A 55,613-nucleotide genomic window follows, 5' to 3' on the forward strand; every position below is an offset into this window, starting at 1 on the left:
TGGAGCGGGCAAACATCGTCGACCGGCTGTTCGAGACCCTGTCGATCGCGACGCGCCGCATGCCGGGGTCCATGGCTGTCGCGGCGCTCATCACCTGCGCGCTGTTTGCGACCGCGACCGGCATCGTCGGCGCCGTCGTGACGCTGATGGGGCTGCTGGCGCTGCCCGCCATGCTGAAGGCCCGCTACGACGAACGCTTCGCCTCGGGCGTCATCTGCGCCGGCGGCACGCTCGGCATCCTCATCCCGCCGTCGATCATGCTGATCGTCTATGCCGCCGCGTCCGGCGTCTCGATCGTGCGGCTCTACGCAGGCGCCCTGCTTCCCGGGTTCCTGCTCGCGGGGATGTATCTCGTCTACATCATCGGCCGCGCCATGCTGCAGCCGTCGCTCGCACCCCGGCCGGAGGAGCCGGAAGAGCCGATCCCGACCGCAAAACTCGCCTGGATGCTGCTGACGTCGTTCTTTCCGCTGGCGATCCTGATCCTGTCGGTGCTCGGCGCGATCCTCTTCGGGCTCGCCACGCCTTCGGAGGCGGCTTCCATCGGCGCGCTCGGCGGGCTCGTGCTGGCGATCGCCTACCGCGCCCTCACGTGGAAGCGGCTGCAGGAATCCGTCTATCTCACCGTGCGGACGACCGCGATGGTGTGCTGGCTGTTCGTCGGTTCCTGGACCTTCTCGTCGGTCTTCTCCTATCTCGGCGGCGAGCACATCGTGCGCGACTTCGTGATGGGGCTCGACATGACGCCGCTGCAGTTCCTCATCCTCGCGCAGATCATCATCTTCCTACTCGGATGGCCGCTGGAATGGTCGGAGATCATCATCATCTTCGTGCCGATCTTCCTGCCGCTGCTGCCGCTGTTCGACATCGACCCGCTGTTCTTCGGCATCCTGATCGCGCTCAACCTGCAGACCTCTTTCCTGACCCCGCCGATGGCGATGTCGGCCTACTATCTGAAAGGCATAGCGCCACCGCAGATCAGGCTCACGCAGATCTTCGCCGGCTCGCTGCCCTATGTCTTCATGGTCTTCATCACGATGATAATGCTCTATGTGTTTCCGCAGATCGCCTACTACCTGCCGCAGCTCTTCTATGGACGCTAGGAGGATCGCAAGATGATGGTCGATCGAGCACTGGCGCTTCTCGCGTTCCTGCTGTTTGCGGTCTTTCTCGGCATCATCGCATTCTCGGTGAAGCGGGTGGACCTGTTTGCCGCCTGTTTCATCGGGCTGGTGCTGGTGGCCTACGACATCTGGGGGCAGCTGTTTCGCCGGCGAACCTGAGGCGGACGCCATGCCGGGCAGGGCCGCGACCTTGCCCGGCTTGCCTTTCCTGCTATTAGTGCGCGCGAAATCCATCGGCGCCGCGCCGCGGTGCCTTCATTCGTGAGCACATCATGACCAAGTGGAAAGACGTCAAGAAGGTCGTGCTCGCCTATTCGGGCGGGCTGGACACCTCCATCATCCTCAAATGGCTCCAGACCGAACTGGGTGCCGAGGTCGTGACCTTCACCGCCGACCTCGGGCAGGGTGTCGACGACCTTGAGCCGGCGCGCCGCAAGGCGGAGATGATGGGCGCGAAGGAGATCTTCATCGAGGACGTGCGCGAGGAATTCGTCTCCGATTTCGTCTTCCCGATGTTCCGCGCCAACGCAGTCTATGAAGGCACCTATCTGCTGGGAACCTCGATCGCCCGGCCGCTGATCTCCAAGCACCTTGTCGACATCGCGCGCGAGACAGGCGCCGACGCGGTCGCGCACGGCGCCACCGGAAAGGGCAACGACCAGGTCCGCTTCGAGCTGTCGGCCTATGCGCTGAACCCCGACATCAAGGTGATCGCGCCGTGGCGCGACTGGTCGTTCAAGTCGCGCACCGATCTTCTCGACTTCGCCGAAAAGCACCAGATCCCGATCGCCAAGGACAAGCGCAACGAGGCGCCGTTCTCAGTCGACGCCAACCTTCTGCACTCCTCGTCGGAAGGAAAGGTGCTGGAGGAGACCTGGGACGAACCGCCGGAATATGTCTACCAGCGCACCGTCTCGCCAATGGACGCGCCGGACAAGGTCACCGAGATCACCATCGGTTTCGAGAAGGGCGATGCGGTGTCGATCGACGGCAAACGCCTGTCGCCGGCGACGCTGCTTTCCGCCCTCAACGACCTCGGCCGCGACAACGGCATCGGCCGGCTCGACCTTGTCGAAAACCGCTTCGTCGGCATGAAGTCCCGCGGCGTCTACGAGACGCCGGGCGGCACCATCCTGCTTGCCGCGCACCGCGCCATCGAGTCCCTGACGCTCGACCGGGGCGCCGCGCATCTCAAGGACGACATCATGCCCCGCTATGCGGAGCTGATCTACAACGGCTTCTGGTACTCGCCCGAGCGCGAGATGCTGCAGGCGCTGATCGACAAGAGCCAGGAGGACGTCGAGGGCGACGTGCGGCTGAAGCTCTACAAGGGCAACGTCATCGTGACCGGCCGCCGCTCGCCCAAGTCGCTCTACCGCAACGACCTCGTCACCTTCGAGGACGATCGCGGCGCTTACGACCAGAAAGACGCCGAAGGCTTCATCCGCCTGAATGGCCTGCGCCTGCGGACGCTCGCCGCGCGCGACAGGAGGGGGTAACCGGCATCGATGGCGGTTGGACCAAGCGTTCGGCCGCCGTTCTCGATTGACACTTCCCTAAATCGATTTAACTCCTTTTCCGTTCCGGATCAGCCGAGTTCATGATGACAGACGATGCGACGAGAGCGCTCCGCGGCCGCCGGGCGGTGGCGGCGATGTTTCTGGTGAACGGCTTCCTGATCGGAAGCTGGGCGCCGCAGATCCCGGTCACGCTGGCGCGGCTGGAGATCACCGAATTCACGCTCGGCCTCCTGATCCTGACCTTTGGTATCGGCGCGCTGGTGGCGATGCCGACCTGCGGCTACCTGATCGGGCGGTTCGGGTCGCGCTGGACGGTGCGCATCTTCGGCGTTATCAGCTGTTTCGGCTTGCTGGCGGTCGCGCTCTCGCCCGGGATCGTCACCGCGGGCATCACGCTGTTCCTGTTCGGCGGGTTCATCGGCGGCATGGACGTCGCCATGAATGCCAACGCCGTGGAGGTGGAGAAGCAGCTCCGCCGGGCGATCATGTCGTCGTCGCACGGCTTCTGGAGCGTCGGCGGCTTCATCGGCGGCGGCGCGGGCGGCGCGCTGATCGAGGCGCAGGGCTACCTGTTTCACGCCGGCGTGGTGACCGCCGCGGCGCTGCTCGTCACGCTCGCCGGTCTCCGCTTTCTGGTGACCGAACCGCGGCCGGAGGCGCACGAGGTACGGCGCTTCGCCCTGCCTCGTAATCCGGCTGTCTATCTTGTCGGGCTGATCGCGCTCTTCTCGATGATCCCTGAAGGCGCGGTGCTCGACTGGGCCGCGCTCTACCTGCGCCAGGAACGGGGCGCGGATCTCGCTACCGCCGGCTTCGGCTTCGCGGCGTTCTCGGGTGCGATGGCATTGATGCGGTTTGTCGGTGACCGGGTCCGCAACCGTTTCGGCGCGGTGACGACGTTGCGGGTCTCGAGCCTGATCGCGGCTGCGGGAATGTTCGTCGCGGGTTTCGCGCCCGAACCGTGGCTTGCAATTGCCGCCTTCGCCTTTGCCGGCCTCGGAATCGCCAACATGGTCCCTATCGCCTTTTCGGCGGCGGGCAATCAGCCCGGCACCTCGTCCGGCGCATCGCTCAGCACGGTCACGCTGATGGGCTATTCCGGCATCCTCGTCGCGCCGTCGGCCATCGGCTATGTCGGCGAGCATGTCGGCTTCGCGCCGGTCTATGTGGCCGTCTCCGTGCTCCTCATCGTCGTCTGTCTCATGGCCGGTCTGGCGAGAAGCGCGGAGTTCACTCATCACCGCGCGCCGGCTCAGCCTTCGGCATAAGTCTTCAGTTGCTCGTAGAGAAAGTCCGCCACCCGGCGGATGCGGGCGCTGGTGCGCACGTCGCGATGCATGGCCAGCCACATCGGCAGCGTAGGCAGGGGCATGCCCGGGAGGATCGCCTCCACGAGCGGCTCGCGCGCCACCAGCGGCACCTGTGCGAAGCCTATGCCGTTGCCCGCCCGGATCGCCTCCCAGAAGACGATCTGGTTGTCGCTACGGAACCGGAAGCCGTGGCGATCGATCTCGACACCGAAGTCGCGAAAACCGTTGATCAGGTCCATGCCGCGGTCGTAGCCGACCAGGTCATGACCGACGAGTTCCTCCGGTGTGGCGGGCCGGCCGCGCCGGCCGAGATAGGATGTGGCTGCACAGGCGGTCAGCCGAATGTCGGTGATCTTGCGGGCGACCAGGTCGAGCTGCGCCGGTTCGACCATACGGATCGCGATGTCGGCGTCGCGCCGCAGCAGGTTCTCGACCTGGTTCGACGCCACGATCTCGATCTCAATGCCAGGCTCAACATCCGCAAAGGTGGCCATCATGGACGGGAGCACGTAGGCGGAGACGATTTCGCTTGCCGCGATCCGCACCGTGCCCGCGACCGCTTCCGTCGCGCCGAGCGCCAGCCGCGAGATCGCCTCGGCCTGTTCGCGCATGGCCTGGGCGCGGCCCAGCAGGGCGATGCCGTCGTCCGACAGTTCGTAGCCGGCACGCCCGCGACGGAAGAGCTTTATTCCCAGCTCCCGCTCCAGTTCGGCGACATGCCGGCCGACGGACGGCTGGCTGACCCCGATCCCGCGGGCGGCTGCCGAGAGACTGCCGGTCTCGGCCACCGCGACGAAGCTCTTGAGCAGGTTCCAGTCCATCGCGCCTATTCAATTATGAATATCAGTTCCGCAACAATAGGGAATTATCATTCATCTGCAAAGGGCGTACCTCTCCGTCATCCAATCGGAACAAAGGAGAACAGCCATGCAGACGATCGCGATCCTCGGTGCGGCGGGACGTGTCGGCGACGCGGCGGCCCGTGCCTTCGTTAAGGCCGGATGGCGGGTGAAAGGGGTCGCCCGCAGCAGCAAGGGTGACCAACTTGCGCCGGGCGTGGAGTGGGTGAAGGCGGACGCCTTCGACCGCCGGTCGCTCGTCGCTGCCTGCAGGGGGGCCGACGTGGTGCTCAACGCGCTCAATCCGCAATACACGGAATGGGAGGAGAAGGTCATGCCGATGGCAGAAAACGTCGTGGCGGCGGTGGAAGCCGCTGGCGCGACGCAACTCCTACCCGGCAACGTCTACAATTTCGGCCTCGAGATCGCTGTCGGCACACGGGAGGACGCGCCGCAAGTACCCTCCACGCCGAAGGCGCGCATCCGGATCGCCATGGAAGAACTTTTCCGGCGCAAGGCCGGGGAGTCAGGCGTCCAGACCCTGGTGTTGCGGGCCGGCGACTTCTATGGCGGCGTGAAGCGCGAAGCGTGGCTCGACCTCATGATCCTGTCGAAGCTGAAGAAGGACGTCTTCATATGGCCCGGCCCGATGGACCTTCCACACGCCTTCGCTTATCTGCCGGATCTGGGTGAGGCATTCGTGCGGCTGGCGGAAAAGCGCGGGGAACTGCCGGTGTTCGATCGCTTCCACTTCGCCGGCCACTCTTTGACGGGAACGCAGATGAAAGCGGCGACCGAGGAAGCCGTGGGGCGTCCGCTGTCGCGGCGCGGCGTGCCCTGGACGCTGCTTCGGGCGGGTGGCCTGTTCGTTCCGATGCTGCGCGAACTCGTCGTGATGTCGTATCTGTGGCGAACGCCGCACTCGCTCGATGGCAGCAAGATCGAAGCGGCGCTCGGCCCCTTGCCGACGACGGACCCCGTCCGGGCGATCAGGCAGGCCGTGGCAGATCTGGCGCTCGACCGCGAAACGCGCGCGATGGCCGCCTGACAACCGAAACGGGAAGAAAACGAAGCCGCCGACGCCTCGCGTCGGCGGCTTCGGTTCGTGTCGATGTCAGATCCTGCCCATCAGGACAAGGATCAGGAGCACGACCAGGATCAGGCCGATGATGCCAGAGGGGCCATAGCCCCAGCCGCGCGAATGCGGCCAGGCCGGAATGGCGCCGAGAAGGATCAGGATGAGGATGATGATGAGAATGGTGGTCAGTGTCACGCTTTCGCCTCCAGTCGGGTTGGAGGATCAACAATGCGTGAGGACGTATGTTGTTCCTGAAGATGCCCGCGCGGGATGAGAGTTTGTTCCCGATCAGAACTTTCCCGCCTAAGCGACGAGGATCACCACGGCGAGGATGGTCCCCGTGATGATCGAAGGCGCCCAGCGCCAGCGGCGCGCCCAAGGCCAGTTCGGCAGGACAGCGATCAAGGCCAGGATCAGGACGATGATGATGAAAGTCGTCGAAGACACGGCTTTCTCCGGGTACGGCCGCAGGCCCATGCCTGTTCGGTCGCCCGGTCCCGGGCGGCGGCTACTCGGCCGCCTTGGGCAGCGCGTCCGGCTCGCGATCATTGGCGGCGCTCTGCGGCGTCTTGCTTTTCTCGACCTTGTTCCCGCGCCGGAAGAGGCGCGACCAGAAGCTCTTCGTCGCGCGATGCTTGTCGCGCGTGAAGACCATCAGCGCCGACGGCGTCACCACCAGGGTCAGCACCGTCGAGAATGCCAGGCCGAAGACGATCGCCGATGACAGCGAGATCCACCACTGCGTGGACGGCGCGTTGATGGTCGTCTCGTGGTGGAAAAGTTCCAGCCCCAGGCCAAAGGCGATGGGCAGCACGCCCAGGATCGCCGAGAGCGCGGTCAGCACCACGGGCCGGGCACGTTCGCGGCAAGTCTGGAGCACGGCCTCCAGCTTCTCCCAGCCTTCCGAGCGCAGCCGGTCGTAGGTGTCGATCAGCACGATGTTGTTGTTCACCACCACGCCGGCGAGCGCGATGACGCCGATGCCTGACATGACGATGCCGAAGGGTTGGCCGGTGATCAGCAGGCCGAGGAAGACGCCGATGGTCGACATGACCACCGTCATCAAGACCAGGAACACGCTGGTGAACTTGTTGAACTGCGCCAGAAGCACGATGAAGATCAGGAAGAGCGCCGCGCCGAAGGCATTGCCGAGGAAGGCGCTAGCCTCCTCGCTGTCCTCGTTGGAGCCGGCGAGCTTCCAGCGGACGTCGCCGAGTTCCATGCCGTCGACGGCCTGCGCCACCTGCTGCTGGACGGCCGCGACCTGCAAGCCCGAGGCGACGTTCGCCTGGACGACGACGGTGCGTTCGCCGTCGATGCGGTTCAGCGTTCCGACGCGCGGCTCGGGCTTGCGCGTGACGAAGTTCGAGATCGGCACCGAGCCCTGCGCGGTCTCGATCCGAAGTTGGTCGAGTGAGGACAGCGTACGCCGGTCTTCCGGCAGGCGCAGGCGGATGTCCACTGCGTCGTCTGCCGATTCCGGGCGGTAATCAGTAAGCTTCACGCCGGTCGTAACGAGCTGCACAACGGTGCCGACCGCATTGGGGCTGATCCCGTACTGGGCCGCCTTGGCGCGATCGACCTCAAGCGCCCAGTCGACGCCGGGCGGCGGCAGGCCGTCGGAAATGTCGATGACGCCCGGGACTTCGGCGATGCGGGCCGCCACCTCGCGCGCGCGGTCGTCCAGCCCATCGGGGTCGGTCGCCGACAGCCGCACCTGGATCGCCTTGCCCGTCGGCGGGCCCGATTCCGGCACGCGGACCTCGACGTCGACGCCGGGAATGCCGGCCATCGCGACACGCAGATCGGCCAGGATGTCGTTGGCCGACTTGCGCTCGCGCCAGTCGATGAATTCGTACTGGATGACCCCGACCACGTCTTCGGGGATGTCGGCGCCGCCGCCCTGCGTCTTGCCGACGCGCGTATAGACGGATTCCACGCCAGGCCAGCCGAGCAAGCGCTGCTCGGCCGCGCGGGTGGCGGCGTCCATCTCGGCGAGAGAGAGATTGCCCCTCGCGTGGACGTAGAGAAGGCCGTAGTCCGGTTCGACCGAGGGGAAGAACTCGACGCCCGCGCCGTACTTCGTATAGGCGAACTGAACGCTGACGAGCAGCGCCACGGTCAGCAGGAGCACCGTCTTGGGAAACCGTACCGCCTGCCGGACGACGCCCATGTACCAGCCGTCGCGCTGCGGCTCGTCGTCGTCATGCACATGCGCCTTGGCGAAGATCGCGCCCAGCGTGGGCGTGAAGATGAGCGCGTAGAGCATCGAGGCGGCCAGCGTCACGATGAGCGTGATCGGCATGTACTTCATGAAGTCGCCAACCACGCCCGGCCAGAACAGCAGCGGCGAGAAGGCGGCGATGCGCGTCAGTGTCGCCGCGATCACCGGCCCGGCCATGCGCCGCGCGGCAAGATCGAAGGCGTCCGCCTTGGGCATGCCTTCCGACATGCGGCGCTCGGCAAACTCGGTGACGATGATGGCGTCGTCCACCAGCATGCCGACGGCCAGGATGAGGCTGAAAAGCACCACCATGTTGATGGTGAAGCCCATAAGGGCAAGCAGCAGGATGCCGGTCAGGAACGAGGTCGGGATGGCGAGGCCGATCAGCAGCGACGCGCGTCCGGACAGCACGTAGAGGATGATGATGAAGACCAGGATGACCGCGATCAGCACGTGGTTCTGCAGATCGTTGAGCAGCTGGTTGATGAAGACCGACTTGTCTTGCGTGTAGGTGACGTGCATGCCTTCCGGCAGGCTCTTCTGGAATTCGTCCGAGAGTGCCTTCACCTGCTCGACCGTATGGACGAGGTTTTCGCCGATGCGCTTCTTCACCTCGATGGCGATGGCGGGCCGGCCGTTGAGCCGCGTGATCGTTTCCGCGTCCTTGTAGGTCGAGCGGATGGTCGCGATGTCCTTGGCCTCGACGACCGCATTCGGTCCGGCGACGATCGGCAGTTCGGCCACGTCCTCGACAGTCTCGATCAGCGAGGGGACCTTGACGGCGTACTTGCCTTCCTCGCCCTCGATCGTGCCGGCCGCGACGAGGCTGTTGGAGGCGTTCACCGCCGCGATCATCTGATCGAGCTGGAAGCCGTAGGAGGAGAGCTTCATCGGGTCGATGATGACCTCGACGAGATCGTCGCGCGCGCCCTGCAACGTGCCTTCGAGCACGCCGGGGATCTCCTCGATCCGGTCGCGCAGTTCTCGCGCGGCGGTGGTGAGAACCCGCTCCGGCACGTCGCCCGACAGTGTGACGACGAGGACCGGGAATTCGGAGACGTTGACCTCGTTGACGGTCGGCTCCTCGGCGTCGCGCGGCAGGTCGGCGCGCGCGTCGGAGACCTTGTTACGCGTCTCCTCCAGCGCGGTGGAGAGGTCTGTCGAGGGATCGAACTCGAGCAGCACGTAGCCACCGCCCTGATAGGCGGCCGAGCGCATTTCCTTGACGCCCTTCAGGCTCTTCAGCTTGGTCTCGACCGGCCGCAGCAGGAGTCGCTCCGAATCCTCCGGGGATATGCCCTGGTAGGCCAGGCTGACATAGAGGACCGGTATCGCGACGTCGGGCTCCGCCTCCTTGGGCAGGGCCTGATACGCCAGTGCCCCGGCGATCAAGAAAAACATCATGATCGACAGGGTCAGGCGCGCGTTGCGTATGGCGATGCTAACGATGTTCATGGATCGCTACATCCCGTCGGCGAGATTGCCGACCAGCTTCTCGATCGTCGCACGATCCGCTTCCTTCGGATCGACGACGTCGCCCTCGGTCACCAGTTCCTGTCCGGCGACGATGATGCGGGCGTCGGCGGGGATGCCGGCGAGCACCAGCCCGCGCGGCGTGTCGTCGACGAGGTCGATCGGATAGAACACCACCTTGTTGTCGCCGTCGATCGCGCGCACGCCGAGATCGCCGGCCGCACTGAGTGTGACGACGGAGCGCGGCAGCACGGTGGAATCCACCGGCTCGGCGCGCAGCGTGATCTCGGCTGTCATGCCGGCGGGGATGCTCGCGTCATCGTTCGGGATCGCGACCTCAACGCGGAAAGTCCGTGTCTGGGTGGACGCGTCGCGACTGATGTAGCGGATGGTGCCTTCGACGCTGTCGCCGTTGACCAGCCGTACGTCCGCCTTGTCGCCGACGCCGACGTAGCCGATGCTGACTTCGCCGACTTCCCCGATTGCGAGGATGGGATCGAGGTTGAGGATGGTCGCTACCTCGGCGCCCTGCATGAGCGAGCTTCCCGCCTCGACTGGAACCGTGTCGACGAGCCCGGAGAAGGGTGCCCGGATTTCGATGCGATCGAGTTCGGCCTTCGACGCCTCCAACTGGGATTGTGCCGTCGCCATGCCCGTGCGGGCGCTGTCGAGCTGGAGCTTGGCGACGTTGCCGCTCTTGGCCAGCCGCTCGGCGGCATCGAGTTCGGCCTGGCGCTGCGAGAGCATGGCTTCAGCCATCTCGACCGCGGCCTGCTTGCCTTCGGTCTCGAGACGCAGGATCAGGTCGCCCTTCTTGACGCGGCTACCCTTTTCGACGGCTAGCTCTTCGATGATCCCGCCGGTCCGCGCGGCGAGCTTCGTGCGCTGGTTGGCCTCCGTGGTGCCGGAAATGCGGATGGCGCGTGCGTGCTGGATGCGCGGCGGCGTGACGACCGCGACGACGCGCGGCGCAACGGCCGGTTCGTCAGTGACGGTCTCGGCCGCCGGCTCCGCGGACTGCGACACGGCACTGCCGACGGAGGAGAACTCTCCGGTCGCGATCCATGCAGCGGAGGCGGCGAAGACGACGATCGCCGCCATTTTGTGAAATCTGTACTTCGCCATTTCAAGATCCCGCGGCGTACGCCCCGCAGCCTTTGCGCCGACCGGGCGTGCGGCTCATGTGGGAGATACCCGTGCTGTATTCAACCAAAGGCTGTTGAGCGCGGTATTCGGGACGCGGTTTAGCGTAAAAGTGCGCTGCACAAAAGTAACTTTTGTTGATGCATGCTTCAACCGTCCGGACACGGCGCGCCGGCCGCGTTCCAGCGTTCGAGGGCGGCGAAGGTTTCTACGGCCGATCCCGGCGCCGGTTCCCTGCCGGGCCCTGGCGCCCATCCCCAGCCGACCAGCCCATCGTCGCGGACATGGACCGCGATCTCCTCCAGCGTGCGGCCGCCATTGCGCTCCGGATCCTTGATCTGCGCGCAGATTTCGGCCGAACTTTTCCCGAACCAGACCATTTCGGCAGGTGCGAGATGCCAGTTCTCCGCACCGGGAGGACCATGGAGCACATTGGAATTGCTCTCGAAATGGCATGTGGTGCAGCGCAGCCCCGGATTGCCGAAGCCGGATTCGTCGGTGCCGCGCTGGACGTTGAAGGCGTGGTTGCGGGTCTCGCCGTAGTGCGTCCCCGACCATCGCGGATGATCGTCCTCGACATGGCAGTTGGCGCAGCGCGGATGGGAAAAAACGGCGTTGATCTTCTCCCATTCGGAGAGACCGGCTGCCCGGTCGACGGCGGGTACGGGCGGCTGGTCGGGGGCAGGGGTCTCCTGCGCCAGCGCGGAAGAACTTGCCGCGATGGCAAAGGCTGTCAGCAGTGTTGCAAGCGGCCTCATGCGAACGAGACTTCGCGCGACAGCGGCAGGGCCCGGATGCGCTTGCCCGTCAGGGCGAAGATCGCGTTGGCAAGCGCGGGCGCCGCCGGGGGCGTGCCGATTTCGCCGACGCCGCCCATCCTGTGGTAGTTCTCGAGGATCGCGACCTCGAACTCCGGGCACTGATGGATGCGCATGGCGTCGAAATCGTGGAAGTTCGACTGTTCGACCATTCCGTTCGCGAAGGTGATCTCCTGGCCCATCGCGGCCGAAAGCCCGAAGATGGCGCCCGAGGTGAGCTGCGCCTCGATGATGCCCGGGTCGATCGCCGTGCCGACGTCGGCGGCGATCCACACCTTCTCGACGCGGATGCCTGCATCCGTCTCGGCGACCTGAACGATCTCTCCGACCCAGCTGCCGAAGGACAGGGTGAAGGCGAAGCCCTTGCCGCGGCCGGCCGGCAGCGGCTCGCCCCAGTTCGCCATTTCGGCGACCTTGTCGACCACCTTCACTGCCACCGGGTGGGCAGCCATCAGCTTGCGGCGCATCTCGACCGGATCGAGCCCCCCCTTCGTGGCGATTTCGTCCATGAAGCCCTCGTGGAAGAAGCCGTTGAACGAGTTGCCGACCGAGCGCCAGAAGCCGACCGGCACGCCGAGATCGGCTTTGGCGCCGGACACGCGGTAGTCGGCGATCGTGTAGGGCTGGTCGTGCGAGCCTTGCGTGATCGTGCCGTCCGGCCCGGCCGGCGAGAGCGACGGGAAGGTCCGGCGCATGACGCTGGCGACGACGGAAGGCGCGGCGATGCGCATGTCGAGCGCCACGGGCAGGCCGTCCTGGTTCAGGCGGGCGCGGAACCGGCCTTTCGCCGCGGGCCGGTAGGAATCGTGGCGGACGTCCTCCTCGCGGCTCCAGATGACTTTGACGGGACGGCCCTCGACTTCCTTGGCCATGATGGCGGCATAGATGGTCGTGTCCGCCTCGCGCCTGCCAAAGCCTCCGCCGAGTGAGGTCGTGTGTGCGGTCACGTTTGCGCTCTCCAGCCCGATCGCCGCGCCGCTGAGATACTCGACCAGCGTCGGCATCTGGTTCGGCGCCCAGATCTCGAGCTTGCCGTCCTTGAAGCGTGCGGTGGCGTTCATGGGCTCCATGCAGATGTGGGCGAGGAAGGGCACGGCGTATTCGGCTTCCAAGACGCTATCCGCAGGGGCGTCGGCGAAGGCGACGTCCACGTCGCCGTCGTCGCGCAGGCGCGAGCCGTCGGTTGCGAGCGCGGCATTCAGCGCCTCGTCGACCGCGCCGCCGTCGGCCGGATAGTCGGGTTTGCCCCAGTCCGCCTCGATCAGATCGGCGGCCCTGAATGCCGCCCAGGTGTTCTCAGCGATCACGCCGAAGCCATGACCATAGGTCGTGTCCAGCGGCACGATTTTGACCACGCCCTTCACTGCCTCCGCCTTCGACAGGTCGACAGAGGCTGGTTTCTGCCAGAAGACCGGGTTCATCTTCACCGTGCCGAAGAGCATGTCCGGCAGCATGACGTCGACGCCGAAGATCGGCGCCCCCGTCACCTTGGCCAGCATGTCGACGCGCTTCTGCGGCTTGCCGAGAAGCGTCCAGTCGGCCTTGTCCTTGAGCTTCACCGAAGAGGGCGGCGACATCTTGGCCGCATCGACTGCGAGTTCGCCGAACGTGGCGGATTTTCCCGACGCCTTGTGGAGCACCGTGCGTCCGACGGTCTCGAGCTGGCCGGCGGGCACGTCGAAGCGGTCGGCCGCGGCGGCGAGAAGCATGTGGCGCGCGGCGGCACCCGCCTGGCGCATGCGCTCGAAGCCGTCACGTGTCGATGCCGAGCCGCCCGTCGCCTGGAGGCCCAGCACCTTGCCCACCGTCGAGAAGGCGTCGCGCGCAATCGAGGCGAGCAGGCTGTCGTCGAACCAGGGGAACGGGCCTGATTCCTCCATCATGGTGCCGTTGTAGTAGGCGAAGGACGTTGGACCGTGCTCGACGGTCAGTTCCTCGAGAGGAACGCCAAGTTCTTCCGCGACGAAGGCGGCGAGCGTGGTGGAGATTCCCTGCCCCATCTCCGCGCGCGGCGCGATCACGGTCACGGTGTTGTCCGAGGCGATCTTGACGAAAGGATTGAAGGTCGCTTCGCCCTCGGCGAGGTCGTCTTCCAGGGGATTGTCATAGGGGCGCGATACGTACCAATAGCCGACGGCGACACCACCCGCGATGGCGGCGGCACCGATCAGGAAGGTGCGGCGGGCGATCTTTCCGATGCTTGCCATGGTCAGGCCCTCGCCAGCTTCATCGCGGCCGCGCGCTTGATGGCGGCGCGGATGCGCGGATACGTGCCGCAGCGGCAAAGATTGCCGCCCATGGCGTTGTCGATGTCTTCGTCGGTCGGATCGGACACTTCGTCGAGCAGGGCCGTCGCGCTCATGATCTGTCCGGCCTGGCAGTAGCCGCACTGCGCCACCTGTTCGTCCAGCCACGCCTGCTGCACGGCGGACAGGGTGTCGCCGTCAGCCAGCCCCTCAATGGTGACGATATCGCCTTCCACGCCGCCGACGGGCAGCGAACAGGAGCGCACCGGCACGCCGTCGACGAGCACTGTGCACGCCCCGCAGGCCGCGATGCCGCAGCCGAACTTCGGACCCGTGATGCCTGCGAGGTCCCGCAGGGCCCAGAGCAGCGGCATTTCGGGATCCGCATCGATCTCGATCTGTTTTCCGTCGACGTTGAGGCGCATGGGGATACCCTTCGTTGTCGTCCATGGCGATTTCCGGCATGCTGGTTGCGCATTGTCGGTACAGGATATACACTCTGACAAATTTCGTTATTTTGTCAACACGCATTTGCCAGGGGTGGCCGGATTGACGATCAACATGCCGACGAGCGAGGCGGACAAGCGCTCGCGCATCCTGGAGGGCGCGATCAAGGTCTTCCTTGCCTATGGCTACCAGCGCACGACGATGGACGACATCGCGCGCGCGGCCGGGATGTCGCGGCCGGCGCTCTATCTCCAGTTTCGCAACAAGACCGACATCTACCGCGCAATCGCCATGATGATGCTGGACCAATCCGCCGAGGCCGCGAAGGCTGCGCTCGCCGGACCCGGAGATCTGTCCGGCCGGCTGATTGGAGCGATCGACGACTGCATGTTCGCCATGGTGGAGAAGTTCGCCGGCTCTCCGCACGGCGCCGACATCCTCGACATGAAGGGAAGCCTTGCCGGCGACATCGTAGCGGGCTGGACCGAGCGGCTCGGCGCCATGATCGCCCGGGAGATCGAGAAGGAGGCCGCGCGTCTGGGTACCGACCTGAAGGCGCGGGATCTGGCCCCGGGCATGCTCGCCTCCCTGCTTCTCGACGGGCTGGAAGGCATCAAGATGCGAATCGAGGACCCAGCCGAACAGAGACGGTCGGTGCGGGGGCTGGTGCGGGTGGTGTCGCTGGCGCTGCAGCCCTGACAAACATCGCTCGCGCGGACATCGCGTCAGCGGGAACGCATGCGCATCCCTCCGCATTGAAGTCGAGGCGCGCCACCAGACTGATCGAGCAGGATATTTTTATGGTCGCGCCCCATTCAATCTGTCGTCATGTCAGGGTGGCAAAGGAAACCATGGCAATCAACCGTCCGCACCCTGGGACCTATCTGCGTTTCTACCGCGAGTGGCGCAGGCTCTCGCGCGCCGAGCTGTGGGCGGACGGCATCGTCCATGCCGTCGGGATCGTCATCGCGATTGCGGCCGGGACGGTCCTCCTCGCCTATGCCTTCGGACGGACCGCCGCGGGAGAATACATCGCCGCCGTATTTTACGTGATTTCGCTGCTGACGGTTCTTTCGGTCTCGTGCGCCTATAATCTTTGGCCGGCCTCGCGCGCGAAGTGGTATCTTCGCCGTGTCGACCACGCCGCCATCTTCCTCTTGATCGCGGGAACCTACACGCCTTTCTTGGCGCAGCTTCCCGAAACGCTGGCGCGGATCACGATCGTCTGCGTCTGGGCCGCGACCGTGGTCGGCATGGGTATCAAGCTCCTCCTTCCGGGCCGCTATGACGGCTGGGCGACCGTCTTCTATCTCGCCATCGGCTGGAGCGGCGTGGCAGTCGCGGGCGAACTCGCCGCCATCGTTCCCGAAACCACCATGTGGCTCATCCTGGCCGGCGGCATGGTATACTCGGCGGGCGTGATCTTCTTCGTATGGAACGGGCTGCGCTATCAGTCCGCCCTGTGGCACGGCTTCGTCGTTTCCGGAGCGGGGTTGCATCTGGCGGCGATGCTTGACCTACTCGTGGTCGGGAGGGTCTGAAGGATCGGGCGTTCCGCCGCCGCGCCACGGCGGCTTCTTTCAATTTCGTCACAATTCCGGCTAGAGTCGCGGCTTGGTGCGGGAACGGATACGAGGCTTGGGCGATGACGTGGTTGAGGACTTTGGGCGAAGACGGCCTGGCGGGAGGTGCGCAGTACGACCCGCACAAGCTTTCGAGCCCTCAGGTCTTTCTCCTCTCCATGCTGATCTTCCTGGCGATCGCCGGTTTCGTTGCAGCGATCCTCTACCGCCAGATATCCACCGCATTCGCCACCAATCCCGGCCTCAACGGTCTCATTCTCGGCGTGCTCGCCGTGGGCATCCTACTGGCCTTCAACCAGGTCATCCGCCTCTTCCGTGAGGTGCGCTGGGTGAATTCGTTCCGGGCAGGCCAGGACACGCGCAACCCGGTGCTGCTCGCGCCGATGAAGGCGCTGCTCAGCCGGTCCTCGGCCACCGCGCTGTCGACCAATTCGATGCGCTCTATCCTCGATTCCATCGCCACGCGCCTCGACGAGAGCCGCGACATCTCGCGCTATCTCATCGGCCTCCTGGTCTTCCTCGGGCTGCTCGGCACCTTCTGGGGCCTGCTCCAGACCATCGGCTCCATCGGCTCCACCATCCAGTCGCTCGATCCGGGGTCCGGCGACACGAACGACATCCTGAACTCCCTGAAGTCCGGCCTTTCGGCGCCGCTGGCCGGTATGGGCACCGCCTTCTCCTCCTCGCTCTTCGGCCTCGCCGGATCGCTGGTGCTCGGTTTTCTCGACCTGCAGGCCGGCCGGGCACAGAACCGCTTCTACACCGAGTTGGAGAACTGGCTGTCCTCCGTAACCGATGTCGGCTCCGACGCGCCGGTGCTCGACACGTCTCGGGCCGACACAAGCGAGGAGATGCGGCGCATGGCCGAACAGCTTCGCTCGCTGCACGAGGTAGGCGGTTCCAGCCAGCGCGTCGCGACCTCCATGGCGAGCCTCGCCGAAGGCATTTCCGGCCTGGTCAAGAACATGCGCAACGAACAGCAGATCATGCGCGACTGGGTGGAAGCGCAGGCCGAGGAGCAGAAGGAGATGCGCGAGACGCTCAAGGACATCGCCGACTCGCTGCGGAAGATGGATAGAGTGGGCTGAGATGGCGCTCGCACGCACACGGCGTCGCGAACGCGGCGTTGATTACTGGCCGGGCTTCGTCGATGCGCTGTCGACGCTGCTCCTGGCCATCATGTTCCTCCTGTCGGTCTTCGTGCTTGCGCAGTTCCTGCTCAGCCGAGAGATCACCGGCAAGGACGAGGTGCTGAACCGGCTGAATTCGCAGATCAACGAACTGACGCAACTCCTGGCGCTCGAGCGGTCGAACACGCAGGACGCGGAGGACCAACTCGCCAATCTGCAGGCGTCGCTCCAGGCGGCGGAAACGGAGCGTTCGAGGCTGGAGCAGTTGCTCTCGCAGGGCGCAGGCGCGGATGCCGCCGCCGAGGAACAGATCGGCACGCTGAGCGGTGCGCTCGACCAGGAGCGCCAGATCTCGCAACGCGCGCTGTCCCAGGTGGAGCTTCTCAACCAGCAGATTGCGGCACTGAGAAAGCAGATCGGCGCCCTTGAAGGTGCGCTGGAGGTCTCGGAGGCGCGCGATCGCGAATCGAGCACCAAGATCGCCGATCTGGGCCGGCGTCTGAACGTCGCGCTTGCGCAGCGGGTGCAGGAACTCAACCGCTACCGCTCGGATTTCTTCGGCCGGCTGCGCGAGATCCTGTCCGACCGCGAGAACATCCGGATCGTCGGCGACCGCTTCGTGTTCCAGTCAGAGGTACTTTTCCCTTCCGGTTCGGAAGTCATCAACGACGCGGGCAGGACGGAAATGGCGAAGCTTGCGGAAGCGATCATCGACCTCCAGAAGGAGATTCCCCCCGAGATCAACTGGGTGCTGCGTGTGGACGGACACACCGACAACGTGCCGCTCTCGGGGACCGGCCGCTACCGCGACAACTGGGAACTCTCCTCCGCCCGCGCGACCGCGGTGGTGAAGTACCTGATCGAGCAGGGCGTGCCGGCCAGCCGGCTCGTGGCGGCGGGCTTCGGCGAGTTCCAGCCGCTGGTGGAAGGCGACACGCCCGATGCCCGCAACAAGAACCGCCGCATCGAGCTGAAGCTCACCGAGCGGTGAGCCTCACCAGCCCATGACCAGCGCCGCCAGCGCCAGGATTGCCGGCAGGGCCTGCACGTAGAGGACTTTCCGCGACACCGTGGCGGCGCCGAACAGGCCCGCCACGATCACGCAACCGAGAAAGAAGACCTTGATCGCGAAACCTTCCGTGCCGAGCCACAGGCCCCAGACGAGGCCGGCGACGAGAAAGCCATTGTAAAGCCCCTGGCTCATCGCCAAGGCCTTCGAAGCCGCGGAGAACTCGGGCGTCGTGCCGAAGACCTTTCGCCCGGCAGGCGTGTCCCAAGCGATCATTTCCAGATACATGAAGTAGACGTGCAGCGCCGCCACCAGCGCGATCAGGATCGTTGCAAGCAATGTCGTGCACCCCGGTCAATGATCGTAGATGACGCCTCCCTTATGGTGGCGTCAAGCGGGGTCGCCCGGGGGCAGGGCTCTAATACGCGTGGCTTGGCCCCGTATGCCGCGGTCGTCCGTCTGCTCTCTCTTGCGTTGCCAACCGCCATCGGCTTGGATCGGCCTCGGAGGGTTTGTCATGGACGCGGATGCAATCATCGTCGGGGGCGGACTGGCCGGGCTGGTCGCGGCGTGCGAACTGGCAGACAGGGGCAGGAAGGTCGTCATTCTTGAGCAAGAAGGCGAGAACTCGCTCGGCGGGCAGGCGTTCTGGTCGCTCGGCGGACTGTTCTTCGTCGACAGTCCAGAGCAGCGGCGCCTGAGGATCAGGGACAGCCGGGACCTTGCGCTCCAGGACTGGATGGGCTCCGCACAGTTCGACCGCCCGCAAGACCACTGGCCGAGGAAGGTGGCTGAAGCCTATATCGACTTCGCCGCCGGCGAGATGCGGCCGTGGCTTCATGGCATGGGCATGCGCTGGTTTCCCGTCGTCGGTTGGGCGGAACGCGGCGGCGGACACGCGCACGGCCACGGAAATTCCGTACCCCGCTTCCACATCACCTGGGGCACCGGTCCGGGCGTGATCGAACCGTTCGTGCGGCGGGTGCGCGAACATGTCGACGGCGGGCGCATCGCGCTCAGGTTCCGCCACCGGGCAAGCCGCGTCCTGCGAACGAGCGGGAGCATATCTGGCGTCGCGGGCGACATCCTCGAGCCTTCCACCGTCCAGCGCGGCCAAAAATCCGGGCGAGAGGTGATCGGCGGTTTCGAACTGTCCGCAGGCGTTGTGATCGTTACCTCCGGCGGTATCGGCGGAGATCTCGACCTCGTGCGCAAGTCCTGGCCGGTCGAGCGCCTCGGGCCACCGCCGAAGACGATGGTGGCCGGCGTGCCGCATCACGTCGACGGCCGCATGATCGCCGTTTTGCAGGAGGCGGGCGCCGCGGTCATCAATGCCGACCGCATGTGGCACTACACCGAGGGCGTCAAGAACTGGGATCCGATCTGGCCGAACCACGGCATCCGCATCCTGCCGGGTCCGTCGTCGATGTGGTTCGACGCGCGCGGGGAGCGGCTGCCGGCGCCATGCCTGCCGGGCTTCGACACGCTCTCGACGCTCAAGCATATTCTTGCGACCGGCCACGACTGGTCGTGGTTCGTGTTGACACAGAAGATCATCAAGAAGGAGTTTGCCCTCTCCGGCTCCGAGCAGAACCCGGATTTCACGTCCAAGAGCTGGCGCGCAGTCATGAAGAACCGGCGCGGCGCCTCCGCTCCGCCGCCGGTCGAGGCCTTCAAGGAGAAGGGCGAGGATTTCATCGTCCGAAACGACCTGCGCGAACTTGTCGACGCAATGAACGCGCTGACCGGCGAAGCTTTCATCGATCACGACCGGCTCAGGATGCAGATCGAAGCGCGGGACCGCGAGATCGCCAACCCGTTTTCCAAGGACGCGCAAATCACCGCCATCCGCGGCGCGCGCAACTATCTCGGCGACAAGCTGATCCGGACGGCAGCACCGCACAGGATCCTCGACCCGGCGAACGGGCCGCTGATCGCGGTCCGGCTGAACATCCTCACCCGCAAGACGCTGGGCGGCATCCACACCAATCTCGACAGCCAGGTGCTGGACGCCGGCGGCGAACCGATCGACGGCCTCTACGCGGCCGGCGAGGTTGCGGGCTTCGGCGGGGGCGGCTACCACGGCTACAACGCGCTGGAGGGAACCTTCCTCGGCGGCTGCATCTTCTCCGGCAGGAACGCGGGCCGCCACGCGGCGCGATGACGTCCAGCAATGAAGCGAGCACCATGCAGCACGGCCTGACCAACTCCGACATCGCAGAACTCGTCGCCTGGCGGCGCAAGCTCCACCAGCAGCCGGAGATTTCAGGCGAGGAGGAAAAGACCGCTCTCGAGGTGGTCGACTTCCTCACCCCGACGGGGCCGGACGAGGTGCTGACCGGCATGGGTGGCCACGGCGTCGCGGCGGTCTACGACAGCGGCGTTCCCGGCCCGACCCTGCTGTTCCGCTCCGAACTCGACGCGCTGCCGATCGAGGAAATCTCCACCGCTCCTCACCGCTCGCAGGTGCCGGGCAAGTCGCACATGTGCGGCCACGAAGGCCATACGACGATCCTCGCCGCCATGGCGCGCCAGCTCGGCCGCAGGCGCCCGGCGCGGGGGCGCGTGGTGCTGATGTTCCAGCCGGCCGAGGAGACCGGCGCGGGGGCGGCGGGGGTCATCGCCGATCCGCGCTATCCGACGATCGCGCCGGACTTCGCCTTCTCCCTGCACAATCTGCCGGGTACGCCGCTCGGCCATGTGCGGCTGAAGGAGGGTGTGGTCAACTGTGCCTCGCGCGGCATGCGCATCGTGCTCGACGGCAAGACCTCCCATTCCTCGATGCCGGAGACCGGCACCTCGCCGATGATGGCGGTCAGCCGCCTGATGCCGGCCCTGACCGGCCTTTCCGCCGGTCGTTTCGACAGCGATGATTTTGCCCTGGTCACGATCACGCATACCGAGATGGGCGAACGGGTCTTCGGCATCGCGCCTGGCCGGGCCGAGGTCTGGGCGACGCTGCGCACGCGGCTCGACGAACGCATGGAGGATCTCGTCGCCGCGGCTGAAGGGCTCGTCCGGGAGGAGGCGAAAGCCGGCGGGCTTAGGCACTCGGTCGACTATCACGAGATCTTCGTGGCGAGCCTCAACGACGCCGACGCGACCGCGCACCTTCGCGCCGCCATGGACGTCGAAGGCATCGTCCACGACGATCGCGAACTGCCGATGCGCGCTTCCGAGGATTTCGGGCGGTTCGGCCACGGCGCGAAGTCGGCCATGCTCTTCCTCGGCAGCGGCGAGAACACGCCGCAATTGCACAATCCCGACTACGACTTTCCCGACGACCTGATCCCGATCGGCGCTCGCATCTTCATGCGCACGGTGGCGAACCTGCTCGACGCGCCGCAATCGTCGAACGGGAATGGATGACCAAGTCCGCATCGTCGTTGCCGGCGCCGGCAGCATAGGCTGCTTCGTCGGCGGTTCGCTTGCGCTTGCGGACCGCAAGGTGCGCCTGCTGCTTCGCCCCCGCCTTGGCGATCGCTTGCGGGAGTTCGGCCTGCGGCTGACCGACCTGGACGGGCGCGACCGCTCGCTCCCGCCCGGCCGGCTCGACCTTTCCACCGATCCAGCCGAGGCTTTTGGCGATGCCGGCGTGATCCTGGTCACGGTCAAGAGCGGCGACACACGGGAGATGGCGCGACTGATCTCCCGCCATGCGCCGCCGGGCGCGATCGTGGTCAGCCTTCAGAACGGCGTCGACAACGTGCCCCTGCTCCGCTCGGAACTCGCCGGTCGCGCGATGGTGGCGGGCATGGTTCCGTTCAACGTCGCCCAGAGCCTGCCGGACGGCGTGGCGCCGCGCTTCCACCGCTCCACCAGCGGGGCGGTCACCATCGAGGAGGGACACGAGAAACTGCGGACGCTGCTCGACGTGGACGGTTTGCAGTGTCGTGCCCATCCCGACATGGCGGGACTCGCCTGGTCGAAACTCATCCTCAACCTGAACAATGCGCTCAACGCCCTGTCGGGCCTGTCGCTGCGCGAAGAACTGTCGCAGCGCCGCTGGCGCCTGCTTCTCGCCCGGCAGATGACGGAGGCGCTAGCCGTCACGCGCCGCGCCGGCCTGGCGCTGCCGCGTATCGAGGGTGTGAGCCCGGCCATGATCCCGCACATCCTGCGCCTGCCGGACGTCCTGTTCGGCATCGTGGCCCGGCGCATGCTGGCGATCGACCCGCAGGCCACCTCTTCGATGGCCGAGGATCTGGCTGCGGGACGCAAGACGGAGGCGGAGTTTCTTCAGGGCGCCGTCGTGCGGCTGGCGGCCACCCAGGGAATGAAGGCGCCGATGGCGGAGGCGATCATCGCGATGGTCGCGGACCGCGAAAAGGGTGGAGGTAGCCGGACGCCGGAAGAAGTGGCACGACGCCTGGCTGATGCGCGGGACGACGTGAAAGCTACTCCGCCGCCTTCCTGAAGGCGTCGGCGCCGGTCTCGAACTGCAGTTTCGCCAGCCGCGCATAGATGCCGTCCTGCGTAACCAGGCTCTGGTGCGTGCCTTCCTCGACGATCCGCCCACCCTCCAGGACGAGGATGCGGTTGGCCTTGAGCACGGTGGCGAGGCGGTGCGCGATCACGATGGTCGTTCGACCCTCCATCAGGCGCTCGAGCGCCACCTGAACCAGCCTCTCGCTCTGCGCGTCGAGTGCTGACGTGGCCTCGTCGAGTAGCAGGATCGGCGCGTCGCGCAGGATTGCGCGGGCGATCGCGAGGCGCTGGCGTTGGCCGCCCGAGAGTGTGACGCCGCGTTCGCCGACCGGCGTGTCGTAGCCGAGTTCCAGCGCTTCGATGAACTCGTCTGCCAGCGCATCCCTTGCTGCGGCCCGTATCTCCTCGTCCGTGGCATCGGGACGGCCGAAGGCGATATTGTCGCGAACGGTGGCGGCGAAGATCGTCAGGTCCTGCGGGACGAGCGCGATGCGCGAGCGTGCGTCCAGCGGATCCGCACGCGAGAGGTCGATGCCGTCGATCAGCACTTCGCCGCCTTGGGGATCGTAGAAGCGCAGCAGCAGCGAAAAGATCGTGCTCTTGCCGGAACCGGATGGGCCGACAATGGCGATCGTTTCGCCGGGCCTGGCTTCGAAGGAGAGTCCGTGCAGGGCCGAACGGTCCGGGTTGGTCGGATAGGCGAAGACCACGTCGCGGAACTCGACCGACCCGGCCCCGTTGGCGGGCATTGGCACCGGCACGGCGGGTGCGGCGACCGCGGGTTGTTCGGCCAGAAGTTCCGTCAGGCGTTCGGCCGCGCCGGCCGCCTGGCTCAACTCGCCCCAGACCTCCGAAAGCGCTCCGAGCGCGCCGGCGGCAAAGACGGCGTAAAGCAGGAACTGGCCCAGTGTGCCGGGCGTCATTGCCCCGGTCAGCACGTCGCGCGAGCCGAACCAGAGCACCGCCACGACCGAGGAGAAGATCATGAAGATGGCGAAGAAGGTGAGAAAGGAGCGCGCGAAGATGGAGGCCTGCGCGGCATTGAAGGCCGTCTCGACCGCCTTCGCGAATTTCGACGAGACCAGTCGTTCGTTGGTGAAAGCCTGCAGCGTGCGCACCGAGCCGATCTGCTCGCTTGCATAGGCCGTCGCCTCGGCCAGCATGTCCTGCGCGAGCCGGGACCGCCGCCGCACCGAGCGGCCGAAGGCGATGAGCGGCACGATGATGATCGGGATCGCGCCGATGACGAGCAACGACAGCTTCGGGCTGGTGACCACCATCATGCCCACCGCGCCGATGCCGAGGATGGTGTTGCGCAGCGCGAGCGATGCCGTCGCGCCGACGGCAGATTTGATCTGCGTGGTGTCGGCCGTCAGGCGGGAGACGATCTCACCCGACTGGACCTTGTCGAAAAAGCCGGGGGAAAGCCGCGTCACGTGCTCGAAGACGTCGCGACGGATATCGGCCACGATGCGCTCGCCGAGTGAGATGACGAAATAGTAGCGGCAGGCCGAGGCCAGCGCGAGCATCGCCACGATGACGATCAGCATCGAGAAATAGTTCGCGATGAAGGTGGAATCCGAGGTCGAGAAGCCGTGGTCGACCATGCGCCGCACCGCGAGCGGCAAGGTAAGCGTGGTGGCCGCGGCGAGTGTCAGAAAAACGAGGGCGCCCGCGACGAGGCGCTTGTACCGCAGCAGATAGGGGAAGACCTTGCGCAGCGGCTTCAGCGAGCGCCGGCGTCGTTCTTCGTCGCTCGTCGTCTCCGCCATGGCGTTCCTCGCTTCCTGTCCGGCCGCTGTCCGCGCGTGGCACGGGTGCGGTCTTGTGCTCCGGTTTCGGCTGATGTATAGGCACGCCGACGATTTTTGAAGCCGTAGCCCTCGCCGGCCGCGGCTTCAACCTTTGAATAGGGCGAGATTGCCGCAGGCGCCGGCCTGCCGTGACCCCAAAGACCAGGACCAGAGCGATGAAAGAGAAGATCCACCCCGACTACCACACCATCAAGGTCGTGATGACCGACGGTTCCGAGTACTTCACCCGGTCCACCTGGGGCAAGGAAGGCGACACGATGAACCTCGACATCGACCCGCGCACCCATCCGGCCTGGACCGGCGGACAGCAGACCCTGCTCGACCGCGGCGGCCGCCTGACCAAGTTCAAGAACAAGTTTGCCAATCTCGGCATCTGAGCCGCCGGCGATAGCTTCGAGCTTCTTTGGAAACCCCGCTTCGGCGGGGTTTTTGCGTTGGTGGCCGGGCGCGCCTTCAAGGCCTGGTCTTTATCCGGCCGGCGATGCGGCTCAGGCCGACTGGCGTGACGCCGAGGAAAGCCGCCAGATCCTTTTGCGGCACACGCCCGAGGAGACCCGGGCGAGTCGTCTTCAGGTGGCGATAGCGTTCGGGCGGTTTCATCGTCAGGAAGACGCATTCGCGCTCCTCCTTGCGTAGCGCGAAATCGACAAGCGCATTGCGGACCGCGCGGGACCAAGCGGCGTCTTCGTCGGCGCGCCGCAGGATCGCGGCGATCGGAAGCCGCTCCAGGACGCAGTCCTCGATCGCCATGGCGCCGAACGGCGCGGGCCCGACGCCGGCGATGCTCGAGATGCTGGAGAAGGACATGCCGTCCTCGATGAAGGACTTGATCCACTCGGACCCGTCCACCCGAAGGTAGACGAGCTTGACCAGCCCGGACCGGACGAGGAAGAGGTCGTGCACCTCGTCTCCGTGATCGAAGATCGTGCTGCCGGCGTCGGCGCGCACCACAGAGATGGTGCGCTCGAACGTTCCCCAATCCGGCAATGGTCCGCCGGCCAGAGCCTCGAATACACGCTTGGCTGTCGTCATCGCCGTTGATCGCGGTTAACGCGCGGCGCGCTCCCGCCGCTTATGAAGGAGAGGGTTACAGGAGCGACACGCGATGGCAAGGCACATCATCCTTCTGACGGGAGCGAGTTCGGGCATCGGGCGCGAGCTCGCGCTGGTACTGGCGCAAGCCGGGCACACGGTGCTCGCCCTTGCCCGCGACGACAAGAAGCTGCGCGAACTGGCGGAGGTCAACGCGCTGATTGTCCCTGTTCCATTTGATCTGACCGACACCGGGGCGATCGGCGAACTGTGCGGCCGGTTGGCGAACAGCCATCCGGGGATCGACGTCCTGATTAACAACGCGGCCGTGCAGGTCGACCAGCGCCTCGATGCGCCGGGCTACGAGGACTGCGCGGTGGAGAGGGAGGTCGCGCTCGACCTCGTCGCGCCCATCCTTCTGGCGAAGGGACTGCTGCCGCGCCTTGCGGCGAACCGCGGCATGGTCGTCAATGTTGCGAGCGCGCTCGCCCTCGCGCCAAAGTCCACGGCCGCAGTCTACTCGGCGGCCAAGGCGGGGCTGGCAAACTTCGGCGCCGCGCTGTCCAACCAGGTCCCCGAGGTCGCGGTTTGCACGGTCTATCCTCCCGTGGTGGATACGCCCATGACGGCAGGCCGCGACATTCCCAAGGTCGATGCCGGCGTCGTCGCGGTCGCCATCGCCGAAGCGATCGAGAGCCGTCGCAGGCATGTCTGGATCGGAAAGGCGAAGGCGCTGCGCCTGGTGGCGCGGCTCTCGCCGCGCTTGGCAGGAGTGATCATGCGGCGTTCGTGATGGTCAGGAGCCTGTCGTGGGCCGATCCGAGTGTCCGAGATCCCGCTCGGGCCACACCACGTCGCGAACCTTCTGCTTCAGCACCTTGGCTTCGGGAAAGCCGCCGTCGCGCTTGCGTTCCCAGATCGTCTCGCCGCTGCAGGTGATCTCGAAGACGCCGCCAGTGCCGGGCACCAGCGCTACTTCGCCGATGTCGGCGCCGAAGGTCGAAAGCAGTTCCTGCGCCATCCAGGCGGCGCGCAGAAGCCACTGGCACTGCGTGCAGTAGGTAATGGCGATGCGCGGCCGCGCGGCGGGTCCGGGACTCACGCCGCGCTGAGCCTGGCCATCGTCTCGTCGTCGACCTCGAAGTTGGCGTAGACGTTCTGCACGTCGTCGTCGTCCTCGAGCACGCCGATCAGCTTCATCAGCGACTGGGCACGTTCCTCGTCGACCGGGATAGTGTTCTGCGGCTTCCAGATCGTCTTGACGGAGTCGGCCTCGCCGAGAGCATCTTCCAACGCCTTGGCCACGTCTCCGAGATCCTCGAAACCGCAATAGATCGTGTGGCCTTCCTCGTCGGACTGGATGTCCTGAGCACCCGCGTCGATGGCCGCTTCCATCACTTTGTCGGCGTCGCCGGCCGATGCCGGATAGTAGATCTCGCCGGCACGGTCCCACATGAAGGAAACGGAACCGGTCTCGCCCAGCGAGCCGCCGGCCTTGGTGAAGGCGGCGCGCACGTTGGAAGCGGAGCGGTTGCGGTTGTCGGTCAGCGCCTCGACGATGACGGCCACCCCGCCGGGTCCATAGCCCTCGTAGCGCACTTCCTCGTAGTTCTCCGTATCGCCGCCGGAGGCCTTGTTGATCGCCCGCTGGATGTTGTCCTTGGGCATGGACTGCGCCTTGGCCGCCTGCACCGCAAGCCTCAGCCTCGGGTTCATGTCGGGATCGGGCGTTCCCATCTTGGCGGCGACGGTGATCTCGCGCGCCAGCTTGGAAAACATCTTGGAGCGCGCGGCGTCCTGGCGCCCCTTGCGATGCATGATGTTCTTGAACTGTGAATGGCCAGCCATGGCACCCCTGTCGTCGGTCTTTTCTTGAATTGGCGGGCTTATAGATAGTTTGCGGGCGAAAATCCAGAAGGACGCGCCATGCGATCAGCCGCGCGGCTGCGGTTCCAGCAGATCCCACAGATTTCCGTAGAGGTCCTCGAACACCGCGACCGTGCCGTAGGCTTCCTCGCGCGGCGCTTCGCGGAACCTCACGCCCTTGACCGTCATCCGCGCATGGTCGCGGCGGAAATCGTCGGTCTCCAGGAAAAGGAAGACCCTGCCGCCGGTCTGGTCTCCGATCCTGGCGGCCTGTGCGTCGTCCGCGGGCTCGGCTAGAAGAAGCCGCGCGCCGCCGGAGCCCGGCGCGACGACGACCCAGCGCCTGCCCGCGCCGAGGTCGGTATCCTCGACGAGGTCGAAGCCGAGCCTGTCGCGGTACCATTCGATCGCTTCGTCATAATCGCGGACGAGGAGACTGACGGTAGCGATCCGGCGGCCGGTCATTCGACGATCGCGAAGCGGCCGAGCATGCGTGCCTCGCCCAGATCGTAGAGGAAGATCGCGCTCGCGCCGTCCGCCATCTCCACGTGCAGCGAAAGGCGATTGCCGGAAAGCGCCTGCGAGAGGAGGCGGGCGCCTGAGGGAAGCGGGATTTCGCCGTTCTCGAGGATCGTCCCTACCGCGCCGGGGGCACCGGCGACGACCGGTTCGTCATCATTCCCGCCGATCAGCCCCGACTTGTAGACAACGGCGCCGAGCACCGCCATAACGGCCACGAACAGGATGCCGAGATTGACCGCGACGAAACGCACGAGTTTCCTGCGCACCCGTTCGGCGGCCGGATCGAGCGGCTTTTCTTCTGTGTCGTCCATGTTCGGATTGACCATGTTTTCCCGGAGCCAGGTCCCTGTCGCGCGCCCCTGATAGCGAAGCCCATGCGGGATTGAAAGATACCACTGTTCTCGTCGCCGACGAGACCGCCGTCGGCCAGCGCCTCGACCAGTGGCTCTCCGCCCGGATGGGCGAAGCCATGTCGCGAAGCCGGCTGCAGGCGCTCATCCGCGAAGGAGCGGTCAGAGTCGGCGGATCGACCGTCACGGAACCGAAACGCAAGCTCGCGGCGGGCGAGCGCATCGAACTCCTCCAGCCCGAACCGGAGCCGGCCGAGCCTCAGGGCGAAGAGATAGAACTCGCCGTGCTGTTCGAGGACGACCACCTGATCGTCATCGACAAGCCGCCCGGCCTCGTCGTCCATCCCGGTGCGGGAAACTGGACCGGGACGCTGGTCAACGCGTTGATCCATCATTGCGGGGCATCGCTCTCCGGCATCGGCGGCGTTCGGCGGCCCGGCATCGTGCACCGGCTGGACAAAGACACGAGCGGCGTCATGGTGGTCGCCAAGACCGACGCCGCGCATCGGGCTCTGTCAGAGGCGTTCGCCGACCATGGCGCCGCCGGCGAGCTCGAACGTGCCTACGCGGCACTCGTCTGGGGCGCTCCGCGCCGCGACAGCGGGATGGTGGACACGCATCTCGGCCGCTCGGGCCGTGACCGCACCCGCCGGGCCGTGGTGAACCCGCAGCGCCCCGACGCCCGCCACGCGGTGACGCACTACCGGATCGAGGAGCGGTTCGTCTCGCCCGAAGCCGAGGAAGTCGCCGCACTGGTCGAATGCCGCCTCGAGACCGGCCGCACGCACCAGATCCGGGTGCACATGGCCCATATCGGCCATCCGGTCATCGGCGACCATGATTACGGACTGGCGTTCCGTACCAAGGCGAACCGCCTGCCCGAGCCGCTGCGGTCGCTGGCGAAGAATTTTCCACGCCAGGCGCTGCATGCGCGAATGCTTGCCTTCCGCCATCCTGCGACATCGGAGATCATGCGGTTCGAGACGCCCCCGCCCGCGGATATGGGGGAACTTTTGCAGGCGTTCCGCAGTTGGGTTTGAGGACGACAGGTTCACGGATTGTTCACTTGAGCGTGACACATCGTATCCGGCGGTAAGATACCGTGAAATCGCCTTGATTGTTCTTATATTGAAGCTTCGGTCGTGGTGCGTCCTATGCACGGCCGCGTCCGTTCGCCCGCCGGGGGACCCGGGGGCGCATGACAAGAAGGAGGGGTGCTATCATGGCCCAGTCACTACCAAGTATCGTTTCCGGTGAAGGCGGTCTTTCACGCTATCTGGAAGAGATCCGCCGATTCCCGATGCTGCAGCCGCAGGAAGAGTACATGCTCGCCAAGCGTTTTGCCGAGCATGGCGACACCAATGCGGCGCACAAACTCGTCACCAGCCATCTTCGTCTCGTCGCGAAGATTGCGATGGGCTATCGCGGCTATGGCCTGCCGATCGGCGAAGTCGTCTCGGAAGGCAATGTCGGCCTCATGCAGGCCGTGAAGAAGTTCGAACCGGATCGCGGTTTCCGTCTCGCCACGTACGCCATGTGGTGGATCAAGGCGTCCATCCAGGAATACATCCTGCGCTCGTGGAGCCTCGTGAAGATGGGCACCACCGCCAATCAGAAGCGCCTGTTCTTCAACCTGCGCAAGGTGAAGGGCAAGATCCAGGCGCTCGAGGAAGGCGACCTGAAGCCAGAACAGATCACCGAGATCGCCACGCGGCTCAACGTCAGCGAAGAAGAGGTGATCTCGATGAACCGCCGGCTGTCCGGCGATGCTTCGCTCAATGCGCCGATCCGCGCGACGGAAGGCGAATCGGGCGAATGGCAGGACTGGCTCGTTGACGACAGCCAGTCTCAGGAAGACATGCTCGTCGAGCAGGACGAACTCGACAATCGGCGCGGTCTTCTGAAGTCCGCCCTCATGGTCCTCAACGACCGCGAGAAGCGCATCTTCGAGGCGCGGCGCCTGTCGGAGGACCCTCTGACGCTCGAGGAACTGTCGGGCGAGTTCGACATCAGCCGCGAGCGCGTGCGCCAGATCGAGGTACGGGCCTTCGAGAAGGTTCAGGACGCCGTCAAGGCCGAAGCCAAGCGACAAGCCCAGGCGCTGCGGCCGATCGAGTCGGCGGACGCACACGCCTGACCCGAACGCGCAGAAGCGAGAAATCCGACCCCGCCTTCATCGGCGGGGTTTTTCTTTTGCAAAGACTGCGGATGTGAAAGCTTGACGGTCAGCCGCTGGAGGCGTTCTGCCACGCGGTGAGCGCCTGCTCGAACACCTTCTCTCCGGGAATGCCCTTTTCCATGGTGATCAGTGCACGCCGGCCGGACTTGTAGACGATCGGGACGTCAATCCAGTTCTGCCGGCGCAGCAGCGCGGTGTTCGCGTCGGCCGCGGGCTTGTCGTCGTTGAGCGCAATCAGGAAGAAGCCGTCCGCGATCTTGGCGGGAATCCCCTGCAGCGGATTGCCCGCCGCCTCTTCCGTCTGCTTCATCGTCATGCGCAGCACGTTGTCGATCGCGCCGCCGTCGAAATTGTCGGGCGTGATGAAAATGAGTTCCACGATGTGGCTTGCGGGCAAAGAGTCGTCGGCGTTGCGGCGAATAGTCATACGCAGCTTGATGTCCTTGCCCGGAATGCTCGCCTCGGCGTGAATGGCCGGCTCTGGCGGCAGGTCTCCGCCGGGGGACTCCTGAACGAGCGACCAAACAATCGAGCCGGGTTCGGCCGATCCCTGCGCCACGCTGGTGCGTTCCTCATAGAAGATCGCCCGTTGCCCGACCGGAACGGCCGTCTCTCCGGCCGCGGGCGTTTGAGTGTCTGCCGCCTGCGCGGCGGCGGGGACGGTGTCACCGGCGGGTTGCGTCGCGGACGCCACGGACGTGCCCTCGCCAATCGATGCCTCGCCAGATGCGGGACCCGGGTCGATCTCGCTCCCGTCGGGATTCAGACGCTGGGTGTATTTCTGCAGCTCCTCCTGGGCGGCGGTTTCTTCGGGGAGAACTTCCTCGGCGGGCGGCGCGGCGGCGACCTCGACGGCCGCCGTTTCGCTCTCGACCGGAGTCTCGGCCGGCTCCTGGAGCGGTTCAGCGTCAACGGCCGGCTGGACCGCCGCCACCTGCTCGCTGTCGCCGATCAGTTCTGCGAAACTGTCCCGGTTGAGCCACATCGCATAGCCGGCCCCACCGAAGACGATGATCGCTGCGGCCGCACCTGCAAGCCACTTTACCAGGCCGGAGCGTTCGCGGCGGGGGGGAGGTGGCACATCCTCCGGCTCCGGAAGCGGATGATGTCCCGGCTCGGCGAGATCCGCCGACGGGTCGGCGTAGGACCGCTCCCCATGCGGCGCGGGGAAGTCGTCGTCCACCTCCGGCAGTTCGACGCCCTCGGGCGGAACCAGTTCCGCGCCTTTCAGCGGGGACGGATTGACGTTCGGGGCGGCGGTCGCCTGTTGCGGCTTCGTCGCGGCTGCGATTGCCGTGGACGACGCGCTGGCTGCCGCGGCCGGGGCGGACGCCGGTGATTTCGACTTCGACAATCCCGCGAAAAGCGCGTCGAGTTCGGCCAGTGGATCGTCGTCGCCGACAGGCGCGATCGCGGTCGACGAATACTCGGCCTCGATCTGCCTGATCGCATCCTCGAGCGCCTTGCGCTGGCGATCCGCAACGGCCGGCGGGGGCGGCGGGTTCAGCGCCGCGAGCTTCGCGCCCACCGTCGCCCGCGCCTTCTTGTAGACCTTTTCGCGGACTTCGGGTGTCGTTTCCCCGAGACCGTCGATGGTCTTCTTCAGAACCGCTACGAAATCCGCCATCTAACGTTGACCTGTATTCCTTTCCCGATCGGAGGATGCCAAGAGGAGGTCGCCTCGCCGGGGTGCCAAAACTAGTCTTGAAACGGGTCCGTCACAAGTATCGTGTCCCCGCGCTCCGGACTGGTCGAAAGCAGCGCCACGGGCGCCCCGATCAATTCCTCGACGTAGCGGACATACTTGACGGCCTGCGCCGGAAGGTCGTTCCAGCTGCGCGCTCCTCGCGTGGTGCCCTTCCAGCCTTCCAGTGTCTGGTAGACCGGCTCGACGCGCGCCTGGGCGCCCTGGCTCGCCGGCAGATAGTCGATCGGTTCGCCGTCGAGCATGTAGCCCGTACAGACCTTGATCTCGTCCAGCCCGTCGAGCACGTCGAGCTTCGTCAGCGCGATGCCGGTTATGCCGTTTACCGCCACGGCCTGCCGCACGAGCACGGCATCGAACCAGCCGCAGCGGCGTTTTCGCCCCGTGACGACGCCGAACTCGTGGCCGCGCGTGCCGAGGAACTCGCCGATCTCGTTCACCTGCTCGGTCGGGAACGGGCCTTCGCCGACGCGCGTCGTGTAGGCCTTGGTGATGCCCAGCACGTAGCCGATCGTTCCCGGCCCCACGCCGGAACCGGTCGCTGCCTGCCCCGACACGGTATTGGAGGAAGTGACGAACGGATAGGTGCCGTGGTCGATGTCGAGCAGGGTTCCCTGCGCGCCTTCGAACAGGATACGGTCGCCCGCCCGGCGCGCATCGTCGAGGATCTTCCAGACGCGGTCCATGTAGGGCAGCACCTTGTCGGCGACCGCGCGCAGTTCGTCCATCGCCGCCTCGTGGGAGACTTCCGGATGTCCGAGGCCGCGCCTCAGAGCATTGTGATGCGTCAGCAGTCGGTCGACCTTGCCCGACAGTGACTCCATGTCCGCCAAATCCATGACCCGTATCGCCCTGCGTCCGACCTTGTCCTCGTAGGCCGGTCCGATGCCCCTGCGGGTGGTTCCGATCTTCGTTCCCGAGTTCGATGCCGCGTCCTCACGAAAACCGTCGAGTTCCCTGTGCAGCGACAGTATCAACGCGGTGTTTTCGGCGATTTTCAGGCGCTCGGGCGTTACGTCTACGCCCTGTTCCTTCAATCGTCCGACTTCGGCGACGAACGCGTGCGGATCGAATACCACGCCGTTGCCGATTACCGAGAGCTTCCCGGGGCGCACCACGCCGGAGGGAAGCAGCGACAGCTTGTAGACCTTGCCGTCGACCACCAGCGTGTGGCCGGCATTGTGGCCGCCCTGGAACCGGACGACGAGATCGGCGCGCTCCGACAGCCAGTCGACGATCTTGCCCTTGCCCTCGTCGCCCCATTGGGAGCCGACGACCACAACATTGGCCATATGGGTATTTCCTTCCTTGAGCCGGCTACCGCCGCGAAAAAAGACAGGCCTCTATAGCGACACACGGTCTGCGGTGCGACCCCGATGTTCGCGAAGGAGGTGATGGAAATAGGCTTCCCGGCAGATTTTCACGATCGAAAGGCGCGGCATCTATTCCTGGCAGCCGCTCAGGCGGAATACGTCCCAGGGAACGATGCTCACCCCTTCCGCTCCGTATATACGGGAATGGCGCACGGCCGGCCCGAAATCGGGCAGGAGGATCTGTTCCGCAGCGTCCTCCCCTACATCCGGGAGGAGGGCGACCTCGCCTTCGCCCCCGACCGAATAGAGCACGCCCTGCCAAACGGTGCAGGCGGCGAGTTCGTCGCCCGTGACGTCTCCTTCAGGGCACTGGTCCATGGCGATGCCCATCGGCCGTGGAGTGCCCTGGGTCCAGAGCACCACTCCGTCCAGAACGACTTCATTCTGCGAAAACACGGTCCGAAACTCCATCGTCTGGACGGCCGACCCCGCCGGCGGCGGGCGGAACTCGATCGACGCGGAGTTCTCGCGTTCCGAATAGACGGCGAGTTCCTGGGGGCAAGCCGCCCACGCGGCGGCCGCCGCCAGGCAGCCAGCGACCGTCACGCAGACGCGGATGGTCGCGCCGCTCCGCGATGTGTGGCCGATCGCGTGCTCCGTCAAGCGGCCGGAATCCCGGCGCTCATCAGCTTCGCCAGCATCATCAGGAGGCCGATGATCGATACGGTCCAGACACCGGTCCGCAGGACCGGGATGCCGGCCGCGAACACGGGGACGTAGATCACGCGCGCGATCAACCAGATCCATGCGCCGGTCGCTCCGTAGCCGCCGGCCTTGCCCGTGACCGCCAGCGCCAGCGCGAGTGCCACGAAGGCTCCATAGGTCTCGACGTAGTTTCGCAGGCCGCGGGTCAACCGGTCGGTCAGATGCGACAGGGGACGCGCCTCGTCGCGCGGCGACATCGCGTAGCCGAGCCCGCAATCCTTCGCCAGCGCGAGCGTCTGGGCGACGATATGCACGAGAAGTAGGATGACGCTCCAGGCCAGAACCGTCATCTCGGCCGAAGCCGCTGCCGTTTCCATGTGATTCCTCCCCACGAGAGACCGGCCGCTATCGTCCGGTTCCGCCGGGTCAGTTTACTCCCGCCGCATGACGATTCCAATGGCGGATCACTCGCCTCAGCGATCGGACAGAGCCAGCCTCAGTCCGAAGCCGGCGAAGGCAAGGGCGACCGTGCGGCGCATCCAGGTCATCACCGTCTCGCTGCGCAGGATTCGTTCGCCCACCATCGCGGCGAAACTCCCGTAGACGACGAAAACCGCGAAGGTCATGGCCATGAAGACGCCGCCCAGCGTCAGCATCTGCGCCACCGCGGACACCGCGCCGGGATGGATGAACTGCGGCAGGAAGGCGAAGAAGAAGACCGACAGTTTGGGATTGAGGATGTTGATCAGGAAGCCGGTCCGGATCACGCCGGCCATGGAGTGCCTTTGCGCACCTTCGCGCGGCGACAGTTGCAGCGCGCCCGAATCCCGCAGCGTCTGCCAGGCCAGATAGAGGAGGTATGCCGCTCCCGCGTACTTCAACGCCTGGAACAGGAGGGCGCTCGTATGCAGGATCGCCGCGAGACCGGCGACAGAGGCGAGGATTGCGGGAATGATGCCGAGCGTGCAGCCGAAGGCAGCGGCGATGCTGGCGGCGCGGCCCGACGAAAGGCCGGTGGCGACCGTGTAGACGACGCCGGTCCCGGGGATGAGAACGACGACGAGCGAGGTAATCAGGAATTCCACCGTCATCGGATCGATTGCCTCAAGTCAGCCGTATATGCGTTCGCCCTCTGTCGACAATCATTAACACAGCGCACCCCGTCTATGCGAGAAGCGCGGCCCGTTCTTCGGCCTCAGGGTCGCGCTTTTGCCTGTGGCCTACAGATCCAGAACGAGACGCTCCGGATCCTCCAGGCTTTCCTTTACCCGCACGAGGAAGGTCACGGCTTCCTTGCCGTCGACGATGCGGTGGTCGTAGCTGAGCGCGAGATACATCATAGGGCGGATGACGATCTGGCCGCCGACCACCATCGGCCGCTCCTGGATCTTGTGCATGCCCAGGATGCCCGACTGCGGAGCGTTGAGGATCGGCGTCGACATCAGAGAACCGTAGACACCGCCGTTGGAGATGGTGAAGGTGCCGCCCTGCATATCGGCCATGGAAAGCTTGCCGTCGCGCGCTGCAACGCCCAGGCGACCGATCTCCTTCTCGATCTCGGCGATCGACATCTGGTCGGCATCGCGCACGACCGGAACGACGAGACCCTTGTCGGTGCCGACGGCGACGCCGATGTGGGCATAGTTCTTGTAGATGATGTCGGTGCCGTCGATCTCGGCGTTGACCGCCGGGATCTCCTTCAGCGCATGCGTCACCGCCTTGGTGAAGAAGCCCATGAAGCCGAGCTTCACCCCATGCTTCTTCTCGAAGACGTCCTTGTATTTGGACCGCAGGTCCATCACCGCCTTCATGTCCACCTCGTTGAAGGTGGTCAGCATTGCGGCGGTCGCCTGCGCGTCCTTGAGCCGGCGCGCGATCGTCTGGCGCAGTCGCGTCATCTTCACGCGCTCTTCGCGGTTCTCGTCCTCGGCGGGCGCCGGGGCGCGGGGCGCCGTGGGCGTCTCGGAGGGTTGCGAGGGGGCACCGCGCGCGATTGCGTCGAGAACGTCGCCCTTCAGTACCTGACCGCGTTTGCCGGTGCCTTCCAACTGCTCGGCGGAAACGTTCTTCTCGGCCATCAGCTTGGCGGCCGACGGGGCGGGCGGCATGTCGCGCTCGGTCGGGGCTCCGCCGGCGATCTGCGCGGTCCGCTCCTCGGCGTCCTTGAGGGAGGCGGAGCCGCTGTCGCCGGAAGCCTGCGCGATCGAGGTCCTTTCCGAGTCGGCTTCCTTTTCCTTCCTTGGCTCCTTGGGAGCGGAGGCAGGCTTCGATCCCGCGCCTTCCTCGATCATGCCGAGCAGCGCACCGACGCCCACCGTCTCGCCGTCCTTGGCGGTCCTCTCGCCCAGCGTGCCTGCCGCAGGAGCCGGCACTTCGAGCGTGACCTTGTCGGTCTCGAGTTCGAGCAACGGCTCGTCCTGCGCCACGGCGTCGCCGACCTTCTTGAACCACTTTCCTATCGTGGCTTCGGTTACGGATTCGCCGAGCGTGGGGACGCGGATTTCGGTAGCCATGATATCGTTTCCGTTGCCTTCGAAGGGTTGGCGGATCGCCTATTCGCCGAGCGCGTCCTCGAGGAATGCCTCGAGTTGCGCCAGGTGCTTGGACATGAGGCCCGTGGCGGGTGAAGCCGCCGCGGGCCGGCCGGTGTATCGTACGCGCTGGTGCTTGGCATCGATATGCGCAAGCACCCATTCGAGGTAGGGATCGATGAAGGCCCAGGCACCCATGTTCTTGGGCTCCTCCTGGCACCAAACCATCTCCGCGTTGCGGAAGCGCGACAACTCCGTGATCAGCGCCTTGGCCGGGAAGGGATAGAGCTGCTCGACGCGCAGGAGATAAACATCATCGATGCCACGCTTCTCGCGTTCCTCGTAGAGGTCGTAGTAGACCTTGCCCGAGCACATGACGACGCGGCGGATCTTCGAATCCTTGACCAGCTTGATCGGCTGGTCGGCGAGTAGCTGGGCATCATCCCAGAGAAGGCGGTGGAAGGAGCTCTCGCCCGACATTTCCGAGAGCGTCGACACCGCGCGCTTGTGGCGCAGCAGCGACTTCGGCGTCATCAGGATCAGCGGCTTGCGGAAATCGCGCTTCAGCTGACGGCGCAGGCTGTGGAAATAGTTGGCCGGCGTGGTGATGTTCGCCACCTGCATGTTGTCTTCCGCGCACATCTGCAGGAAGCGTTCCAGCCGCGCCGACGAATGTTCCGGTCCCTGGCCCTCGTAGCCGTGCGGCAGCAGGCACACGAGGCCCGACATGCGCAGCCACTTGCGCTCGCCCGACGAAATGAACTGGTCGAACACGACCTGCGCGCCATTGGCGAAGTCGCCGAACTGAGCCTCCCATAAGGTCAGCGCACGCGGTTCGGCGAGCGAATAGCCATATTCGAAGCCCAGCACGGCCTCCTCCGAGAGCATCGAGTTGATGACCTCGTAGTTCGCCTGCTGTGGCCCGAGATTGTTGAGCGGAATGTAACGGCCCTCGTCGCGCTGGTCATAGAGGACCGAGTGGCGCTGCGAGAAGGTACCGCGCTCGGAATCCTGGCCGGAGAGCCGCACCGGATTTCCTTCGAGCAGGATGGCGCCGAAGGCCAGCGCTTCCGCCGTCGACCAGTCGATCCCTTCGCCCGCCTCGATCGCCTGCCGGCGGTTCTCCAGGAACCGCGCGATTGTCCGGTGCGGTTCGAATTCCTTGGGGACTTCCGTCAGTTTCTTGCCGATTTCCTTCAGCGTCTTCATCGGCACGGCCGTCTTGCCGCGCCGCTGCTCGTCCTGATTGTCGGCGCTGCGCAGGCCCGACCAGGCACCGTCGAGCCAATCCGCCTTGTTGGGCTTGTAGGCCTGTCCGGATTCGAACTCGGCTTCCAGATGCGCGCGCCAGCCCGCCTTCATCCGGTCGAGTTCCTCCTCGGTGATCAAATTCGCATCGACCAGCCGCTTGCCGTAGATCTGCACGGTCGACTGGTGCGAGCGGATCTTCTTGTACATCAGCGGTTGGGTGAACGAGGGCTCGTCGCCCTCGTTGTGGCCGTAGCGCCGGTAGCAGAACATGTCGATGACCACCGGCTTGTGGAACATCATGCGGAATTCGGTCGCGACCTTGGCCGCGTAGACGACCGCTTCCGGGTCGTCGCCGTTCACGTGGAAAATCGGCGCCTCGATCATCTTCGCCACATCCGACGGATAGGGCGAGGAGCGCGAGAAGCGCGGATTAGTGGTGAAACCGATCTGGTTGTTGATGATGAAATGCAGTGTGCCGCCGACGCGGTGCCCGCGCAGACCAGACAGGCCAAGGCACTCCGCAACGACGCCCTGGCCGGCGAAGGCGGCGTCGCCGTGCAGCAGCAGCGGCAGGACCCTGGAGCGCTCCTCGATCGGAACGACCTCCTCGCGTTTGCGGCCGAACACCTGATCCTGCTTGGCACGCGCCTTGCCCATGACGACCGGATTGACGATCTCCAGGTGCGACGGGTTCGCCGTCAGCGAGAGGTGCACCTTGTTGCCGTCGAATTCGCGGTCGGACGAGGCGCCGAGATGGTACTTGACGTCGCCGGAGCCTTCGACGTCGTCGGGGTTTATCGAACCGCCCTTGAACTCGTGGAAGATCGCCCGGTGCGGCTTGCCCATCACCTGCGACAGCACGTTGAGGCGGCCGCGGTGGGCCATGCCGAGCACGATCTCCTTCAGCCCCATCGACCCGCCGCGCTTGATGATCTGTTCGAGCGCGGGGATGAGCGCCTCGCCGCCGTCGAGGCCGAAGCGCTTGGTGCCCTTGTACTTCACATCGATGAACTGCTCGAAGCCCTCGGCTTCTATCAGCTTCTGGAGAATCGCCTTCTTGCCGTTCTCGGTGAACTCGATGCCCTTGTCTGGACCTTCGATGCGCTCCTGAATCCAGGCCTTCTCGTCGGGGTTGGAGATGTGCATGAATTCGACGCCGATGGTGGAGCAGTACGTCCGCTTCAGGATGTCGAGCATCTGCCGGATCGTGGCAAACTCCAGGCCCAGCACATTGTCGAGGAAGATCGGGCGATCGTAGTCGGCCTCGGTGAAGCCGTAGTTCTCCGGCGAAAGCTCGTTGTAGTCCTCCTGCGGCTTGGCCATGCCGAGAGGATCGAGATTGGCGTGAAGGTGGCCGCGCATGCGGTAGGCGCGGATCATCATGATGGCGCGCACTGAATCGCGGGTCGCTTGATGGACGTCCGCCTCGGCGACGGCCTTGCCGTTTGCCGCGGCCTTCTCACGTGTGCGCTTGTCGAAGTGCTTTTCGACCGTGCCCCAGTCGCCGTCCAGTGCCGAGACCAGTTCGCCGTTCGCCTTGGGCGGCCAGTTCGGCCGCTGCCAGGAGGCGCCGCGGGCATTCTTGCGGACGAGATCCGCCTCATCCTTCAGCCCACCGAAGAAATCCCGCCATTCCTCGGTGACCGACGAGGCGTCGTCCTGCCAGGATGCGTAGAGTTCTTCGATGTAGCTGGCGTTGCCACCGTAGAGGAACGATGTGAGAGAAAACCGGTCGTTGGCCTGATCCTGCCGTGCCATTCTATGTGCCTTGCCGGAGCCCGCGCTCCGTCTCCTTGTGATTGCGGCGTTCCTTCGCCGCTGTTTCGCGGTCTCGTCGCCCGTCTGTCCCTCACGCACCGGCCGCTGGCGCGGCCAGGAAACCCATATCAGCCCTTGATGGCTTCAAGCAGCGTCTGACCGAGCCTGGCGGGAGACGGCGAAACCCGGATGCCGGCCGATTCCATGGCCGCGATCTTGTCCTCGGCGCCGCCCTTGCCACCCGAGATGACCGCACCCGCGTGGCCCATCGTGCGTCCCGGAGGAGCGGTACGGCCGGCGATGAAACCCGCCATCGGCTTGCTCCGGCCCTTCTTGGCCTCGTCCTTCAGGAACTGCGCGGCGTCTTCTTCGGCCGAACCGCCGATCTCGCCGATCATGATGATCGACTGCGTCTCGTCGTCCGCCAGGAACATCTCCAGCACGTCGATGAACTCCGTTCCCTTTACCGGGTCGCCGCCGATGCCGACAGCTGTCGTCTGGCCCAGGCCCGCGTTCGTGGTCTGGAACACCGCCTCATAGGTAAGGGTTCCGGAACGCGAGACAACGCCCACCGAGCCCTTGCGGAAGATGTTGCCCGGCATGATGCCGATCTTGCACTCGTCGGGCGTAAGCACGCCGGGACAGTTCGGCCCGATCAGCCTCGACGAAGAGCGGTCCAGCCTGGCCTTCACCTTGACCATATCCATCACCGGAATGCCCTCGGTGATGCACACGATCAGCGGAATCTCCGCCTCGATCGCCTCGACGATCGCCGCGCCCGCGCCTGCCGGCGGCACATAGATGACGGTAGCATTGGCCCCCGTCTTCTCCTTGCCTTCGGCCACCGAGGCGAAGATCGGCAGCGTCTCGCCGCGCGATCCGGTCCAGGTTTCCCCGCCCTTCTTGGGATGCGTTCCGCCGACCATCTTGGTCCCGTGATAGGCGAGCGCCTGTTCGGTATGGAAGGTGCCGGTCTTGCCGGTCAGGCCCTGAACGAGCACCTTGGTGTCTTTGTCGACGAGTATGGACATGAGGCGATCGGTCCCCGCTTCAATTGTCAAAGGAAAGGATTGACGGCTCGCACGGAGCCGTAAACCTGATTGTGGTTGAGGTCTTCGGTATAGAATATCGGCGCGCCGAGGCGATCGGCCGCGGCGAGCAGCGCGGCGTCGTAGTACTTGAGCTGATATCGGCGGGCCAAGGCGAGACCGGCGGCGACATAGGTCTGGTCCACCGGTACGAACGGGAAAGTGCCGAGGAACGCCAGCCACCGGTCGATTTCCGAATCTTCGAGCAGGCGCTTGCGGCGGGACACGTTCGCGAACTCGGCCAAGCTCTGTCCCGACACTCCGAAAAGCGTCCCAAGGACGAGACCGAGCGCGATATCGAAGCGGCGAGGATCAAGATTCCTCTCCGAAGCCGCGTAGAGGAGGACGTTCGAGTCGAGAAAGCATTCGATCTTCTCGTTCGGCATAGTTTTCGTCGCGGCTCCACTGGAAAGGCTGGCTGCTACCCCCCCGTGCCTGTTTCTCCTCGATGAGCTTGCGCATGCCTTCGCGCGCCCAGGCGATACGATCCTCCTGCTCCACCTCGTGTTGCAGCAGTGAGCGCACCATCGCGTTTAGCGACGTCTTGCGTCTGTCCGCAAGATCGCGGGCTTTTCCCAGAAGGTCCTCGTCAATGGCCAGCGTGATGTTCTTCATGGACATCTCCACATAATCCCACAGGGTATATATGTGGAAATAAGTGGAGCGAAGCAAGCGACGTTTCGGATCCCGTACGCCATCAGTCACGCTCCGGCGCTGAGGTTGTGAACTTCAACACCACCCCGTCAAATCCCGCCATAGTCACAAGCGGACTTCCCGGTGGGATGTAGGTGAGATAGGTATCGAGCGTACGGGGCATCGACGGCGGCGGTCCCCAGACCGCGCCCTCAATTGTCTCATCCCGGTGGATCTGTGCGGGCTTGACGCCGAGGAGATTGGAAACCGCCGAAGAGGCCACCGGTTCGGTTGCGTCGAAATCATAGAGATAACAACCGACGGAATCGAGATATTCGGACTTCACGAACGAGACGACTAGGTGAAGAGGACGTTCAGCAACCTCTTTCGACAAGGTCTCGGATACGAAAGTCATGTCCAGTTCCTCCGCGTCCTCCTCGACGCTGGCCGCGACCTGAGACATCATCGCCAAGAACTCCGCGTGGCGGGCGGGGTCGAATTTCGACCATCCTTCGGCGATCGCATTCGACAGCGTACCCTCATAGCTCAGGCGCTCCGGCACGCACGCAGCCTCGAATGTGGCGACGAAACTTTTCGACCAGTCCGTCTCCGCGAACGCCGGCCACGCGCCGCTCAGCACGAGGCCTGTCAGGAGGATCGGCGCCGCCGGTCGCACAAATTCAGCCCTTAACCGCCGCCACGATCTTCTTGGCCGCGTCGTCGAGATCGTCGGCTGAGATCACGTTGAGGCCGCTCTCGTTGATGATCTTCTTGCCGAGTTCGACGTTGGTGCCTTCGAGCCGCACGACGAGTGGAACCTTGAGGCCGACTTCCTTCACCGCGGCGATCACGCCCTCGGCGATGACGTCGCACTTCATGATGCCGCCGAAGATGTTGACCAGGATGCCCTTCACCGCTGGATCGGCGGTGATGATCTTGAAGGCCGCCGTCACTTTTTCCTTGCTGGCACCGCCGCCGACGTCGAGGAAGTTGGCCGGTTCGGCGCCGTAGAGCTTGATGATGTCCATCGTCGCCATGGCAAGGCCGGCGCCGTTCACCATGCAGCCGATGTTGCCGTCGAGCGCGACGTAGGCGAGGTCATATTTCGACGCCTCGATCTCCTTCTCGTCCTCCTCGGTCGTGTCGCGCAGTTCCATGATGTCCGGATGACGGAACAGCGCGTTGTTGTCGAAGGAGACCTTGGCGTCGAGGACGCGCAGGCGGCCGTTGGTCATCACGATCAGCGGGTTGACCTCGAGCAGGCTCATGTCCTTTTCGGTGAAGGCCTTGTAGAGGATCGGGAACAGGGTTTCTCCGTCCTTGGCCGCGTCGCCGGAAAGCTTGAGCGCATCGTTGATTTTCGCGACGTCGCCGGAGGTCACGCCCTTCTCGGGATCGATAGCCACGGTGACGATCTTTTCCGGCGTGTCGTGCGCCACCTGCTCGATGTCCATTCCGCCTTCGGTGGAAACCACGAAGGCGATGCGGCCGACCGTGCGGTCGACCAGGATCGAGAGATAGAGTTCGCGGTCGATGTCGGCGCCGTCCTCGATGTAGAGGCGGTTCACCTGCTTGCCCTCGGCACCGGTCTGCTTGGTCACCAGCGTGTTGCCGAGCATGTCGTTGACGTTGGCGACGACGTCCTCGACCGACTTCGCCAGGCGCACGCCGCCCTTTGCATCGGGACCCAGTTCCTTGAACTTGCCCTTGCCGCGGCCGCCGGCGTGGATCTGGCTCTTCACGACGTAGAGCGGCCCGGGCAGCGATTTCGCCGCGTCCGAAGCCTCGGCCTTCGACATGATCGCCACGCCCTCGGCGACCGGCGCGCCGTAGCCCTTCAGGACCTGCTTGGCCTGATACTCGTGGATGTTCATGGGGGCGGGTTTCCCTTACTTCTTGAGGTTCGGGGCGATGCCCATGCAGGCTTCGCAAAGGCCCTGCACGGCGGCGACCGACTTGTCGAACATCTTCTGCTCGGCCTTGTTGAAGTCGATCTCGATGATGCGCTCCACGCCGTCCGCGCCGATCACTACCGGCACGCCGACATACATATCCTTGAGCCCGTACTGGCCGCTCAAATGCGCGGCGCAGGGCAGCACGCGCTTCTTGTCCTTGAGATAGCTTTCGGCCATCGCGACAGCCGATGCCGCCGGAGCGTAGTAAGCCGACCCGGTCTTGAGGAGGCTCACGATCTCGCCGCCGCCCTTGCGTGTGCGCTCCACGATCGCGTCGAGCTTTTCCTTGGTGGTCCAACCCATCTTTATCAGATCGGGCAGGGGGATGCCGGCAACCGTCGAATAGCGCACCATCGGCACCATGTCGTCGCCATGGCCGCCGAGCGTCATGGCAGAAACGTCCTCGACCGAGACCTTGAACTCCTCGGCGAGGAAGTACCGGAACCGCGATGAGTCCAGTACGCCGGCCATGCCCACCACGTGGCTCTTCGGCAGCCCGGAGAATTTCTGCAGCGCCCACACCATCGCATCGAGCGGGTTGGTGATGCAGATCACGAAGGCCTTGGGCGCATACTTCTTGATGCCGGCGCCGACCTGCTCCATGACCTTCAGGTTGATGCCCAGAAGGTCGTCGCGGCTCATGCCGGGCTTGCGCGGCACGCCGGCCGTGACGATGCAGACGTCCGCGCCCTTGATCGCCGAATAGTCGTTGGCGCCGGAATAGCTAGCGTCGAATCCGTCTACCGGCGAGGATTCCGCGATGTCCAGGCCCTTGCCCTGCGGGATGCCCTCGGCGATGTCGAACAGGACCACGTCGCCCAGTTCCTTGAGCCCGATCAGGTGAGCCAGGGTTCCGCCGATCATGCCGGAACCGATGAGCGCGATCTTGCTGCGTGCCATGTTGTTTGGATTCCCTCGCGACAATTCAGGGCGGGACAGCCCCGAGAATGGGTGCCTTGCGTGCGGCGATTTCGGCCCGGAAAGGCCTGCATTTCACGACGTCGCCTTACCGTCCGAGGGCGAAAAACTCAACTGAAAATTTCCGTATGAATAGTTTCAATCGGTTAAGACTTCCGGCATTTACGTAAACGTAAAAATTATTCTTGTCGCCACATTGGTCTTGCCGCGCGTCAGGAGACGGGTCGCGGTTCCGGTACCTGTTCCGTCAATCGATCGCGCCACTCCTCGCTCTGCATCTCGACCAGACGCGATGCGGTGCGGTCGAACTCGAACGCCTCGGCGCCCGTCCTGCCGCGATAGAGCTTCTCCGGCGGCGCTTCTGCGGTCGCGACCAGCCTGACCTTCCTGTCATAGAACGTGTCGATCAGGAGGATGAACCGCTTGGCCTCGTTGCGCGTGGAGTCGTCCATGACCGGGACGTGTTCGAGAAAGACGGTGCGGAAGCGGTCGGCGATCGCCAGATAGTCCCGCGCGGCGAGGGGCTTGCGACAGAGCTCGGAGAAGGTGAAGCGGGCCGCGTCGCGCACCACCCGCGGCGCCGGCACGTGCCGGCCTTTCACCAATATCTCCTCGCGGTGCTCCGCCGAACCGTTGACGAGGTCCGTCCAGGCGGCGTCGAAGGCACGTTCCGTCTCGTCGGAGACCGGGCTCATGTAGACCGGCACGCGGCTGAGCTTGTCCAGCCGGTAGTCCGTGTGGGCGTCGAGATGCAGGATGTCCGCGTGTCGCTTGAGAATGCCGATGAAGGGCTCGAAGAGCGGACGGTTCAGGCCGTCGCGGTAGAGGTCGTCGGGCGCCACGTTGGAGGTCGCCACGAGCACGACCCCTTGATCGAAGAGCGCAGAAAACAGGCGCGACAGGATCATGGCATCCGCGATGTCGGTGACCGAGAATTCGTCGAAGCACAAGACCCAGGCCTCGGCGGCGAGCGCTTGCGCGACCGGAGGGATCGGATCATCGCCCTTGGCCTCGCCCGCCTTGACCGCCGCCCTGTGCCGGCCGATGCGGTCGTGCACGTCGGCCATGAAGTCGTTGAAGTGAGCGCGCCGCTTGCGCCTGACCGGGATCAGTTCGAAGAACAGGTCCATCAGCATGGTCTTGCCGCGTCCGACGCCGCCATGGATGTAGAGGCCTTTCACAGACGCCTTGGCCTGCCGCTTGCGGCCGAAGAGCCAGCCGAGCGAACTCGACTTGGCGGCGAGCCGCCTCGTCGCGATCTCCTCGATCAGCCGGTCGAGCGCCGCCGCGACCGTCTCCTGCGCGGGGTCGCGGCTGATCTCGCCGCGTTCGATGCGGTTGCGGTAGGCCTGGCGGAGCGACGGAAAGGGCTGCAGACCATCGCGGAGCGACATCGGGCGACCGGTACGCGTTTCTGGCTTGCGACTGCTTTAGCGGGACAGCGAAATCGGCTGACCCGACGTGGTCTGGCCGTCGAACCGCTCGGCGCCCGAAGAGTAGAGCCGCGCCAGCGCGTTGCCGCTCTCGTCGTAAAGCGAAAGCTGCTTGCCCGCCACGTTCCATGATTTGACGCCGTCCATCGGCGCTGGACATCCTAGCGGCCCGGCGCGATAGCCCTGTCCGAACTTCGTCTGCGGCGTCGCGACCCGGCATGACTGTCCTGCCACGCTGACGCTCCACACGCCGGCGACGCTGCCGGCGGTAAGGTCGGCCGCACCCGCGGGAACAACGGGTTCGACTGGCGCGGCGCCGGCGGCAGGGTCGAGAGAAGCGACATCGGTGCCGGTCTGCCCTGGAAGAGGCTGTCCCGGGACAGTGGGCGCGGGCGGGAAGGCGCTGGGGTCAGTCGGACCCGAGGGCGGGGGAAGCTGGCTGGCCACCACGGACCCTGAAGGTGCAGGGCGCAGCGGCTCGGGGCGAGTGCTGACCGAGCTCATGCGATCTCCCTGACAACCGGAGACGATCGCCAGCGACACCAGCATCAGAGCCGCCAGGCCCGTTTTCGTCCGTCCGGCATTCGAAAGCGTCATCGTGAACCTCCGTGAGGGCGGCAGGCAAGTCGCGCCGCCACGCATGTGCGCCTGTGAATCGCCACAAACGTGGCAATGTTGAGTCCGATGATATCTGATTCGCGAAGATTTCATGCCACCGGCCCTGTTGATCGCGATATTGCCTGTTTGGGCGCCAAGACAACCCCCTCGCCATCTCAAGTTCCGCATTTCCGAGGTGCTTGCCTCGGCATCGTGGTTCGGCAGGCTTTCCATGTTGGTGCGTGGTTCGACAGGCTCACCGTGATGGGTATTGGTGGTTTCATGCCTCACCACGTGTGTCGTCCTCACCATAGCTTCACCATGTGTGGTATGGATGGTCAGGCGGGCTCCCGGCGTGATATCCGGCCGATCGCGGAACAATCCTCTGGCGCCCGCCAAACCTCCAGCGGCCCTCATGGTGAGCCTGTCGAACCACGCACCATGATCGAGAGCAGTCCGCGAATTCCGCCATTGTCGATGGCGACATCACAAGGTAGCGACCTCAATGACACGGGGCTTTGATCGTTGGTCGCGATCACCTAAGAAAAAACCATGAACAGGCGAGCGCTGCTAAAGTGGTCCGGCGCGGCGGGCCTTTTGTCGATTGCAGGAGGCGGAACCTTGGCGGCGGGCGGGAAGAACGACAACCCCTATTATGGCGGTCCGCCGAGCGATCATTTCGACGGCCGCATCTTCTTCAATCCAGAAGGCATCCCGCCGCGTCCGTTTACTGACCTCCTGCGCTGGCAGTTCGCCGGAGGGCGCGCGAAATGGCCGGCGTCGTGGCCGAGCCCGTTTGCGCCCGCAAAGGCGGACACGCTCTCGCACGAGAACGCGCTCCGCGTAACTATGGTCGGCCATGCGACGCTGCTGATCCAGATCGCCGGCCTGTCGATCCTGACCGATCCGGTCTGGTCGCAGCGCGTGTCGCCGCTGTCCTTCATTGGTCCGCGCCGGGTCAACGAACCTGGCATCGCCTTCGACGATCTTCCGCCGATTGACGTCGTCTTGTTGTCGCACAACCACTACGACCATCTCGACGCAGCCACGCTCCTGCGGCTTCGGCAGGCGCACGATCCGCTCCTGGTGACGCCGCTCGGCAACGACGCCATCGTCCGCAAGGACGTTCCGGGCATGCGCATCTTCTGCGGCGACTGGGGCGCAAGCCACGATTTCGCTGCACCGTCCGGCAAGGCGACGGTCCACATCGAGCCCGCGCACCACTGGTCCGCGCGAGGGGCCGGTGATCGGCGCATGGCGCTCTGGTCGGCTTTCGTGGTCGAGACCACCGCCGGGAAGGTCTACGTCGCCGGCGACACCGGCTTCCATCGCGGCATCAACTACAGGGACGCGGCACAGAAGCACGGGAGTTTCCGTCTCGCGGTGCTGCCGATCGGTGCCTACGAGCCGCGCTGGTTCATGGAGGGCCAGCACCAGAACCCGGAGGAGGCCGTCGAGGGCATGCGCCTTTGCAACGCCGAGTTCGCGGCGGGCTGCCACTGGGGGACCTTCCAGCTGACGAACGAGCCGATCGATGAGCCGCGCGACCGGCTGTACGCCGCACTGGATTCAGCCGGCGTACCGCGCGAGCGCTTCCGGCCGATGCTGCCCGGCGAGGCCTGGGACTTGCCGTCCTCCACAACGTAACGGTCCGTTACGGAAGTTTCATCTCCGCGACATGCCCTCGAAAGGTTGCGGGACGAAATTCGTCGGCAAGTGAAGTCGATCGGACGAGAACGAAGCGCAGTCCACGAGCGGCCCTGACGGGTTATGCGGGCATCCTCCCAGCCCGCCCCGACAGGCAGTTTCCCGGTCGCGCGACAGCCCGGCACGGTCAGCCGGAAATGCCGTCGCTGCCGCACTGCGTACGAATGCCAAAGCCGTCACGCGAACCTCCTGCCCCACGGTTCGTCGTCGGCCACGGCTAAGCGCGACCGGTTCGTGGATCCCCGCGACCGGTCGCGTTGGTCGTCCATCTGGCTTCCTTCCGATCCGGAACAAAGTCCCTCCTGTTCCATTATGGGCAGGCAAACTGCCGAGGGATGTTTCATCATGATCAAATGGATCCTCATTCTTCTCGTGGTCGCCGCCGTCGCGGGCCTGCTCGGGTTCAATTCGGTTTCCGGAGCCGCGCTGACCGGTGCGAAGGTGCTCATCGGTATCGTCCTCATCCTCTTCCTGCTCGTCCTGTTCGGCGTGATCGCCATCGCGGCGTAACCGCGGCCGGCGAGAGCCGGCAAGACTGGTAATCCGTGGCCAGTTCCGCCATATAGCGGCTGAGAACGAGCACTCCGGTTCCTGGCCATGTCTGACCGCGCGCCCTTTGCGAAGATGAACGGGCTCGGCAACGAAATCATCGTCGCCGACATGCGCGGTCGTGCGGATCGGGTCGCGCCGGCGGCCGCGCTCGTGCTTGCGGCCGATCCCGTGACGCGCTTCGACCAGATCATGGCGATCCACGATCCCCGGACCCCGGGTACCGCCTTCTTCATCGACATCCTCAATTCCGATGGCTCCCCGGCGCAGGCTTGCGGCAATGGCATGCGTTGCGTGGTCCAGGCGCTGTCGGCGGAGACGGGGGAGAAGGCGTTCGCTTTCGAGACCGTAGCCGGCATCCTCAACGCGCGGGAACACGAGGACGGCCTGATCTCAGTCGACATGGGAGAGCCGCGCTTCGGCTGGAGGGACATTCCTCTCGCGGAGGAATTCCGAGACACGCGCGCCATTGAACTGCAGGCTGGGCCGATCGACGCGCCGGTTCTTCATTCGCCTTCCGTCGTATCGATGGGCAATCCGCATGCCGTCTTCTGGGTGGATGCCGACGTGTGGAGCTACGAACTCGACCGCGTCGGACCGCTGCTCGAGAACCACCCGATCTTCCCGGAGCGCGCCAACATCACCATCGCGCAGGCGACGTCGCCAGCCTCGCTGACGATACGCACATGGGAGCGCGGCGCCGGACTGACCAGGGCCTGCGGCTCGGCGGCCTGCGCCGCCGCCGTCTGCGCGGCCCGCACGGGGCGCACCGGCCGCAAGGTCGACATCACCGCGCCCGGCGGACATTTGACGGTCGAGTGGCGCGAGGACGGCCACGTGATCCTCACCGGCCCGGCGGAATGGGAGTTCTCCGGCAATTTCGACCCGCGAACCGGCGTCTGGGCGCGCGAGATCGAGGGCGCGCTCTGATGGCGCATGCGACGAAGGGCATCGACGTCGTCACCTTCGGCTGCCGTCTCAACACCTACGAGTCCGAGGTGATGAAGCGCGAGGCGGAGGCGGCAGGCCTGGGCGAACTCCAGGGCGGCGCGGTGGTCTTCAACACCTGCGCGGTGACCGCCGAGGCTGTGCGCCAGGCGCGACAGGCGATCCGCAAGGCTCGGCGCGAACAGCCGCACGCGCGCATCATCGTGACCGGATGCGCAGCGCAGACCGATCCCGCCAGTTTTGCCGGCATGAAGGAAGTGGACCTCGTGCTCGGCAACGAGGAGAAGCTGAAGCGCCACAACTACCGCGCCCTGCCGGATTTCGGCGTGAACGACACCGAGAAGGCGCGCGTCAATGACATCATGTCGGTGACCGAGACCGCCTCGCACATGGTCGACGCGATCGAGGGCCGCGCGCGCGCCTTCGTGCAGGTGCAGAACGGCTGCGACCACCGCTGCACCTTCTGCATCATCCCCTACGGACGCGGCAATTCCCGCTCGGTGCCGATGGGTGCCGTGGTCGAGCAGGTGAAGCGGCTCGCCGACAACGGCTATGCGGAGGTGGTGCTCACCGGCGTCGACATGACGAGCTACGGCGCCGACCTTCCGGGTGCCCCAAGGCTGGGCAGGCTGGTGCGGACCATCCTGCGCCAGGTTCCAAGCATCCGCCGCCTGCGGCTGTCTTCTATCGACTCCATCGAGGCGGACGCGGACCTGATGGAGGCGATCGCGACGGAGAAGCGGCTGATGCCGCATCTGCATCTTTCTCTCCAGGCCGGCGACGACATGATCCTGAAGCGCATGAAGCGGCGCCATCTGCGCGCCGATTCCATCCTTTTCTGCGAGGACGTGCGGCGCCTGCGGCCAGACATGGTCTTCGGCGCCGACATCATCGCCGGTTTCCCGACCGAGACGGAGGAGATGTTCGAGAACTCCCTCGCGATCGTCGAGGAATGCGGGCTAACGCATCTCCACGTCTTCCCCTTCTCGCCGCGCGAGGGCACGCCCGCTTCGCGCATGCCGCAACTTGCGCGAGGCATCGTCAAGGAGCGGGCGGCACGCCTGCGCGCGGCGGGCGACGCCGCCTACCGCCGGCACATCGAGGCGTTGCGCGGCACCGACCAGTCGGTGCTCGTCGAACGCGAAGGCGTCGGCCGCACCGAGGGTTTCACGCTGGTGAAAGTCGACCGGGGCAGCCCCGGCGAGATCGTGCCCGTACGCATTTCGGGACACGACGGATCGCAGCTGATCGCGGCATCCGACCAGGCGCAAGCCGCCTAGACCGAGGACGCATGGCATTCGGATTCATCAAGAAGGTCTTTTCCTTCGGCAAGAACAAGGTCGAAGAGGCGCCGGCCGAGGAGAAATTGTCCGACGCGGTGACGCTCCCGACGGCCGAGCCCGCCGCCACCGAGGTTTCGGCCGAGATCCAGCCGCCGCTTCGCGAGCCATCGCCGGTCGCGCCGGATCCGATCCTGGACGAAATCGCTCCGGAACCGGAAGCCGTCGCCCCCGCTCCCGAACGTCGCCCTACCGAACCTGTACAAGCCGTCGAACCGCTGCCCAAAGCAGCAGAGGCGCAACCGACCGCGGATGAAGCGCCCGTCGCGGCGCCCGAACCCGATTCCGGGGAGCAGCACGCCTCCGTGCCCGTTTCCGAAATCCTGCCGCCCTTGCGAGAGCCTTCGCCCGTCCATTCCGATCCCTTCGTCGACGACATCGCGCCCGAACCCGAGCCGGTGCCGCAACCGCCCGCGTCGGGTACGACGCGGCCACGGGGCAGGGTCACCGTTGGCAAGGCCGTCGAGCGGAAGGCGGAAGCCGCGCCGGCCCCGATCGAACCGCAGCCGCGCCCGAATTGGCTGCAGCGCCTGCGCGAAGGTCTTTCGCGCTCGTCGAAGGAGCTTTCCGGTAACATATCGGGCGTTTTCACCAAACGGCGCCTTGACGAGGACACGCTGCAGGATCTGGAGGATGTTCTGATCCGCGCCGATCTCGGCATGGAAACCGCGATCCGCATCACCGACTCGCTCGCCTCCGGCCGCTACGGGCGGGACGTCTCGGACCTCGAGGTCCGCACCGTCATGGCGAAGGAGGTCGAGAAGGTGCTCGGCCCCGTTGCCCTGCCGCTGGAACTGGACCTGTCGCATAAGCCGCACGTGGTGCTGGTCGTCGGCGTCAACGGCACCGGCAAGACCACGACCATAGGCAAGCTGGCGGCAAAGCTGACCGCTGGCGGATTGTCGGTGATGCTGGCGGCGGGCGACACGTTCCGCGCCGCCGCGATCGAGCAGCTAAAGATCTGGGGCGAGCGCACGAACTCGCCGGTCGTCTCCTCGAAGCTCGGCGCCGACGCCGCGGGCCTCGCCTGGGACGCCTACGAGAAGGCCAAGGATGCGGGGGCCGACGTGCTGATCATCGACACCGCCGGCCGGCTCCAGAACAAGGCCGAACTGATGGCCGAACTGGAGAAGATCGTCCGCGTGCTCGGCAAGCTCGATCCCGAGGCGCCGCACACCGTGCTTCAAACTGTCGACGCCACCACCGGGCAGAATGCGCTGAACCAGGTCGAGATCTTCCGCAACGTGGCGGGGGTGAACGGGCTGGTGATGACCAAGCTCGACGGCACTGCGCGCGGCGGCATCCTCGTGGCGATCGCCGCCAAGCACAAGTTGCCAGTCTACTTCATAGGCGTCGGCGAGCAGGTCGACGACCTCGAACCTTTCTCGGCCGGCGATTTTGCCAGGGCCATCGCGGGCGTGGCCTGACCCGCCGCAAGACCCGGAAACGACCCGCGGACAAGGATAGTCATGCAAGAACCGATCTTCGAACGAGACCCCGCCGATCCCAAGCGCCGGCATATGAACCCGCTGCTCAAGCTGGTGCTGGAGCTAGGGCCGCTGATGGTGTTCTTCTTCGCCAATTCGCGCGGCGAGTGGCTGGCGGAGACCTTCACTTCGCTCAGCGAACTCGGCGGTCCGCTCTTCATCGCGACCGGCCTGTTCATGGTGGCCACCGCGCTCGCGCTTTCTGTCTCCTGGCTGCTCGTCCGGACCTTGCCGATCATGCCACTGGTTTCGGGTGTGGTGGTATTCGTCTTCGGCGCGCTGACGCTCTGGCTGCAGGACGAGACCTTCATCAAGATGAAGCCGACCATCGTGAATACTCTTTTCGGCGCCGTCCTGCTCGGCGGACTGATGTTCGGCAAGTCGCTGCTCGGCTACGTCTTCGATGAGGCCTTCAGCCTCGATGCCGAGGGCTGGCGCAAGCTAACGCTGCGCTGGGGCCTGTTCTTCTTCTTCCTGGCGGTGGCCAATGAGGTCGTCTGGCGGAGCTTCTCCACGGATTTCTGGGTCGCCTTCAAGGTCTGGGGCATCATGCCGATCACGCTCGTCTTCACATTCAGCCAGATGCCGCTCATCATGAGGCATTCGACGGACGACACGTTCGGGAGGAAGGGCTGACAATGGAGTATCTGACGACCCGCGAGGAACTGCGTGCGATCTACAAGGAGCCGGGCGACGCGCCCATCCGCAAGGAGCTGCGCGCGCTCGATGCCCACTCCAGGAACTTCCTGGCAAAGAGCCCCTTCGTGCTCATCGGCTCGTGCGACGGCCAGGGCAATGCCGACGTGACGCCGAAGGGCGACAAGCCGGGGTTCGTGGCGGTGCTGGACGACAACACGATCGCCATTCCCGACCGGCCCGGCAACAACCGGCTCGACACGCTGGAAAACATCCTGCGCGATCCCGCGGTCGGGCTGCTCTTCCTCATCCCGGGCATGAACGAGACGCTGCGCATCAACGGGCAAGCCCGCATCACCACGGACGAAGCCTTGCGCACCCGTCTATCCGTCGACGGCAAGCTGCCGGCGACCGTGATCGTGGTAAAAGTGCTCGCCTGCTACATGCATTGCGCGAAGGCGTTCATGCGCTCGGAACTGTGGAAACCGGAAAGCTGGCCGGCGCGCGCCGAGATGCCGACACTGGGCCAGATTCTCAAGGACCAGCTTGCGTTGCCTCAGCCGGCGCGCGAGACGGATGAGTGGCTGGACGACGCCTACGCCAAATCGATGTGGTGAGGATGCCCGGGAACGGCGCCTGCCAACCTTACCCCGCGGCCAGCGCCTTCTCGATCTGCGGCATCAACTCGTCCCGCACGCTTTCCGGCGTGAACGGGCCGACATGCTTCCACAGGATGGTGCCGTCGCGGCCCACCAGAAACGTCTCCGGCACGCCGTAGACACCCCAGTTGATCGCCGTGCGGCCCTTGGCATCCACCCCGATCGCGTCGTAGGGGCTGCCGAGTTCGCCGAGGAAGCGGCGGGCGTTGGCCGGGTCGTCCTTGTAGTTCAGCCCGACGATGCGGAAGCGGTCGTCCCCTGCCAGCTGCATCAGCAGCGGGTGCTCCTGGCGGCAGGGCGCGCACCAGGATGCCCAGACGTTGACCAGCGTCACCTCGCCCTTGAGACCGGCATTGTTGAGTCCCGGCACGCCGGCGCCTTCGAGCGGCGGCAGGTCCGTCGGCGGCGCGGCCTGGCCGATGAGCGCGGAGGGAATCGTGGAGGTGTCCCGGCCCGACATCAGTTGCGCCAGGAACAGGCCCGACAGGACCAGGAAGGCCATCAGCGGCACGAATACGATCCAGCGGCGCGGTTTCCGCGGGCTCTCCTCGATGCTCAAGTCTTGTCCTCCCGAGCACGCTCGGATCGGCGGCGTACGCCGCTCGCCTCGAGTTCCGCGAGTTCGGCCTTGCGGGCACGCTGGTCGAGGAGGCTCCAGGCGATCATCGCGACGATAGCGATCGCCGAAATGCCGTAGGCGGCGGCGACGTAGAGCGCATGGGTCATGTCGTCAGTCCGCCTTGCGGTCGGCGCGGCGGGCGCTGACGCGGCGCATGGCGGCCACCCGGCGGCGCCAGATCTCGGTGCGGATCGCCATCAGATGCAGCGTGAAGAAGAGCAGCGTGAAGCCCAACGCCATCGTAAGCAGCGGCCAGAGCAGGCTTGGATGGATCGTCGGTCCGTCGAGACGCATCACCGAGGCGGGCTGGTGCAGCGTATTCCACCAGTCGACCGAGAACTTGATGATCGGGATGTTGACGAAGCCGACCAGCGTGACGATCGCCGCCGCGCGCGCGGAGCGGCTCGGATCGTCGAGCGCGCGGGTGAGCGCGATAAGGCCGAGATACATCAGGAAGAGCACGAAGACGGAGGTGAGCCGCGCGTCCCAGACCCACCAGGTGCCCCACATGGGCTTGCCCCAGATGGAGCCGGTGATCAGCGACAGCGCCGTGAACACCGCGCCGATGGGTGCCGCCGCCTTCAGCGCGACGTCGGCGAGCGGATGGCGCCACACCAACGTGCCGATCGCCGACACGGCCATGATCGAGTAGCACATCATGGCGAGCCAGGCGAAGGGCACGTGGATGTACATGATGCGCACAGTGATGCCCTGCTGGTAATCCTCGGGCGCGGCGAATGCGAGCCACAACCCGACCGCCAGCACGACCGCCGCCAGGCCGGCGAGCCACGGCACGACGGCGTTCGCCAGCGCGACGAACCGCGTGGGATTGGCGAGGTCGCTCCAGCGTCCGGGTGCGATCGTGGTCTGGCTCATCGGTTCCTCATAGAATTCCTTGGCGCGAGCCGCAATTGACCCTCGTCAAACCGGCGATCAATTCGATGCGACGGGACCGCGGCGGATCGCCCCGGCTTGCGCCTCGGCTGCGATGCCGCTCAGGATCGCCAGCGCATCCTCTGCTCTGTCGGATGGTACGAAGAGATGATCGTGGTGAAAGGCCGAGACGGGGTTGACGCCGATGCCGGCGGCCGCCAGGCGCGGCAGGATCGCGGCGAGGAACCCGACCGCCTCCAGCGAGGAATGGATGTCGAGCGTGATCATCCGGCAGGGGAAGGTGCCTTCGATGCCGAGGCGGGTCGCATCCTCCATCGGCAGGACGAGGGTCGTTCCCTCGCGCTCGGAAAAGCGCATGACGATGCCGGCCTCCTGCGGCAGCGGCTGATCAGGTGTCGCGCTGGCGAAGGCGAACACTCGGTCGTCGAGGCGTGGTCGCATCGAGGCGAGCAGCGTTTGCAGATCGGTCTCGCCAGACATCGCGTCAGTCCGCCGACCAGCGAAGGGCGGCCGCCGCGGCCAACGGGCCGAGCACCGCGAAGAACATGGTCAGCGCCACCATCAGCAGGAAAGGCGGCAGGAACGGGTCGGGCTCGGTCACCGCGCCGTAGCTCGCCGACACGCCGAAGATCAGCACGGGAATGACCAGCGGCAGGACGAGCACCGAAACCAGCAGCCCGCCGCGCGGCAGCGACACGGCCACCGCAGCGCCCGCCGCGCCGATAAAGGCGATTGCCGGCGTGCCGAAGAGC

At 65.5% G+C, this 55,613-nt stretch carries 58 protein-coding genes (2 of these 58 running past the window's edge); 23 read left to right on the forward strand and 35 right to left on the reverse strand.

Features of this window, described 5'->3' with window-relative positions:
- From ABGN05_RS10715 to ABGN05_RS10730, 4 genes are all read left to right on the forward strand, one after another.
- Positions 1–1,103 carry the 3' portion of a TRAP transporter large permease gene (locus tag ABGN05_RS10715; RefSeq protein WP_367953998.1) on the forward strand. 250 nt of this gene lie to the left of the window's left edge, so only the last 1,103 of its 1,353 coding nucleotides appear in the window; its start codon lies beyond the left edge, outside the window; it ends in the stop codon at positions 1,101–1,103.
- A 12-nt stretch (positions 1,104–1,115) separates the two neighbouring features.
- Positions 1,116–1,283: a hypothetical protein gene (locus tag ABGN05_RS10720; protein ID WP_367953999.1), complete on the forward strand. Its 168-nt coding sequence runs from the start codon at positions 1,116–1,118 to the stop codon at positions 1,281–1,283.
- 113 nt (positions 1,284–1,396) lie between these two features.
- A complete protein-coding gene (locus tag ABGN05_RS10725) occupies positions 1,397–2,623 on the forward strand; it encodes an argininosuccinate synthase (protein WP_367954000.1) in 1,227 nt (408 codons plus the stop codon).
- Between the two features lie 101 nt (positions 2,624–2,724).
- A complete protein-coding gene (locus ABGN05_RS10730) occupies positions 2,725–3,912 on the forward strand; it encodes an MFS transporter (protein WP_367954001.1) in 1,188 nt (395 codons plus the stop codon).
- Here the strand turns inward: ABGN05_RS10730 and ABGN05_RS10735 are convergent.
- The gene (locus tag ABGN05_RS10735) at positions 3,897–4,784 is read right to left on the reverse strand and encodes a LysR family transcriptional regulator (protein ID WP_367954360.1); all 888 of its coding nucleotides are present in this window, start codon (positions 4,782–4,784) and stop codon (positions 3,897–3,899) included. The genes ABGN05_RS10730 and ABGN05_RS10735 overlap by 16 nt on opposite strands.
- A gap of 97 nt (positions 4,785–4,881) precedes the next feature.
- Between ABGN05_RS10735 and ABGN05_RS10740 the strand changes: the two genes are divergently transcribed.
- A complete protein-coding gene (locus tag ABGN05_RS10740) occupies positions 4,882–5,841 on the forward strand; it encodes an NmrA family NAD(P)-binding protein (RefSeq protein WP_367954002.1) in 960 nt (319 codons plus the stop codon).
- A 66-nt stretch (positions 5,842–5,907) separates the two neighbouring features.
- On the opposite strand, the gene ABGN05_RS10745 is transcribed toward ABGN05_RS10740, so the two are convergent.
- The 7 genes from ABGN05_RS10745 to ABGN05_RS10775 form a co-directional block, all read right to left on the reverse strand.
- Complete coding sequence (locus tag ABGN05_RS10745; RefSeq protein ID WP_072601392.1) at positions 5,908–6,066, reverse strand: DUF3309 family protein; 159 nt, start codon at positions 6,064–6,066, stop codon at positions 5,908–5,910.
- Positions 6,067–6,174: 108 nt separating this feature from the next.
- Positions 6,175–6,318, reverse strand: coding sequence for a DUF3309 family protein (locus ABGN05_RS10750; RefSeq protein ID WP_367954003.1), 144 nt, complete (start codon positions 6,316–6,318; stop codon positions 6,175–6,177).
- 61 nt (positions 6,319–6,379) lie between these two features.
- Positions 6,380–9,550 (reverse strand): efflux RND transporter permease subunit, encoded by a 3,171-nt coding sequence (locus ABGN05_RS10755; RefSeq protein WP_367954004.1) that lies wholly within the window; start codon positions 9,548–9,550, stop codon positions 6,380–6,382.
- A gap of 6 nt (positions 9,551–9,556) precedes the next feature.
- Complete coding sequence (locus ABGN05_RS10760) at positions 9,557–10,693, reverse strand: efflux RND transporter periplasmic adaptor subunit (RefSeq protein ID WP_367954005.1); 1,137 nt, start codon at positions 10,691–10,693, stop codon at positions 9,557–9,559.
- 167 nt (positions 10,694–10,860) lie between these two features.
- On the reverse strand, positions 10,861–11,469 hold the full coding sequence (locus ABGN05_RS10765; protein ID WP_367954006.1) for a hypothetical protein: 609 nt from the start codon (positions 11,467–11,469) through the stop codon (positions 10,861–10,863).
- Entirely contained in the window at positions 11,466–13,736 is a 2,271-nt protein-coding gene (locus ABGN05_RS10770) for a xanthine dehydrogenase family protein molybdopterin-binding subunit (RefSeq protein ID WP_367954007.1), read from the reverse strand. Before ABGN05_RS10770 ends, ABGN05_RS10765 begins: the two co-directional genes overlap by 4 nt.
- 2 nt (positions 13,737–13,738) lie before the next feature.
- Positions 13,739–14,200 (reverse strand): (2Fe-2S)-binding protein, encoded by a 462-nt coding sequence (locus ABGN05_RS10775; RefSeq protein ID WP_367954008.1) that lies wholly within the window; start codon positions 14,198–14,200, stop codon positions 13,739–13,741.
- A gap of 124 nt (positions 14,201–14,324) precedes the next feature.
- On the opposite strand from ABGN05_RS10775, the gene ABGN05_RS10780 reads away from it, so the two are divergent.
- The 4 genes from ABGN05_RS10780 (at position 14,325) to ABGN05_RS10795 (ending at position 17,926) form a co-directional block, all read left to right on the forward strand.
- Positions 14,325–14,921, forward strand: a complete 597-nt coding sequence (locus ABGN05_RS10780) for a TetR/AcrR family transcriptional regulator (RefSeq protein WP_367954009.1) — start codon at positions 14,325–14,327, stop codon at positions 14,919–14,921.
- Positions 14,922–15,073: 152 nt separating this feature from the next.
- Positions 15,074–15,763 carry a PAQR family membrane homeostasis protein TrhA gene (gene trhA, locus ABGN05_RS10785; RefSeq protein ID WP_367954010.1) on the forward strand — a complete coding sequence of 230 codons (690 nt, stop codon included), beginning with the start codon at positions 15,074–15,076 and terminating at the stop codon, positions 15,761–15,763.
- Between the two features lie 104 nt (positions 15,764–15,867).
- Positions 15,868–16,893 carry a MotA/TolQ/ExbB proton channel family protein gene (locus ABGN05_RS10790; protein WP_367954011.1) on the forward strand — a complete coding sequence of 342 codons (1,026 nt, stop codon included), beginning with the start codon at positions 15,868–15,870 and terminating at the stop codon, positions 16,891–16,893.
- 1 nt (position 16,894) lies between these two features.
- Positions 16,895–17,926 carry a peptidoglycan -binding protein gene (locus ABGN05_RS10795; protein WP_367954012.1) on the forward strand — a complete coding sequence of 344 codons (1,032 nt, stop codon included), beginning with the start codon at positions 16,895–16,897 and terminating at the stop codon, positions 17,924–17,926.
- A 3-nt stretch (positions 17,927–17,929) separates the two neighbouring features.
- Here the strand turns inward: ABGN05_RS10795 and ABGN05_RS10800 are convergent, their stop codons facing one another.
- A complete protein-coding gene (locus tag ABGN05_RS10800) occupies positions 17,930–18,283 on the reverse strand; it encodes a DUF1304 domain-containing protein (protein WP_367954013.1) in 354 nt (117 codons plus the stop codon).
- Between the two features lie 178 nt (positions 18,284–18,461).
- Between ABGN05_RS10800 and ABGN05_RS10805 the strand changes: the two genes are divergently transcribed.
- Genes ABGN05_RS10805 through ABGN05_RS10815 form a run of 3 tightly spaced genes read left to right on the forward strand, consistent with a single transcriptional unit; the run spans position 18,462 to position 22,361 of the window.
- Complete coding sequence (locus tag ABGN05_RS10805) at positions 18,462–20,108, forward strand: FAD-binding dehydrogenase (RefSeq protein ID WP_367954014.1); 1,647 nt, start codon at positions 18,462–18,464, stop codon at positions 20,106–20,108.
- Positions 20,105–21,313 (forward strand): amidohydrolase, encoded by a 1,209-nt coding sequence (locus ABGN05_RS10810; protein ID WP_367954015.1) that lies wholly within the window; start codon positions 20,105–20,107, stop codon positions 21,311–21,313. The genes ABGN05_RS10805 and ABGN05_RS10810 overlap by 4 nt, the downstream gene beginning before the upstream one ends.
- Positions 21,306–22,361, forward strand: a complete 1,056-nt coding sequence (locus tag ABGN05_RS10815; RefSeq protein WP_367954016.1) for a 2-dehydropantoate 2-reductase — start codon at positions 21,306–21,308, stop codon at positions 22,359–22,361. Before ABGN05_RS10810 ends, ABGN05_RS10815 begins: the two co-directional genes overlap by 8 nt.
- On the opposite strand, the gene ABGN05_RS10820 is transcribed toward ABGN05_RS10815, so the two are convergent.
- The gene (locus ABGN05_RS10820; RefSeq protein ID WP_367954017.1) at positions 22,342–24,144 is read right to left on the reverse strand and encodes an ABC transporter transmembrane domain-containing protein; all 1,803 of its coding nucleotides are present in this window, start codon (positions 24,142–24,144) and stop codon (positions 22,342–22,344) included. The genes ABGN05_RS10815 and ABGN05_RS10820 overlap by 20 nt on opposite strands.
- Before the next feature lie 197 nt (positions 24,145–24,341).
- On the opposite strand from ABGN05_RS10820, the gene rpmE reads away from it, so the two are divergent.
- Complete coding sequence (gene rpmE / locus ABGN05_RS10825; protein WP_367954018.1) at positions 24,342–24,563, forward strand: 50S ribosomal protein L31; 222 nt, start codon at positions 24,342–24,344, stop codon at positions 24,561–24,563.
- Between the two features lie 76 nt (positions 24,564–24,639).
- Here the strand turns inward: rpmE and ABGN05_RS10830 are convergent, their stop codons facing one another.
- The gene (locus ABGN05_RS10830; RefSeq protein ID WP_367954019.1) at positions 24,640–25,218 is read right to left on the reverse strand and encodes a Crp/Fnr family transcriptional regulator; all 579 of its coding nucleotides are present in this window, start codon (positions 25,216–25,218) and stop codon (positions 24,640–24,642) included.
- A gap of 73 nt (positions 25,219–25,291) precedes the next feature.
- Between ABGN05_RS10830 and ABGN05_RS10835 the strand changes: the two genes are divergently transcribed.
- Entirely contained in the window at positions 25,292–26,011 is a 720-nt protein-coding gene (locus ABGN05_RS10835) for an SDR family NAD(P)-dependent oxidoreductase (RefSeq protein ID WP_367954020.1), read from the forward strand.
- Positions 26,012–26,014: 3 nt separating this feature from the next.
- Here ABGN05_RS10835 and ABGN05_RS10840 read toward each other — a convergent pair whose 3' ends face one another.
- The 4 genes from ABGN05_RS10840 to ABGN05_RS10855 form a co-directional block, all read right to left on the reverse strand.
- Entirely contained in the window at positions 26,015–26,320 is a 306-nt protein-coding gene (locus tag ABGN05_RS10840) for an Rdx family protein (RefSeq protein ID WP_367954021.1), read from the reverse strand.
- The gene (locus tag ABGN05_RS10845; RefSeq protein WP_367954022.1) at positions 26,317–27,066 is read right to left on the reverse strand and encodes a YebC/PmpR family DNA-binding transcriptional regulator; all 750 of its coding nucleotides are present in this window, start codon (positions 27,064–27,066) and stop codon (positions 26,317–26,319) included. Before ABGN05_RS10845 ends, ABGN05_RS10840 begins: the two co-directional genes overlap by 4 nt.
- 84 nt (positions 27,067–27,150) lie before the next feature.
- The gene (locus ABGN05_RS10850) at positions 27,151–27,549 is read right to left on the reverse strand and encodes a VOC family protein (RefSeq protein WP_367954023.1); all 399 of its coding nucleotides are present in this window, start codon (positions 27,547–27,549) and stop codon (positions 27,151–27,153) included.
- Positions 27,546–27,932: a fimbrial protein gene (locus ABGN05_RS10855; protein ID WP_367954024.1), complete on the reverse strand. Its 387-nt coding sequence runs from the start codon at positions 27,930–27,932 to the stop codon at positions 27,546–27,548. The genes ABGN05_RS10850 and ABGN05_RS10855 overlap by 4 nt, the downstream gene beginning before the upstream one ends.
- Before the next feature lie 56 nt (positions 27,933–27,988).
- Here ABGN05_RS10855 and ABGN05_RS10860 point away from each other — a divergent pair, with 56 nt between their 5' ends.
- Together ABGN05_RS10860 and rpoH are read left to right on the forward strand one after the other, a co-directional pair.
- A complete protein-coding gene (locus tag ABGN05_RS10860) occupies positions 27,989–28,996 on the forward strand; it encodes an RluA family pseudouridine synthase (protein ID WP_367954025.1) in 1,008 nt (335 codons plus the stop codon).
- A gap of 182 nt (positions 28,997–29,178) precedes the next feature.
- Positions 29,179–30,093: an RNA polymerase sigma factor RpoH gene (gene rpoH / locus ABGN05_RS10865; RefSeq protein ID WP_367954026.1), complete on the forward strand. Its 915-nt coding sequence runs from the start codon at positions 29,179–29,181 to the stop codon at positions 30,091–30,093.
- A gap of 88 nt (positions 30,094–30,181) precedes the next feature.
- Here the strand turns inward: rpoH and ABGN05_RS10870 are convergent, their stop codons facing one another.
- The 15 genes from ABGN05_RS10870 to ABGN05_RS10940 form a co-directional block, all read right to left on the reverse strand.
- On the reverse strand, positions 30,182–31,762 hold the full coding sequence (locus ABGN05_RS10870; protein WP_367954027.1) for a hypothetical protein: 1,581 nt from the start codon (positions 31,760–31,762) through the stop codon (positions 30,182–30,184).
- Positions 31,763–31,833: 71 nt separating this feature from the next.
- Positions 31,834–33,132, reverse strand: coding sequence for an adenylosuccinate synthase (locus ABGN05_RS10875; protein WP_367954028.1), 1,299 nt, complete (start codon positions 33,130–33,132; stop codon positions 31,834–31,836).
- Positions 33,133–33,282: 150 nt separating this feature from the next.
- Positions 33,283–33,816: a hypothetical protein gene (locus tag ABGN05_RS10880; protein WP_367954029.1), complete on the reverse strand. Its 534-nt coding sequence runs from the start codon at positions 33,814–33,816 to the stop codon at positions 33,283–33,285.
- On the reverse strand, positions 33,813–34,235 hold the full coding sequence (locus ABGN05_RS10885) for an MAPEG family protein (RefSeq protein ID WP_367954030.1): 423 nt from the start codon (positions 34,233–34,235) through the stop codon (positions 33,813–33,815). The genes ABGN05_RS10880 and ABGN05_RS10885 overlap by 4 nt, the downstream gene beginning before the upstream one ends.
- Positions 34,236–34,331: 96 nt before the next feature.
- Positions 34,332–34,949, reverse strand: coding sequence for a LysE family translocator (locus tag ABGN05_RS10890; protein ID WP_367954031.1), 618 nt, complete (start codon positions 34,947–34,949; stop codon positions 34,332–34,334).
- Positions 34,950–35,078: 129 nt separating this feature from the next.
- Positions 35,079–36,371, reverse strand: a complete 1,293-nt coding sequence (odhB, locus tag ABGN05_RS10895) for a 2-oxoglutarate dehydrogenase complex dihydrolipoyllysine-residue succinyltransferase (protein WP_367954032.1) — start codon at positions 36,369–36,371, stop codon at positions 35,079–35,081.
- Between the two features lie 39 nt (positions 36,372–36,410).
- Positions 36,411–39,398 (reverse strand): 2-oxoglutarate dehydrogenase E1 component, encoded by a 2,988-nt coding sequence (locus ABGN05_RS10900; RefSeq protein ID WP_367954033.1) that lies wholly within the window; start codon positions 39,396–39,398, stop codon positions 36,411–36,413.
- 128 nt (positions 39,399–39,526) lie between these two features.
- On the reverse strand, positions 39,527–40,429 hold the full coding sequence (gene sucD / locus ABGN05_RS10905) for a succinate--CoA ligase subunit alpha (RefSeq protein ID WP_367954034.1): 903 nt from the start codon (positions 40,427–40,429) through the stop codon (positions 39,527–39,529).
- 26 nt (positions 40,430–40,455) lie between these two features.
- Positions 40,456–40,872: a PIN domain-containing protein gene (locus ABGN05_RS10910; protein WP_367954035.1), complete on the reverse strand. Its 417-nt coding sequence runs from the start codon at positions 40,870–40,872 to the stop codon at positions 40,456–40,458.
- Complete coding sequence (locus tag ABGN05_RS10915) at positions 40,799–41,101, reverse strand: hypothetical protein (protein ID WP_367954036.1); 303 nt, start codon at positions 41,099–41,101, stop codon at positions 40,799–40,801. The genes ABGN05_RS10910 and ABGN05_RS10915 overlap by 74 nt, the downstream gene beginning before the upstream one ends.
- An 82-nt stretch (positions 41,102–41,183) precedes the next feature.
- Entirely contained in the window at positions 41,184–41,759 is a 576-nt protein-coding gene (locus ABGN05_RS10920; RefSeq protein ID WP_367954037.1) for a hypothetical protein, read from the reverse strand.
- A 40-nt stretch (positions 41,760–41,799) separates the two neighbouring features.
- Positions 41,800–42,993, reverse strand: coding sequence for an ADP-forming succinate--CoA ligase subunit beta (gene sucC, locus ABGN05_RS10925; protein WP_367954038.1), 1,194 nt, complete (start codon positions 42,991–42,993; stop codon positions 41,800–41,802).
- A gap of 15 nt (positions 42,994–43,008) precedes the next feature.
- Entirely contained in the window at positions 43,009–43,974 is a 966-nt protein-coding gene (gene mdh / locus ABGN05_RS10930) for a malate dehydrogenase (protein WP_367954039.1), read from the reverse strand.
- A 230-nt stretch (positions 43,975–44,204) separates the two neighbouring features.
- The gene (gene zapE, locus ABGN05_RS10935; RefSeq protein ID WP_367954040.1) at positions 44,205–45,386 is read right to left on the reverse strand and encodes a cell division protein ZapE; all 1,182 of its coding nucleotides are present in this window, start codon (positions 45,384–45,386) and stop codon (positions 44,205–44,207) included.
- Positions 45,387–45,422: 36 nt separating this feature from the next.
- Positions 45,423–46,022 (reverse strand): protease inhibitor Inh/omp19 family protein, encoded by a 600-nt coding sequence (locus ABGN05_RS10940; RefSeq protein ID WP_367954041.1) that lies wholly within the window; start codon positions 46,020–46,022, stop codon positions 45,423–45,425.
- A 552-nt stretch (positions 46,023–46,574) separates the two neighbouring features.
- Between ABGN05_RS10940 and ABGN05_RS10945 the strand changes: the two genes are divergently transcribed.
- The 7 genes from ABGN05_RS10945 to ABGN05_RS10975 all read left to right on the forward strand — a co-directional run bounded on the left by ABGN05_RS10945 (position 46,575) and on the right by ABGN05_RS10975 (position 53,306).
- Positions 46,575–47,669, forward strand: a complete 1,095-nt coding sequence (locus ABGN05_RS10945) for an MBL fold metallo-hydrolase (RefSeq protein WP_367954042.1) — start codon at positions 46,575–46,577, stop codon at positions 47,667–47,669.
- A gap of 405 nt (positions 47,670–48,074) precedes the next feature.
- Positions 48,075–48,239, forward strand: a complete 165-nt coding sequence (locus ABGN05_RS10950) for a DUF1328 family protein (RefSeq protein ID WP_367954043.1) — start codon at positions 48,075–48,077, stop codon at positions 48,237–48,239.
- Positions 48,240–48,326: 87 nt separating this feature from the next.
- Entirely contained in the window at positions 48,327–49,208 is an 882-nt protein-coding gene (gene dapF / locus ABGN05_RS10955) for a diaminopimelate epimerase (RefSeq protein WP_367954044.1), read from the forward strand.
- Positions 49,208–50,506, forward strand: coding sequence for a tRNA (N(6)-L-threonylcarbamoyladenosine(37)-C(2))-methylthiotransferase MtaB (gene mtaB, locus ABGN05_RS10960; protein ID WP_367954045.1), 1,299 nt, complete (start codon positions 49,208–49,210; stop codon positions 50,504–50,506). Before dapF ends, mtaB begins: the two co-directional genes overlap by 1 nt.
- A gap of 11 nt (positions 50,507–50,517) precedes the next feature.
- Positions 50,518–51,993 carry a signal recognition particle-docking protein FtsY gene (ftsY, locus tag ABGN05_RS10965; protein ID WP_367954046.1) on the forward strand — a complete coding sequence of 492 codons (1,476 nt, stop codon included), beginning with the start codon at positions 50,518–50,520 and terminating at the stop codon, positions 51,991–51,993.
- Between the two features lie 42 nt (positions 51,994–52,035).
- Entirely contained in the window at positions 52,036–52,689 is a 654-nt protein-coding gene (locus ABGN05_RS10970) for a septation protein A (RefSeq protein WP_367954047.1), read from the forward strand.
- A gap of 2 nt (positions 52,690–52,691) precedes the next feature.
- A complete protein-coding gene (locus ABGN05_RS10975; RefSeq protein WP_367954048.1) occupies positions 52,692–53,306 on the forward strand; it encodes a pyridoxamine 5'-phosphate oxidase family protein in 615 nt (204 codons plus the stop codon).
- A gap of 28 nt (positions 53,307–53,334) precedes the next feature.
- Here ABGN05_RS10975 and ABGN05_RS10980 read toward each other — a convergent pair whose 3' ends face one another.
- The 5 genes in view from ABGN05_RS10980 to ccmB are tightly spaced (at most 57 nt apart) and all read right to left on the reverse strand, a layout consistent with a single transcriptional unit that may run on beyond the window.
- Positions 53,335–53,850, reverse strand: a complete 516-nt coding sequence (locus ABGN05_RS10980; RefSeq protein WP_373695928.1) for a DsbE family thiol:disulfide interchange protein — start codon at positions 53,848–53,850, stop codon at positions 53,335–53,337.
- A gap of 53 nt (positions 53,851–53,903) precedes the next feature.
- Complete coding sequence (ccmD, locus tag ABGN05_RS10985; RefSeq protein WP_367954050.1) at positions 53,904–54,074, reverse strand: heme exporter protein CcmD; 171 nt, start codon at positions 54,072–54,074, stop codon at positions 53,904–53,906.
- A 4-nt stretch (positions 54,075–54,078) separates the two neighbouring features.
- The gene (locus tag ABGN05_RS10990; protein WP_367954051.1) at positions 54,079–54,843 is read right to left on the reverse strand and encodes a heme ABC transporter permease; all 765 of its coding nucleotides are present in this window, start codon (positions 54,841–54,843) and stop codon (positions 54,079–54,081) included.
- Between the two features lie 57 nt (positions 54,844–54,900).
- Positions 54,901–55,341 carry an ACT domain-containing protein gene (locus ABGN05_RS10995; RefSeq protein WP_367954052.1) on the reverse strand — a complete coding sequence of 147 codons (441 nt, stop codon included), beginning with the start codon at positions 55,339–55,341 and terminating at the stop codon, positions 54,901–54,903.
- 4 nt (positions 55,342–55,345) lie between these two features.
- Positions 55,346–55,613 carry the final stretch of a heme exporter protein CcmB gene (ccmB, locus tag ABGN05_RS11000; RefSeq protein WP_072607755.1) on the reverse strand. 398 nt of this gene lie beyond the right edge of the window, so the window shows 268 of its 666 coding nt (coding positions 399–666); its start codon lies off the right edge, out of view — the gene reads right to left on this strand; it ends in the stop codon at positions 55,346–55,348.

The organism is Aquibium pacificum (assembly GCF_040839445.1).
Lineage (GTDB): Bacteria > Pseudomonadota > Alphaproteobacteria > Rhizobiales > Rhizobiaceae > Aquibium > Aquibium pacificus.

Bases quoted from the DNA above. Each gene is read 5' to 3' on its own strand.
- ABGN05_RS10790 (WP_367954011.1), top strand. From the start codon at position 15,868: ATGACGTGGTTGAGGACTTTGGGCGAAGACGGCCTGGCGGGAGGTGCG.
- ABGN05_RS10850 (WP_367954023.1), bottom strand. From the start codon at position 27,549: ATGACCGGCCGCCGGATCGCTACCGTCAGTCTCCTCGTCCGCGATTAT.
- ABGN05_RS10855 (WP_367954024.1), bottom strand. From the start codon at position 27,932: ATGGTCAATCCGAACATGGACGACACAGAAGAAAAGCCGCTCGATCCG.
- ABGN05_RS10795 (WP_367954012.1), top strand. From the start codon at position 16,895: ATGGCGCTCGCACGCACACGGCGTCGCGAACGCGGCGTTGATTACTGG.
- ABGN05_RS10830 (WP_367954019.1), bottom strand. From the start codon at position 25,218: ATGACGACAGCCAAGCGTGTATTCGAGGCTCTGGCCGGCGGACCATTG.
- ftsY (WP_367954046.1), top strand. From the start codon at position 50,518: ATGGCATTCGGATTCATCAAGAAGGTCTTTTCCTTCGGCAAGAACAAG.
- ccmD (WP_367954050.1), bottom strand. From the start codon at position 54,074: ATGACCCATGCGCTCTACGTCGCCGCCGCCTACGGCATTTCGGCGATC.
- ABGN05_RS10845 (WP_367954022.1), bottom strand. From the start codon at position 27,066: ATGGCTGGCCATTCACAGTTCAAGAACATCATGCATCGCAAGGGGCGC.
- ABGN05_RS10775 (WP_367954008.1), bottom strand. From the start codon at position 14,200: ATGCGCCTCAACGTCGACGGAAAACAGATCGAGATCGATGCGGATCCC.
- mdh (WP_367954039.1), bottom strand. From the start codon at position 43,974: ATGGCACGCAGCAAGATCGCGCTCATCGGTTCCGGCATGATCGGCGGA.
- ABGN05_RS10890 (WP_367954031.1), bottom strand. From the start codon at position 34,949: ATGACGGTGGAATTCCTGATTACCTCGCTCGTCGTCGTTCTCATCCCC.
- ABGN05_RS10990 (WP_367954051.1), bottom strand. From the start codon at position 54,843: ATGAGCCAGACCACGATCGCACCCGGACGCTGGAGCGACCTCGCCAAT.
- ABGN05_RS10760 (WP_367954005.1), bottom strand. From the start codon at position 10,693: ATGGCGAAGTACAGATTTCACAAAATGGCGGCGATCGTCGTCTTCGCC.
- rpmE (WP_367954018.1), top strand. From the start codon at position 24,342: ATGAAAGAGAAGATCCACCCCGACTACCACACCATCAAGGTCGTGATG.
- ABGN05_RS10740 (WP_367954002.1), top strand. From the start codon at position 4,882: ATGCAGACGATCGCGATCCTCGGTGCGGCGGGACGTGTCGGCGACGCG.
- ABGN05_RS10910 (WP_367954035.1), bottom strand. From the start codon at position 40,872: ATGCCGAACGAGAAGATCGAATGCTTTCTCGACTCGAACGTCCTCCTC.
- ABGN05_RS10725 (WP_367954000.1), top strand. From the start codon at position 1,397: ATGACCAAGTGGAAAGACGTCAAGAAGGTCGTGCTCGCCTATTCGGGC.
- ABGN05_RS10835 (WP_367954020.1), top strand. From the start codon at position 25,292: ATGGCAAGGCACATCATCCTTCTGACGGGAGCGAGTTCGGGCATCGGG.
- ABGN05_RS10970 (WP_367954047.1), top strand. From the start codon at position 52,036: ATGCAAGAACCGATCTTCGAACGAGACCCCGCCGATCCCAAGCGCCGG.
- ABGN05_RS10755 (WP_367954004.1), bottom strand. From the start codon at position 9,550: ATGAACATCGTTAGCATCGCCATACGCAACGCGCGCCTGACCCTGTCG.
- ABGN05_RS10805 (WP_367954014.1), top strand. From the start codon at position 18,462: ATGGACGCGGATGCAATCATCGTCGGGGGCGGACTGGCCGGGCTGGTC.
- ABGN05_RS10870 (WP_367954027.1), bottom strand. From the start codon at position 31,762: ATGGCGGATTTCGTAGCGGTTCTGAAGAAGACCATCGACGGTCTCGGG.
- ABGN05_RS10820 (WP_367954017.1), bottom strand. From the start codon at position 24,144: ATGGCGGAGACGACGAGCGACGAAGAACGACGCCGGCGCTCGCTGAAG.
- ABGN05_RS10765 (WP_367954006.1), bottom strand. From the start codon at position 11,469: ATGAGGCCGCTTGCAACACTGCTGACAGCCTTTGCCATCGCGGCAAGT.
- ABGN05_RS10995 (WP_367954052.1), bottom strand. From the start codon at position 55,341: ATGTCTGGCGAGACCGATCTGCAAACGCTGCTCGCCTCGATGCGACCA.
- ABGN05_RS10950 (WP_367954043.1), top strand. From the start codon at position 48,075: ATGATCAAATGGATCCTCATTCTTCTCGTGGTCGCCGCCGTCGCGGGC.
- ABGN05_RS10980 (WP_373695928.1), bottom strand. From the start codon at position 53,850: ATGGCCTTCCTGGTCCTGTCGGGCCTGTTCCTGGCGCAACTGATGTCG.
- sucD (WP_367954034.1), bottom strand. From the start codon at position 40,429: ATGTCCATACTCGTCGACAAAGACACCAAGGTGCTCGTTCAGGGCCTG.
- ABGN05_RS10940 (WP_367954041.1), bottom strand. From the start codon at position 46,022: ATGACGCTTTCGAATGCCGGACGGACGAAAACGGGCCTGGCGGCTCTG.
- ABGN05_RS10975 (WP_367954048.1), top strand. From the start codon at position 52,692: ATGGAGTATCTGACGACCCGCGAGGAACTGCGTGCGATCTACAAGGAG.
- ABGN05_RS10900 (WP_367954033.1), bottom strand. From the start codon at position 39,398: ATGGCACGGCAGGATCAGGCCAACGACCGGTTTTCTCTCACATCGTTC.
- ABGN05_RS10885 (WP_367954030.1), bottom strand. From the start codon at position 34,235: ATGGAAACGGCAGCGGCTTCGGCCGAGATGACGGTTCTGGCCTGGAGC.
- ABGN05_RS10945 (WP_367954042.1), top strand. From the start codon at position 46,575: ATGAACAGGCGAGCGCTGCTAAAGTGGTCCGGCGCGGCGGGCCTTTTG.
- dapF (WP_367954044.1), top strand. From the start codon at position 48,327: ATGTCTGACCGCGCGCCCTTTGCGAAGATGAACGGGCTCGGCAACGAA.
- zapE (WP_367954040.1), bottom strand. From the start codon at position 45,386: ATGTCGCTCCGCGATGGTCTGCAGCCCTTTCCGTCGCTCCGCCAGGCC.
- ABGN05_RS10730 (WP_367954001.1), top strand. From the start codon at position 2,725: ATGATGACAGACGATGCGACGAGAGCGCTCCGCGGCCGCCGGGCGGTG.
- odhB (WP_367954032.1), bottom strand. From the start codon at position 36,371: ATGGCTACCGAAATCCGCGTCCCCACGCTCGGCGAATCCGTAACCGAA.
- ABGN05_RS10815 (WP_367954016.1), top strand. From the start codon at position 21,306: ATGGATGACCAAGTCCGCATCGTCGTTGCCGGCGCCGGCAGCATAGGC.
- ABGN05_RS10770 (WP_367954007.1), bottom strand. From the start codon at position 13,736: ATGGCAAGCATCGGAAAGATCGCCCGCCGCACCTTCCTGATCGGTGCC.
- ABGN05_RS10915 (WP_367954036.1), bottom strand. From the start codon at position 41,101: ATGAAGAACATCACGCTGGCCATTGACGAGGACCTTCTGGGAAAAGCC.
- ABGN05_RS10720 (WP_367953999.1), top strand. From the start codon at position 1,116: ATGATGGTCGATCGAGCACTGGCGCTTCTCGCGTTCCTGCTGTTTGCG.
- mtaB (WP_367954045.1), top strand. From the start codon at position 49,208: ATGGCGCATGCGACGAAGGGCATCGACGTCGTCACCTTCGGCTGCCGT.
- rpoH (WP_367954026.1), top strand. From the start codon at position 29,179: ATGGCCCAGTCACTACCAAGTATCGTTTCCGGTGAAGGCGGTCTTTCA.
- trhA (WP_367954010.1), top strand. From the start codon at position 15,074: ATGGCAATCAACCGTCCGCACCCTGGGACCTATCTGCGTTTCTACCGC.
- ABGN05_RS10810 (WP_367954015.1), top strand. From the start codon at position 20,105: ATGACGTCCAGCAATGAAGCGAGCACCATGCAGCACGGCCTGACCAAC.
- ABGN05_RS10875 (WP_367954028.1), bottom strand. From the start codon at position 33,132: ATGGCCAATGTTGTGGTCGTCGGCTCCCAATGGGGCGACGAGGGCAAG.
- sucC (WP_367954038.1), bottom strand. From the start codon at position 42,993: ATGAACATCCACGAGTATCAGGCCAAGCAGGTCCTGAAGGGCTACGGC.